Annotated in this window: 39 protein-coding genes (1 of these 39 cut by a window edge); 27 read left to right on the top strand and 12 right to left on the bottom strand. The window is 72.1% G+C overall.

Going from position 1 to position 41,702, the window contains the following annotated elements; genetic code table 11:
• Window positions 1-106: 106 nt before the first annotated feature.
• From ABD743_RS23960 to ABD743_RS23905, 12 genes are all read left to right on the top strand, one after another.
• Window positions 107-1,726 carry an ABC transporter substrate-binding protein gene (locus ABD743_RS23960; RefSeq protein ID WP_344724397.1) on the top strand — a complete coding sequence of 540 codons (1,620 nt, stop codon included), beginning with the start codon at window positions 107-109 and terminating at the stop codon, window positions 1,724-1,726.
• A gap of 96 nt (window positions 1,727-1,822) precedes the next feature.
• A complete protein-coding gene (gene fdxA / locus ABD743_RS23955; protein WP_344724396.1) occupies window positions 1,823-2,167 on the top strand; it encodes a ferredoxin in 345 nt (114 codons plus the stop codon).
• A 17-nt stretch (window positions 2,168-2,184) separates the two neighbouring features.
• On the top strand, window positions 2,185-3,228 hold the full coding sequence (locus tag ABD743_RS23950; RefSeq protein WP_241039545.1) for an ABC transporter permease: 1,044 nt from the start codon (window positions 2,185-2,187) through the stop codon (window positions 3,226-3,228).
• Window positions 3,221-4,153, top strand: a complete 933-nt coding sequence (locus ABD743_RS23945) for an ABC transporter permease (RefSeq protein ID WP_344724394.1) — start codon at window positions 3,221-3,223, stop codon at window positions 4,151-4,153. Before ABD743_RS23950 ends, ABD743_RS23945 begins: the two co-directional genes overlap by 8 nt.
• Entirely contained in the window at window positions 4,150-5,289 is a 1,140-nt protein-coding gene (locus ABD743_RS23940) for an ABC transporter ATP-binding protein (RefSeq protein WP_344724392.1), read from the top strand. Before ABD743_RS23945 ends, ABD743_RS23940 begins: the two co-directional genes overlap by 4 nt.
• A gap of 74 nt (window positions 5,290-5,363) precedes the next feature.
• Window positions 5,364-6,968, top strand: a complete 1,605-nt coding sequence (locus tag ABD743_RS23935; RefSeq protein WP_344724391.1) for an ABC transporter substrate-binding protein — start codon at window positions 5,364-5,366, stop codon at window positions 6,966-6,968.
• Window positions 6,965-8,002 (top strand): ABC transporter ATP-binding protein, encoded by a 1,038-nt coding sequence (locus ABD743_RS23930; RefSeq protein ID WP_344724390.1) that lies wholly within the window; start codon window positions 6,965-6,967, stop codon window positions 8,000-8,002. The genes ABD743_RS23935 and ABD743_RS23930 overlap by 4 nt, the downstream gene beginning before the upstream one ends.
• Entirely contained in the window at window positions 8,002-8,850 is an 849-nt protein-coding gene (locus ABD743_RS23925) for a MaoC/PaaZ C-terminal domain-containing protein (protein ID WP_344724389.1), read from the top strand. The genes ABD743_RS23930 and ABD743_RS23925 overlap by 1 nt, the downstream gene beginning before the upstream one ends.
• A gap of 101 nt (window positions 8,851-8,951) precedes the next feature.
• The gene (locus ABD743_RS23920) at window positions 8,952-9,854 is read left to right on the top strand and encodes an SDR family oxidoreductase (RefSeq protein ID WP_344724474.1); all 903 of its coding nucleotides are present in this window, start codon (window positions 8,952-8,954) and stop codon (window positions 9,852-9,854) included.
• On the top strand, window positions 9,851-10,774 hold the full coding sequence (locus tag ABD743_RS23915; protein ID WP_344724388.1) for an amidohydrolase family protein: 924 nt from the start codon (window positions 9,851-9,853) through the stop codon (window positions 10,772-10,774). Before ABD743_RS23920 ends, ABD743_RS23915 begins: the two co-directional genes overlap by 4 nt.
• Window positions 10,771-12,441: an AMP-binding protein gene (locus ABD743_RS23910; protein ID WP_344724387.1), complete on the top strand. Its 1,671-nt coding sequence runs from the start codon at window positions 10,771-10,773 to the stop codon at window positions 12,439-12,441. The genes ABD743_RS23915 and ABD743_RS23910 overlap by 4 nt, the downstream gene beginning before the upstream one ends.
• Window positions 12,442-12,458: 17 nt before the next feature.
• Window positions 12,459-13,748 carry an MFS transporter gene (locus tag ABD743_RS23905; protein WP_344724386.1) on the top strand — a complete coding sequence of 430 codons (1,290 nt, stop codon included), beginning with the start codon at window positions 12,459-12,461 and terminating at the stop codon, window positions 13,746-13,748.
• A 28-nt stretch (window positions 13,749-13,776) separates the two neighbouring features.
• Here ABD743_RS23905 and ABD743_RS23900 read toward each other — a convergent pair whose 3' ends face one another.
• The gene (locus tag ABD743_RS23900; RefSeq protein ID WP_344724385.1) at window positions 13,777-14,055 is read right to left on the bottom strand and encodes a DUF6158 family protein; all 279 of its coding nucleotides are present in this window, start codon (window positions 14,053-14,055) and stop codon (window positions 13,777-13,779) included.
• Window positions 14,056-14,192: 137 nt separating this feature from the next.
• On the opposite strand from ABD743_RS23900, the gene ABD743_RS23895 reads away from it, so the two are divergent.
• Window positions 14,193-16,043, top strand: coding sequence for a DUF6461 domain-containing protein (locus ABD743_RS23895; protein ID WP_344724384.1), 1,851 nt, complete (start codon window positions 14,193-14,195; stop codon window positions 16,041-16,043).
• A 73-nt stretch (window positions 16,044-16,116) separates the two neighbouring features.
• A complete protein-coding gene (locus ABD743_RS23890) occupies window positions 16,117-16,419 on the top strand; it encodes a hypothetical protein (RefSeq protein WP_344724383.1) in 303 nt (100 codons plus the stop codon).
• Between the two features lie 11 nt (window positions 16,420-16,430).
• Here the strand turns inward: ABD743_RS23890 and ABD743_RS23885 are convergent, their stop codons facing one another.
• The 3 genes from ABD743_RS23885 to ABD743_RS23875 form a co-directional block, all read right to left on the bottom strand.
• Window positions 16,431-17,294 carry a Rieske (2Fe-2S) protein gene (locus tag ABD743_RS23885; protein WP_344724382.1) on the bottom strand — a complete coding sequence of 288 codons (864 nt, stop codon included), beginning with the start codon at window positions 17,292-17,294 and terminating at the stop codon, window positions 16,431-16,433.
• An 80-nt stretch (window positions 17,295-17,374) separates the two neighbouring features.
• Window positions 17,375-18,079: a DUF1990 family protein gene (locus ABD743_RS23880; RefSeq protein ID WP_344724381.1), complete on the bottom strand. Its 705-nt coding sequence runs from the start codon at window positions 18,077-18,079 to the stop codon at window positions 17,375-17,377.
• A gap of 5 nt (window positions 18,080-18,084) precedes the next feature.
• The gene (locus ABD743_RS23875; RefSeq protein ID WP_344724473.1) at window positions 18,085-18,300 is read right to left on the bottom strand and encodes a hypothetical protein; all 216 of its coding nucleotides are present in this window, start codon (window positions 18,298-18,300) and stop codon (window positions 18,085-18,087) included.
• Window positions 18,301-18,326: 26 nt separating this feature from the next.
• On the opposite strand from ABD743_RS23875, the gene ABD743_RS23870 reads away from it, so the two are divergent.
• Window positions 18,327-19,058 carry a DUF1990 family protein gene (locus ABD743_RS23870; protein ID WP_344724380.1) on the top strand — a complete coding sequence of 244 codons (732 nt, stop codon included), beginning with the start codon at window positions 18,327-18,329 and terminating at the stop codon, window positions 19,056-19,058.
• A 9-nt stretch (window positions 19,059-19,067) separates the two neighbouring features.
• Here ABD743_RS23870 and ABD743_RS23865 read toward each other — a convergent pair whose 3' ends face one another.
• From ABD743_RS23865 to ABD743_RS23855, 3 genes are all read right to left on the bottom strand, one after another.
• On the bottom strand, window positions 19,068-19,979 hold the full coding sequence (locus ABD743_RS23865) for an alpha/beta fold hydrolase (protein WP_344724379.1): 912 nt from the start codon (window positions 19,977-19,979) through the stop codon (window positions 19,068-19,070).
• Between the two features lie 73 nt (window positions 19,980-20,052).
• A complete protein-coding gene (locus tag ABD743_RS23860; protein WP_344724378.1) occupies window positions 20,053-21,252 on the bottom strand; it encodes a cytochrome P450 in 1,200 nt (399 codons plus the stop codon).
• Window positions 21,253-21,307: 55 nt separating this feature from the next.
• Entirely contained in the window at window positions 21,308-21,934 is a 627-nt protein-coding gene (locus tag ABD743_RS23855; protein WP_344724377.1) for a TetR/AcrR family transcriptional regulator, read from the bottom strand.
• A gap of 97 nt (window positions 21,935-22,031) precedes the next feature.
• Here ABD743_RS23855 and ABD743_RS23850 point away from each other — a divergent pair, with 97 nt between their 5' ends.
• Window positions 22,032-22,778 carry a DUF5709 domain-containing protein gene (locus ABD743_RS23850; protein ID WP_344724376.1) on the top strand — a complete coding sequence of 249 codons (747 nt, stop codon included), beginning with the start codon at window positions 22,032-22,034 and terminating at the stop codon, window positions 22,776-22,778.
• Between the two features lie 256 nt (window positions 22,779-23,034).
• On the opposite strand, the gene ABD743_RS23845 is transcribed toward ABD743_RS23850, so the two are convergent.
• Complete coding sequence (locus tag ABD743_RS23845; RefSeq protein WP_344724375.1) at window positions 23,035-23,442, bottom strand: SsgA family sporulation/cell division regulator; 408 nt, start codon at window positions 23,440-23,442, stop codon at window positions 23,035-23,037.
• Window positions 23,443-23,667: 225 nt separating this feature from the next.
• A complete protein-coding gene (locus tag ABD743_RS23840; RefSeq protein WP_344724374.1) occupies window positions 23,668-24,141 on the bottom strand; it encodes a hypothetical protein in 474 nt (157 codons plus the stop codon).
• Between the two features lie 1,096 nt (window positions 24,142-25,237).
• Between ABD743_RS23840 and ABD743_RS23835 the strand changes: the two genes are divergently transcribed.
• From ABD743_RS23835 to ABD743_RS23825, 3 genes are all read left to right on the top strand, one after another.
• Entirely contained in the window at window positions 25,238-26,932 is a 1,695-nt protein-coding gene (locus ABD743_RS23835; protein WP_344724373.1) for an AMP-binding protein, read from the top strand.
• A gap of 217 nt (window positions 26,933-27,149) precedes the next feature.
• Window positions 27,150-27,383 (top strand): hypothetical protein, encoded by a 234-nt coding sequence (locus tag ABD743_RS23830; RefSeq protein ID WP_241039522.1) that lies wholly within the window; start codon window positions 27,150-27,152, stop codon window positions 27,381-27,383.
• Window positions 27,384-27,408: 25 nt separating this feature from the next.
• On the top strand, window positions 27,409-28,365 hold the full coding sequence (locus tag ABD743_RS23825) for a cobalamin biosynthesis protein (RefSeq protein WP_344724371.1): 957 nt from the start codon (window positions 27,409-27,411) through the stop codon (window positions 28,363-28,365).
• Window positions 28,366-28,935: 570 nt separating this feature from the next.
• On the opposite strand, the gene bla is transcribed toward ABD743_RS23825, so the two are convergent.
• A complete protein-coding gene (bla, locus tag ABD743_RS23820; protein ID WP_344724370.1) occupies window positions 28,936-29,838 on the bottom strand; it encodes a class A beta-lactamase in 903 nt (300 codons plus the stop codon).
• A 23-nt stretch (window positions 29,839-29,861) separates the two neighbouring features.
• Window positions 29,862-31,598, bottom strand: a complete 1,737-nt coding sequence (locus ABD743_RS23815) for a penicillin-binding transpeptidase domain-containing protein (protein WP_344724369.1) — start codon at window positions 31,596-31,598, stop codon at window positions 29,862-29,864.
• A gap of 154 nt (window positions 31,599-31,752) precedes the next feature.
• Between ABD743_RS23815 and ABD743_RS23810 the strand changes: the two genes are divergently transcribed.
• Window positions 31,753-32,631 carry a LysR family transcriptional regulator gene (locus ABD743_RS23810; protein WP_344724368.1) on the top strand — a complete coding sequence of 293 codons (879 nt, stop codon included), beginning with the start codon at window positions 31,753-31,755 and terminating at the stop codon, window positions 32,629-32,631.
• Window positions 32,628-33,524, top strand: coding sequence for a serine hydrolase (locus ABD743_RS23805; RefSeq protein ID WP_344724367.1), 897 nt, complete (start codon window positions 32,628-32,630; stop codon window positions 33,522-33,524). Before ABD743_RS23810 ends, ABD743_RS23805 begins: the two co-directional genes overlap by 4 nt.
• A 29-nt stretch (window positions 33,525-33,553) precedes the next feature.
• Here ABD743_RS23805 and ABD743_RS23800 read toward each other — a convergent pair whose 3' ends face one another.
• Window positions 33,554-34,414 (bottom strand): SURF1 family cytochrome oxidase biogenesis protein, encoded by an 861-nt coding sequence (locus ABD743_RS23800; RefSeq protein ID WP_465270066.1) that lies wholly within the window; start codon window positions 34,412-34,414, stop codon window positions 33,554-33,556.
• 101 nt (window positions 34,415-34,515) lie between these two features.
• On the opposite strand from ABD743_RS23800, the gene ABD743_RS23795 reads away from it, so the two are divergent.
• The 6 genes from ABD743_RS23795 to ABD743_RS23770 all read left to right on the top strand — a co-directional run.
• A complete protein-coding gene (locus ABD743_RS23795) occupies window positions 34,516-36,069 on the top strand; it encodes a cobyric acid synthase (RefSeq protein ID WP_344724365.1) in 1,554 nt (517 codons plus the stop codon).
• A complete protein-coding gene (locus tag ABD743_RS23790) occupies window positions 36,069-38,111 on the top strand; it encodes a putative cobaltochelatase (RefSeq protein ID WP_344724364.1) in 2,043 nt (680 codons plus the stop codon). Before ABD743_RS23795 ends, ABD743_RS23790 begins: the two co-directional genes overlap by 1 nt.
• 13 nt (window positions 38,112-38,124) lie before the next feature.
• The gene (gene cobO / locus ABD743_RS23785) at window positions 38,125-38,739 is read left to right on the top strand and encodes a cob(I)yrinic acid a,c-diamide adenosyltransferase (RefSeq protein WP_344724363.1); all 615 of its coding nucleotides are present in this window, start codon (window positions 38,125-38,127) and stop codon (window positions 38,737-38,739) included.
• A 33-nt stretch (window positions 38,740-38,772) separates the two neighbouring features.
• Window positions 38,773-39,750 (top strand): aldo/keto reductase, encoded by a 978-nt coding sequence (locus ABD743_RS23780; RefSeq protein WP_344724362.1) that lies wholly within the window; start codon window positions 38,773-38,775, stop codon window positions 39,748-39,750.
• Between the two features lie 90 nt (window positions 39,751-39,840).
• A complete protein-coding gene (locus tag ABD743_RS23775) occupies window positions 39,841-41,187 on the top strand; it encodes a cobyrinic acid a,c-diamide synthase CobB (protein WP_344724361.1) in 1,347 nt (448 codons plus the stop codon).
• Window positions 41,188-41,313: 126 nt separating this feature from the next.
• Window positions 41,314-41,702 carry the 5' end (the start) of a patatin-like phospholipase family protein gene (locus tag ABD743_RS23770; protein ID WP_344724360.1) on the top strand. 610 nt of this gene lie beyond the right edge of the window, so 389 of the gene's 999 nt are visible here — the first part of the coding sequence; the start codon lies at window positions 41,314-41,316; the stop codon falls past the right edge of the window.

Here is a 41,702-nt window from a genome sequence, read left to right as displayed (position 1 = left end):
ACCTGTCCCGGCCCGCTTTACCCACCCGTTGACCCGTGGCACTTCGCCATACCTGTTACAGCGCAATTCCTACAGCGCCGTTCCTGACACATTGGGGTGTTCTGAGATGCGATTGCGATGTCGCACGTCCCGCGCCGTCGCCGCGGTGGCGCTCGCGTGCTGCGCAGTGCTTCTGAGTGCGTGTGGGGCGGCCGACCGCGGTGCCGTTGCAGCCGGTGCGCTGCAGGCCCGCGATCCCTACGGCGCCGATCTGGCCACCGAGGGCACTCCCCGCACGGGCGGCACACTGAAGCTCGGCATGGACCGGGAGGTCGTCAGCTTCGACCCCACGGTGCAGAACTCGAACATGGCCGCGCTGGCCGTGTACGACTCGCTGCTCAAGGTCGACCCGCACGGCAAGGCCCAGCCCTATCTCGCGCAGTCGATGGACAGCGCCGACGGGGGAGTGACCTGGCGCCTTGGGCTGCGGCCCGACGTGAAGTTCACCGACGGCACCGCCCTCGACGCCGACGCCGTGCTGGTCAACGTGCAGCGCCACATCGACAAACTGTCCTCGCCCGCACACGCCTTCGCCGCGAACATCGCGTCGATGCGCGCGGTCGACCCACTCACCGTCGAGTTCACGCTGAAGGCCCCGCTCGGCGACTTCCCGGTGCTGTTCGCCCAGCCGATCACCTACGGCAGCCTCGGGATGATCGTCTCGCCCGCGGCGCTGCAGCAGTACGGCGACGACATCGGTCGCCACCCGGTGGGTGCCGGCCCGTTCCGGTTCGTGGAGTGGATCCCCGACTCCCGGATCACGCTCGCCAAGAACGACTCGTACTGGCAGCAGGGCATGCCCTACCTCGACGGGCTGGAGTTCCGCCCCCTGCCCGACACCGAGAGCCGCTACGCCTCGATCGAGAACGGCGACGTCGACGTCGTGTTCGGCGGGTACAACCAGGAACTCGTGCGGGCGAGCTCCAACGCCGGGCTCCGCGTGTACTACGGGCCAGGCAACGCAGGCGAGTACCTCTACTTCAACTTCAACAAGGCACCGTTCAACGACCGCAGGATGCGCGAGGCGCTGATCAGCTCGCTGGATCTCAACGCACTGGCGGCGAGCCAGTACAGCGGCCGGCTCGTGTCGTCGACCAGCCTGTTCGCCGAGGACAGCCCGTACCACACGGAGGCGGCGTCGCAGGCGTGGCCGAAGTACGACCCGGAGCGGGCCAAGCAGCTGATCGCCGAGTACAAGGCCTCCGGCGGCGATCCGACCTTCACCTTCAAGACGACCCAGGCACGGGTGCCCTTCGGGGAGTACATCCAGGCCCAGATGGCGGCCGTGGGCATCGACATCAAGGTGCAGTTCTACGACCTCGCGCAGTTCTCCTCCGCGGTGGTGCAGAGCAACGACTTCCAGCTCACCACCTGGGTCGGAGCCTTCGACGTGCCCTACCCGGGCGCGACCCGACTCCTGCACACCGGGGGCAACACCAACTACGGCGACTACTCCAACCCCCAGGTGGACGCGCTGCTCGACGAGGCAGCGCGGACGACTGACGAGGCGGTCCGGACCAACGCCTACCAGCAGGTCGAGCTGCTGGTGGGGCAGGACCTCTCGATGGCGTGGTTCAGCCGCAGTTACCTGTCCACGATCACCAAACCCGAGGTGAAGGGGATCGACCGCTACCCGTCGCGGGACATGTTCTTCGCCACCACCTGGCTCGACGGTGGTCCCGAGTAGGCCGCGCACCAGCACGACACGCACCCGATCCCACCGCACCTAGCGATCAGCACCGCGCCCCATGACAGGGCGCCCCCACGGAAGGGGACCAACGAGATGACCTACGTCATCGGCGAAGCCTGCGTCGACGTCATGGACCGCAGCTGCATCGACGTCTGCCCGGTCGACTGCATCTACACGGGCGAGCGCAAGCTCTACATCAACCCGGCGGAGTGCATCGAGTGCGGTGCCTGCGAACCGGAGTGCCCGGTGGACTCGATCGTGCTGGAGCAGCAGGCGTCCGACGCCGACGCCGGGCACATCGCGGACAACGCCTCGTTCTTCTACGACACGCTCCCCGGCCGTGACGCCCCGCTCGGTGATCCGGGCGGGGCGTCGGCGGTGGGACCGATCGGCGCGGACACCCCGCTGGTGGCCGCGCTTCCCCTCCGGACGAGCTGAGGCGCGCCGTGGCCGACATGACACTGACGTCACAGGCGGGCCCGACCGTGCCCGCCGGCGGCCCGACTCCGCCGGGGACCCCGGCCAAGCCGGCCGGAAGCCGCCGCCCCGCTCTGCGGCGCATCCGCAAGCGGATCGTGCACCTGCTGATCGTGCTGATCGCGGTGACCTTCCTGTCGTTCGTGGTGGTCGACCTGCTCCCCGGTGACGCCGCGGTCGTCGTGGCGGGTGACAACGCGACGCCCGAGCAGGTGCAGCAGGTGCGGGTGGACCTGCAGTTGGACCGGCCGCTGCTGGTGCGCTATGTCGACTGGCTCGGTGGTGTCGTCACCGGAGACCTCGGACGCTCCTTCCGCACGGGACAGCCGGTGGTGGAGGCGCTGGCCCAGCGGATACCGGTGACGTTCGAGATCACGATCGTCGCGCAGATCCTGGCGTTGCTGATCGCGATCCCGCTGGCGGTCTACTCCGCCTACCGGCCGGGCCGGCTGGTGGACAGGGCGTCGATGACGATCGGGTTCGGCGCCGCCGCGATGCCGACCTTCGTGTTCGGCATGGTGCTGATCGTGCTGTTCGCGGGTGGTGTCTCGAGCATCCTGCCGGCCACCGGCTACGTCGGGTTCTTCGAGGATCCGCTCGGCAACCTGAGATCGATCATCCTGCCGTGCCTGACGTTGATGATCGCCGAGGCGGCGGTCTACCGACAACTGCTGCGTTCCGACATGATCTCGACGCTGCAGGAGGACTTCATCCTCATGGCCCGGTCCAAGGGACTGGGACCACGCACGATCCTGATGCGCCACGCGTTGCGGCCATCGTCGTTCTCGCTGATCACACTGTCCGGTGTGAACATCGGCCGCCTCCTGGGCGGCACCGTGATCGTCGAGACGCTGTTCGCCATTCCCGGGCTCGGCCAGCTGATCGTGCAGGCCGTGTTCAACCGCGACTACATGATCCTGCAGGGTGCCCTGCTGTTCGTCGCGGTTGCCTACGTCGTGATCAACATGCTCATCGACCTCCTGTACCTGGCCCTCGACCCGCGGGTGCGTAGAGATGCCTGAGACGACGACTCCGGGAATGACCCCGGACACGACCCCCGGCGACGCCGTCGCCACCCAGGTGCCGATCGCCACTATGGCGGCCAAGGGCAAGGGCAAGCGGATCCAGCGGGCCGGTCGCGCGCCGATCGGCTGGTACATCGCATGGGCGTGGCTGGGCGCGGTGGTGCTCTCCGCCGTGTTCGCTCCGCTGCTGCCGCTGTGGGACCCGGCGGTGCCCGACTACAACAACGTGTTCGGCGGGATCACGCCCCAGCACTGGCTGGGCGGCGACACGCTGGGTCGCGACAACCTGTCCCGGATCATCTACGGGGCACGGGCATCGCTGCTCGTCGGCATCTGTGCCGTCCTGCTCGGTGCGCTGGTGGGCGGCATCCTCGGCATGATGGCCGGCTACTTCGGCGGCCGCACCGAGCGGGTGCTCGCGCTGGTCACCGACGTGGTGCTCGCGTTCCCCGGCCTGGTGTTCATCATCGCCCTGGTCGCCATCCTGGGCTCGAGCCTCACCAACCTGATCATCGGCCTGGCGATCCTGTCGGTGCCCACGTTCATCCGGCTCAGCCGGGCCGCCACCCTGACCGTGGCGCAGCGGGAGTTCGTGCAGGCCGCGCGGGCGTACGGGTGCAAGCCACTCCGGATCATCGCCCGGGAGATCGCACCCAACGTCGTGCTCCCGGTGGCTGCCTACGGCTTCATCATGATCGGCGTCTTCATCGTGGTGGAGGGCTCGTTGAGCTTCCTCGGCCTCGGCATCCCGCCGCCCACGCCGAGCTGGGGCGGGATGATCGCCGGCGGCCGCACCGAGCTGCTCAACTTCCCGCACATCTCGCTGTTCCCCGCCGCGGTCATGTTCCTGACGGTGCTCTCGATCAACTACATCGGTGAGCGCACCCGCAAGCAGTTCGAGGTCAAGGAGAGCAACCTGTGACCGGCACGCGGAGCGAGAACGGCCAGGCCGAGGACGTCCTGGATGCCGGCGCGCTGGGCGATGTCCCGGACGGGGGCGACCTGCTCACGGCCGAGGACGTCGTCGTGCGCTTCCACACCAAGAAGGGCGTGGTGCACGCCGTCGAGGGCGTGTCGCTGCGGCTGAAGGCGGGCGAGGTGCTCGCTGTGGTGGGGGAGAGCGGCTCGGGCAAGACCGTGTTCACCCGCCGTGCGATGGGCCTCATCGGCGGCGGGCGCGGCACCGAGGTGTCGGGCACCGTCACCTACGACGGCACCAAGATCAGCGAGCTGTCGGGCAAGGCGCTGTCGGCGTTCTGGGGCTCGGAGATCGCGCTGATCCTGCAGGACCCGATGACCTCGCTGAACCCCGTCAAGCGGATCGGCGCGCAGCTCACCGAGACGATCCTGCTGCACGACCGCGTCACGAAGAAGGAAGCGCTGGACCGGGCCGTCGAGCTGCTGCGTTCGGTGGGCCTCTCCGAACCCGAGCGGCGCGTGCGCCAGTACCCGCACGAGCTCTCCGGCGGGATGCGCCAGCGCGTGACGATCGCGATCGCGCTGTCCTGCAACCCGCGGCTCCTGCTCGCCGACGAGCCCACCACCGCGCTCGACGTCACCGTGCAGGCCCAGATCCTGGACCTGCTCGCCGACCTGCAGGCACGGCGGCGGATGGCGATGCTGCTGGTCACGCACGACCTGCGGGTGGTGCGCAGCCGGTCGGACCGCATCGCCGTGATGTACGCGGGTCGCATCGTCGAGACGGCGCCCACGCCGGAGCTCTTCGCCGAGCCGAAGATGCCCTACACCGAGGCACTCATGAACGCCGTGCCGCCGATCGCCGGGCCGAACCACGTCCGGCTCCAGGTGATCCCCGGCCGGCCGCCGGACCTCATCAACCCCCCCGCCGGCTGCAAGTTCAGCCCGCGCTGCCCCTACGCGCAGGACAAGTGCCTCACCGAGGAACCGCCCCTGCGCGACGCCGGCTCGCCCGACCACCAGTACCGCTGCTGGTTCCCGGTGGGCAGCCCGGCCTGGGCCGAGGCCAAGGCCCGAAACATCGAACGTGGGACGAGTGCCGCCGGCACGTCCGTGACCGAGGAGATGGTGCTGACATGAGCAAGCAACGGAGCTGCTCACCCGGCCCGCCGGGAGCGACGGGACGGGGGGTCCGCCGAAGAGGGTCGCGCGCCGTGGGCGCGCTCGCCCTGTTGCTGGGCGTGGGGCTGCTCGCCGCATGCGGGAGCAACGTCGCGCCGGCCGCGGCGCCGGGAGCCGGCGACGGGATCACGGCCACCAACCCCTTCGGGGGCGACCTCGCGTCGGAGGGCCAGCCCAAGCGCGGCGGCGTCCTGGTACTGGGCACCGACCGCGAGGCCGTCGGGTTCGACCCGACCGTGCAGAACACCAACCAGGCGGCCATCGCCGTCTACGACTCGCTGATGAAGCTCGGCACCGACGGCACCGTCGAGCCCTACATGGCGGAGTCGATGGAGAGCCCGGACCAGGGCCGCACCTGGCGGCTCGTCCTGCGCGACGGCGTCCGGTTCAGCGACGGCACGCCGCTCGACGCCAATGCCGTGATCACCAACGTGCAGCGGCACATCGACAAGGCCTCCTCGCCCGGCCACAAGTTCACCGAGCCGATCGAGTCGATGCGGGCAGTGGACGCGAAGACCGTCGAGTTCTCGCTCAACGGGCCGTTCGGGCAGTTCCCGGTGACCTTCGCGGGCAGCTTCACCGGCGGCAGCCTCGGCACGATCGTCTCGCCGGCCGCGCTCGCCCAGTACGGCGACCAGATCGCGGCCAACCCGGTGGGTGCGGGCCCGTTCAAGATGGTGAGCTGGACGCGCGACTCGCGGATGGTGCTCGAGCGCAACGCGGACTATTGGCAGAAGGACAAGGGCCTGCCCTATCTCGACGGGCTGGAGTTCCGTCCGCTGCCCGACACCGAGTCGCGCTACGCGTCGATCGAGAACGGCGACGTCGACGAGATCTTCGGCGGTTACCACACCGAGCTGATCCGCGCGCTCGACAACCCGAACCTGCGCGTCTACTACGGGCCGGGCAACGGGGCCGAGTACATCTACTTCAACGTCGAGAAGGCTCCGTTCGACGACCTCAAGATGCGCGAGGCCCTGATCCGCGGCATCGACCTCAACGCCCTCGCCGCCACGCAGTTCCGGTCGCGGATGACCAGGGCGGACGGCTACTTCGGCTCGGACAGCGCGTACCAGACGCCCGAGGCCGCGGCGGCGTGGCCGACGTACGACCCGGAGAAGGCCAAGCAGCTCGTCCAGGAGTACGTGGCCGGCGGCGGTAGCGCCACCGTCCAGTACAAGACGACGAACGCACCGAACCGGGTGGCGTTCGCGGAGTTCCTGCAGGCCCAGATGGCGGCGATCGGCATCACGCTGCAGCCGCAGTTCTTCGACCTCGCGCAGTACTCCTCGAGCGTCGTGCAGAGCCAGGACTTCCAGATCGCCGGCTGGGTGGGTGGCCCGGTCGACGCGGCGTACCCGGCCGCGACGAACCTCTTCCACACCGGCGGCAACGCCAACTACGGCGGCTATTCCAACCCGCAGATGGACACGCTGCTCGACCAGGCCACCGCCTCGTCGGACGCTGCCGAGCGCACGCGCCTGTACCAGCAGGTCCAGCTGCTCGCCAATCAGGACCTGCCCGTGGCGTTCTACAGCCGCGGCTACCTGTCCACGATCACGAAGCCGGAGGTCAAGGGCGTGGTGCGCTACCTGACTCGGGACCAGTTCTTCGCGACCACCTGGCTCGACCGGTGACCGCGCCGCAGGTGGAGGCGACCGCTTCGGCGGCGCATGAGGCGGACGATGCCGACGTCGTGCTCCGGCTCGACGACCTCGTCGTGGAGTTCCCCGCCGGCGGCGGCCGCACGGTGCACGCGGTCTCCGGGATCAGCCTCGACGTCCACCGGGGCGAGACCCTCGGCCTGGTGGGCGAGTCGGGCTGCGGCAAGTCGACCACCGGCCGGGCGATCATGCAGCTGCCCCGGCCCACGGGTGGATCGGTGTTCTTCGAGGGCCGCGACCTCTCCACGCTGTCTGCGGAGGAGCTGCGCCAGCTGCGTCCGAAGCTGCAGATGATCTTCCAGGACCCCATCTCGTCGCTGAACCCGCGCCGGCGCATCCCCGACATCGTCGGTGACCCGCTGGTGGTGTGGGGCCGTGGCAGCGAGCGGGCCAAGGTCGTGCCCGAGGTGCTCGAGGCCGTCGGGCTCGACCCGGCGCAGGTGGCCGACCGCAGGCCGCACCAGTTCTCCGGCGGCCAGTGCCAGCGCGTCTCGATCGCGCGGGCGCTCGTGCTCGAGCCCGAGGTGCTCATCTGCGACGAGCCCGTGTCGGCGCTCGACGTGTCCGTGCAGGCGCAGATCCTCAACCTGCTGGAGGACATGAAGCGCCGCTACGGGCTGACGCTGGTGTTCATCGCCCACGACCTGGGCGTGGTGCGCAACATCAGCGACCGGGTCGCGGTGATGTACCTGGGCAAGATCTGCGAGGTGGGCGAGACCGAGGCCCTCTTCGACAACCCGGTGCACCCCTACACGCGGCTGCTGGTCTCCTCGATCCCGTCGATGGAGACCGCCGGTGCGCCCGCCGAGGTGGGCACCGGCGAGATGCCCTCGCCGGTCAACCCGCCGAGCGGCTGCCGGTTCCGCACGCGGTGCCCGCTCGCCACGGACCGGTGCGCGGCCGAGGAGCCGAAGATGCGGGAGGTGGCGCCGCGGCGCTTCACCGCGTGCCACTACCCGATCCTCGACGGGCTGGTGGCGGACGACGCGGTGCCGGAGGCCGGCTGATGGCAATCGACCCGACGGCCGTCGGGCGCACGGGGGAGCCACGCACCCGCTCCTGGACCTCGACCGACGCCCTGCTCTACGCCGTGGGCGTCGGGGCGGGGCTCGGAGAGCCGACGAGCGAACTCGCGTTCACCACGGAGAACTCCGACGGGGTCGGGCAGCAGGTGCTCCCGACGTTCGCGGTGCTCCTGTCGCAGGCCCCGCCGCCGTCGTTCGGCACGTTCGACCCGGCCCTGCTGGTGCACGCCGAACAGGCCGTCACCCTCCACCGGCCCGTGCCGGTGGAGGGCACGGTCACGGCCACGGCGCGGGTGGCCGGCGTGTACGACAAGGGCTCGGGCGCGCTCGTCGTCACCGAGTCCGAAGCCGTGCTGGCCGACGGCTCGCTGCTCGCCACCAACCGCAGCGCGGTGTTCATCCGCGGCGAGGGCGGCTTCGGCGGCGACCGCGGGCCACGCGACGACTGGGCGGCGCCCGACCGCGCCCCGGACCGCAGCGTGCGGTACGAGACGCGACCGGAGCAGGCGCTGCTCTACCGGCTCTCCGGCGACCGCAACCCGCTGCACTCCGACCCGACGTTCGCGGCCAGGGCGGGTTTCGGGAAGCCGATCCTGCACGGGCTGTGCACCTACGGCGTCACCGGCCGTGCGCTGCTGCAGGAGGCCGCAGGCGGCGACCCCGCGCGGCTCACCGGGATGTACGGGCGGTTCAGCGCCACGGTCGTGCCTGGTCAGGCGCTCACCGTCGAGATCTGGCACGGCGCGGGAGGCGAGGCTCTCTACCGCACCCGCACCGACGACGGCACTGTGGTGATCGACCGTGGGAGGGCCACCATCGGCTCCGCGTGACCGGGGCGCATCTCACCCCCGGTCACGCGGTACGCACGTCTCGTGCGTGATCGGCGACTGAAGGAGGAAGGTTCGTGACGGGAGATCCGGCAGGGGATCCGGTGCTGGCGGGACGGGTCGTGGTGGTGACCGGCTCCGGCCGCGGTCTCGGCCGGGCCTACGCACGAGCGGTCGCGGCCGCCGGCGCCGCGGTGGTCGTGAACGACGTGGACGCCGACGCCGCCGCCGTTGTGGTCGCGGAGATCGCCGCGGCGGGCGGCCGGGCCGTCCCGGTCGTCGCGCCGGTCGGTCCGACGGCCACGGCCGATGCGCTCGTCGCCGCTGCCGTGGAGCACTTCGGACGGCTGGACGCGATGGTCACCAACGCCGGCCTGCTACGCGACCGGACGGTCGGCAAGATGTCCGATGAGGACTTCGACCTCGTGCTCGAGACCCACCTGCGCGGCACCTTCACCTGCGCACGGGCTGCGCTGGCCCGGTTCCGCGAGCAGGGCGGGGGCGGCAGGCTGGTCCTCATCGGCTCACCCGCGGGCCAGCGGGCGAGCTTCGGGCAGACCAACTACTCAGCCGCCAAGGCCGGCATCGTCGGGATGGCGAGAACGCTCGCAGCCGAGGCCGCCCGCCACGACGTCACCGTGAACGCGCTGGTCCCGGTGGCGCTCACGCGGATGGTCGCCACCATTCCCGCGTTCGCCGAGGCCGTGGCGGCCGTGGAGGCGGGCGACCCCGTGCCGTCCCGGCTCCGCGAGGCCGGCGTGGGCACGGCGGAGGACGTGGCCCCGCTGCTCGTCTACCTGCTGTCGGACGCCGCCGCGGGCGTCACCGGACAGGCGCTGGGAATCGGCGGCGACCGGATCACCGTGTGGACGCACCCCACCGTCGCGGCCCAGGTCTCGCGCGAGGGCGGATGGACGGCCGAGTCGATCGCCGAGGTCTTCCCGGAGCAGCTTGCGCCCCACCTGCAGCCCTACACCCCCGACGTGCCAGCGGAGGCCACCCGATGAACGAGCAGCAGCGGCTCGAGCCGACCGATCTCGTCGCCATCGACATGCACACCCACGTGCACTTCTCCACCCGCGCCGCGCAGTCGGAGGAGGGCAGCGCGCGCATGGCGGAGATGAAGAGCCACTTCAAGTCCGACGTGCTCGGCATGGACCTAAACGGGCTCGCGGCGTTCTACCGCGAGCGCCGGATGGCCGCGGTGACGTTCACGATCGACTCGCTCGGCGAGGTCGCCGAGCACGCCCCGACCAACGAGGAGATCGGCGAACTCGCGGCCGAGCACTCCGACGTGATCATCCCGTTCGCGAGCGTGCACCCGCTGCGCGGGAAGGGAGGGGCCAAGATCGCCCGGCGGCTGATCGAGCAGTACGGGTTCCGCGGCTTCAAGTTCCACCCGAGCGTCCAGGAGTTCTACCCGAACGACCCGGTGGCCTTCCCGATCTACGAGGTGCTGGCCGAGCACGGGCTTCCGGCGCTGTTCCACACCGGGCAGAACGGCGTGGGGTCGGGCACCCGCGGGGGTGGGGGCGTCCGCCTGAAGTACTCGAACCCGATGTTCCTCGACGACGTGGCCGTCGACTTCCCGGACATGCCGATCGTGATGGCCCACCCCTCGTTCCCGTGGCAGGACGAGGCGCTGGCCATCGCCGTGCACAAGGCGCAGGTGTACATCGACCTCTCCGGCTGGTCGCCGAAGTACTTCCCGCCCCAGCTCGTGCAGTACGCCAACACACTGCTGCGCAAGAAGATGCTCTTCGGCACCGACTTCCCGCTCTTCACCCCGGAGCGGTGGATCGCCGACCTCGAGAAGACCGAGATCCGCGACACCGTGAAACCGGGCATCATGCTGCACAACGCGGCCCGGCTGTTCGGGCTGGAGGTCGCGGCCGAGCAGCACGAGCCGGCCACGGAACCGCGATGACCGCGGCCGGTCGCTTCGTGAGCTCGACAGCACTCGCCGACAACATCGCCTCGCACTTCGAGCACATCGCCGACCTCGTGCCCGGCCGTGTGGCGGTGGCCGCAGGAGAGCGGCAGCTCACCTGGGGGCAGGTCGACGAGCTCGCCGACCGACTGGCTGGGCACCTGTATGCCCGGGGCATCCGGGCAGGCGACCGGTTCGGCATCAACGCCCGCAACTCGCCCGAGTACCTGGTGGCACTGCACGCGCTGCTGAAGCTGATGGCCGTGCCGATCAACATCAACTACCGCTACCGCGCCGAGGAGGTCCGCCACCTGCTGGCGAGCTCCGGCGCCCGTGGCGCGGTCTCCGACGCCGACCTTGCCGGGGTCGTCGCCGAGGCGGCGGAGCCCGTGGCGGGCTGCGACGTGCTCGTGGAGATCGCGGCGGACGGCATCGGCTTCGGAGCCGATGTCGCCGCCGCCCCGCGGCACCCGCGGCGCCCGCGGGGCGACACCGAGTGGCTGCTGTTCACCGGGGGCACCACCGGATACCCGAAGGCCGTGGTGGGCAGCCAGGCCGAGCGGCTGCGGTCCGTGCGCTCGGGCGGGTTCTCCGCACTCGGCCTCAACCCCGCAGACGGAGTCGAGGCGCTGCACCAGGCGCTCGACATCGAGCCGTTCGGAAAGGGCGGCACGGTGGCCCTGATCGCCCCGCCGCTGATGCACGGCACCGGCCTGTACGGCGCGCTGGGTGCGCTGGCCGTCGGGGCACCGGTCGTGCTGTTGCCCGGCCGCAGCGTCACAGGGGAGGACATCGTGGCCGCGATCGCGCGGCACCGCGTCACCGAGCTGCACATCGTCGGCGACGCGTTCGCGCTGCGGCTGCTCGACGCGCTCGACGCGGCGCGCGACGCCGGCCGCCCGGCCGACATCTCCTCCCTCCGCAAGATGCGCAGTGTCGGGGCGGTGTGGAGCCCCGGGGTGAAGCGCAGACTGCTCGCCTACGCCGACATGACCCTGCTCGACACCATCGCGGCGTCCGAGGGCGGGGTGTACGCACACTCCTCGGTCACCCGGAAGAACGTCGACGAGCAGGACGCGAGCTTCGTGCTCGCCGCCGGCGCGCGCCTGCTCGACGAGGACGACAACGACGTGCAGCCGGGCTCCGGCCAGGTGGGCATGCTCGCCGCCCCGGTCGTGCCCGAGGCGGGCTATGCCGGCGCACCGGAGCAGACCGCTGCCGCCTTCCGCGACCTCGACGGCGTCCGCTACTCGATCCCGGGGGACATGGCCGTGCTCGAGGCGGACGGGCGGCTGCGGCTGCTCGGGCGCGGCAGCTCCGTGATCAACACGGGCGGGGAGAAGGTGTACGCCGACGAGGTGGAGCTCGTGCTGCACGCCCACCCCGCCGTGCGCGACGTCGTGGTGCTCGGCGTTCCCGACCCCCGCTGGGGGAGCGCCGTGGCCGCGGTGGTCTCCCTGGAGCGCGGCACGCACGCGGACGCCGACGAGCTCGCGGCGTTCGTCGCCGAGCGCCTGGCCTCCTACAAGAAGCCGCGCCAGGTCGCCGTCGTGCCCGAGGTCCAGCGGCTCAACACCGGCAAGGCCGATCTGGGCTGGGCCCGCGCGCAGTTCGACCGGCAGCAGAGCGGGGAGCGGGACGCCACGGCGCCGACCGCCCGATGACCCCGCCGTCGACGCGGGTGCGGACGAGGAGCGGCTGGTGGGTGGTGGCGGGCGGCTCGGTGCTGCTCACGCTGCAGAACGGCCTGATCATGAGCGCCTTCGGCGCCTATCTGGTGGCCATCACCGCGGAGACGGGCTGGTCGGCAGGCGTCATCGCGCTGGGCTACGCGATCGTTCAGCTGGGCAACGGGTTCATCTCGCCGATCACCGGGTGGTGCTGCGACCGCTTCGGCACCAGGGCCGTGTCGCGGATCGGCACGATCACCACAGCGGTCGGGTTCGCACTGGCCAGCGTCGTCGGTGAGGCGACCCATTTCGTCGGGGCGGTCGTCGTGATCGCGCTGGGTTGCTCCGCCGCCGGAATGATGCCGCTGACCGTCGCGGTGGTGCAGTCGGTGACCGAGCGGCGCACTCTCGCGCTGGGGCTGTTGCCGACCGGGGTGGCGCTCGGCGGTCTGGCGGTCCCGCTCGTGACCTGGGCACTCGACAGCTTCGGCTGGCGCGCCACGTTCATGGGCGTGGCCGTGGTGATCTTCGTGGTCGGCCTGGCGGCCGGTGTCGTCCTGCCCACCGACAGGGCTCCGCGACCGGTCGTGGGCGCCGCGACGGCCTCCGAACCGGCGGTGGTCGACGGCCCGACGGCCGTGGCCGCGTCCGAGGACCGGGCCGCGAGCGGCGACCACGACCTGCGCAGCGCGCTGCACACCGGCGCGTTCTGGCTGCTCATCGTGGGGCACGGATCCGCACTCGTGGCGGTCAGCGCGGTGAACCTGCACCTCGTGCCGCTGATGACCCATCACCACGGGATACCGCTCGCGATCGCGGGCCTCACCGTCGCGGTGATGTCGGTGGCGCAACTGCTCGGCCAGATCGTCACCGGGTTCATCGGCGACCGGGTCGACAAACGCTGGTACGCGGCGATCTGCATGATGGTGCAGACCGGCGTGCTGATCGCACTCGCCATGGTGTCCGGCATCGGGCTCGTCGTGGCCGCGGCGATCGTCCACGGGGTCGCGTGGGGGTTGCGCGGGCCGACGATGACGGCCCTTCGCACCGACTACTTCGGGATCGGTTCGTTCGGCACGATCATGGGCTGGTCGATGGGCTTCGTCTCGCTCGGGTTGGTGGTGGGACCGCTGCTCGTCACCGCGCTCGCCGACGGGCCTGCCGGCTACCCGGGGGCGTTCGTCGCGCTCGCGGTGGTGACGGGCCTCGGGTCGATCGCGTTCCTCGTGCTGCGCAAGCCCCGCCCGCCCGTCCGTGTGGTGCAGCAGGCGGTCGGGTGCGGGCGGCCCGAGGCGGCCTGAGCGGATTCCGGGTGTTTTCCTGGGGCGCTCAGCCCGGCGATCCGGTGATGTCGCGCCCGGGCACCGGCTGCCCTGCGTGCTCGCGGCTGCCGGCCCGGGTGCGCTGCGGGTCGGGGGCGCTCTCCTCGGGGAAGCGGCGCAGGAACTCCCGCTCGAGGGCGAACATCCGCTGGGTGTGAGCCTCGAGTGCCGACTCGCTGCCGCGGAGCAGCGTCTCGTGCCGGGTCTCGTGTATGTGGGCCAACTCGCGGCGGAGGTCGTCGTCGGCGAGCTCCTGGGGATCGATTCCGTGCGGACGGTCCGTCATACCGCAGGAGTGCCCGCCGAGCGCGCCGACCATTCACCGGACCGGGTGATCGGCGATGCGCGTGATCGTTGAGAATGGCGGCTCCACGACCAAGGGGCGGGTCTGCTGTGGATCGACCGGAACCATCACGACTACCGGTGGCTCGGGCCGCCGAGCCGATGCGCGCGCCGGTGGCGGCCGCGTGGCCTGTCGGTGCGCCGGGCGCGGAGGCCACCGTGCCCGAGCCACCCGACGGCGTCGCCGACGCGCTGGTGGAGATCGTGCTCAGCGCACTGCCCATGGTGGCAGGCCGCATCCCGGCCACGCCCGTGGCGCTCCTCGGCAGGCTGGCGGCGCCCGCCGCCCCGGCCGACCCGCTCCGCCCTGCTCAGGCACGCCGGTCCGGGGTGGACCATCTGCTCGCGGAGCGGCTTCTCGGGGCGCTGGAGCTCACCGTCCCCGACGTGGCGCTCGACATTCCCGACGCGCTGCGCGGCCCCGCGCGTGCCCGGGTGTCGCAGGGCAGGGGTGCCGTCGCCGGCATGTCGGCGAGTGGTGACAGCGAGGCCTACTCGGCCGTCACGCTCCTCGACCAGATCGCACCCGGACTGCGCGAGCTCGTCGCCGGTCTCGTGGGCGCGCTCGCGGAGCACGAGCGCATCGCCCCGCTGTTGGAGGTCCCTCCTGGCGCCGAGCAGGACGTGGCCGCCGCCCACGGCGGTATTCATCTCGCGCTCGCCGTCGTCACGGCGCTGGCGGTGCTCCGGGCGGCTGCGCCCCCGATCCTCGGGGCGGAGCCACCTGTGGTGGTCGGGGTGGCACTGGACGCGGCAACGCGGGTGCTGCTTTCGCGTCCGATGCCCGTCGCGTACGCGGCGGCGCTGCGCGAGCGGCTGCGGGCCGAGTACGTCATCCCGCGGTTCTCGGCGGGCGACGTTCCCGTGCTCGAGCACCGGTTCGCCATGGTCGAGGGCGCCTTCCCAGCCGCTGCAGGGGAGCCGGCGAACGGGCTGGTCCAGGCGGTTCCCGGTGGGATCGTGCTGCGTACGGGCGTGAGCAGCGCCGCGGTGCCGGTGTGGCTGCGGGTGCTGTCGGAGGAACCCACGGTGGTGGACCTGGCCTCGTGGCAGGAGGTCGTCGACATCAGCTACACGGCGGAGGAGGGGGCCGCCTCGCTGCTGGGCCCGGCCGCCCCGGCGCCGTCACACCTGCTGGGGCAGACCCCGCCGTGGCCCGGACCCGTGCGGGCCCGCGTCTCGGCCCGTGGCCGCGACGAGCACGGCGACGGCGGCGAGCGCTACGAGATCGTCGTCTGGCCCGCGCCGCTCGCCGGGGAGGTGGTGCACAAGGCCACCGACCGGCTCGGCCACCGGCTGCGGGGCGAGCCGGAGCCGCCGGTCGTCGCCCGGCCCGAGGTCGCCTACCGCTGGGTGCGCGGCACCGGTCTCGGCCCGGCGGGCACGGTAATGGTCGTCACCGGGGCACAACAGGAGCAGGTACTGGCCGCGTTCGGCGCCGATCCGGCGCAGCCGGTGCCGCTGGCCGAGCTGTTCGGGCAAGCCGGCATCGACCCCTGGGTCGCCGTACTGCCGATCGACGGCGCGGTTCTCGCGCTGGAGTACAACGGCTGGCAGGGGGCGCAGGGGCCGGTGCTCCGGCGGGCATCGGCGCACGGCTCCGCGGCGAGCATGTACTGGAACGTCAACGCGCTCACGAGCCTGTCCTTCGCCCGCGACGGCGAGTTGCTGGCCTCGTTCGAGCCACCCCCGCCCGCGCCTCCCGGCGATCCCGCCGTTCTCGCGGCGCTGGCCGGGCTCGAGCTCGAGGACTACCACGACCGGGTGGAGAAGGGTCTCGTCGCGGTCGAGCGGTTCACCGGTCGCGGGGTGCGCGCCGAGGACGTGGCGCTCGTCGAGGCGGCGGGAATCGCCTACCGCATCCACGGGGTGTCCGGTTCGGACTCGGCCGGCTTCCTCTTCCGGGCGCCGGACCGCTCCGCCGGGAGTTGACCGTCGGCGCTCTCGCGACCGAGACGTTCGGCCCGGGTTGGCCGTTGCCGCGCCCACCAGGCAGGATGGCGGAGTGATCGTCCGACTGGCGGCCGAAGGCGCCGTCGTGCAGGACGCCGACGACCTCGGCCGCCTGCACCTGCAGACCGACCTCGACGCCGACGGTCTCCGGGCCGCGCTGACGACCACGGGCGTCGGCGAGCTGATCGACGCCGACAACGCCTGGCTGGATCTCGCCGTGCTGCGCTCCACGGCGCAGCTGGTTGCGACCGCTCCCGACTGGGCGGACCAGTGGGCGGGCATGACGGCCTATGCGGAGAAGAAGGGCTGGCTGTCGCCGGACGGGCGGTCGGTGCAGGTCCACATCGAGCGCTGACGCCGCGACGGTCAGCCCGTCGGGGCGATCCGGGCCTCCAGCGTCCCGCTCACCACCCGCGCCTCGAAGCGGGGCACGGGTGCGGTAGCCGGGCCGTGCACGACATGGCCGTCGTCGAGCCGGAACTCGCTCCCGTGCCACGGGCACACCACGCGGGTGTCGCCGTCCGTACCCACCACCTCGCCGCCCGAGAGCGGGCCCGCCAGGTGGGGGCAGCGATCGGCCAGCACACTCACCTGCTCGCCGCGTCGCAACACGAAGACCGGCACTTCCCCCGCCGTTCGCCGCACCGGCGTGCCCTCGGGCACCTCGGCCAGCGCACCCAGCGGTTGCCAGCCCTGCGGCGCCAGGTCACTCACGCGGTCGGCGTGGTTGGCCCCGAGGGCGAGGTGGTAGGAGAGGTGGCCGCCGAGGGCGGCGCCCACACTGCTGACGGCGGCTCCGGCCAGCGACAGCAGCCGTCCTCCGCGGCGCCCCCGGGCCCGCTTCCACAGCGCCGCGGCGTAGCAGCTCACCGCCAGCGCGTTCGTCGAGGCGTGTACGAGCCCGACGCGCTGCTGGTCGGGGTGGGCCGCTGACCAGTCGGCCCATCCCGCGGCGGCGGTGGGCGGCGTCAGGAGCAGGCCGGTGGCGATGAGACCGGTGGAGTAGCGGCGGTTCCCGCCGACCAGGTCGATCAACGACGCGGACAACAACGACCCGAGCGTGAGATGCACCAATGCCGGGTGCAGGGGGTGGCCCAGCCAGACGCCGTGCAGCGCGTCCTTCACCCGCCGATCGCGCAGCAGCCGCTGCACCACAGGCCGGACCGCCGCGGCCGGCCGGTCCAGCGCCTCGGCGCGTTCGAGACGGTCGATCTGGTCGAAAGGCTGCACAACCGGCGGATGACCCGTGTCGGCTCCCGGCAAACCCGCTGGTCAGGGGTTCGCCCATGTGGTTGACCCCGCATGCCGGGTCAGCGGCCCGGGTGCGCGAACGGCAGCGTCCACTTCTCGAAGCGGCCCGCCCCTACCCCGCTCGGTGCACGGACGATCCCGTCCGGGCCGGGCGCAGGCGGGCAGGGTGGCGCCTGCATCAGCCGGTGCAGCCGGACCAGCGCGTGCTGGTAGAAGCGCAGCTGCGTGTGCCGCCCGAAGAGCCGGAACCCCGTTCTGACCACCGGGTTCGGGATGGGCGCCTGCCGGGAGTAGGCGATGATCCGGAACTCTACGGTGCCCGTGGCCAGATTCTTCGCCACCTCGTAGGTCAGCCGGCCCTGTTCCAGATGGCCATGCAGGGTCTGGTAGGACCAGCCGATCACCCGCTCGGGCCCGTCGGCGCCCTCGCGCACCTCGTCGTGCGCCGCGGTGATGCGCACCCCGATCACGAAGCGCAGCAGGAGGAACCGGGCCTCCAGCAGCATGTCGCGGCCGACGAGGTCACCTGGCCAACGGAACGCCGCCCGCAGGATGTCGGGGTCGCTGAACTCGTAGGCGTCGACGAGGGCTCCGGCCTGCTCGACCACTCCGCCCGGTTCCGGCTCGCCGGGTGCCTCCCGGCCGAGCACCACCACCCGCCGGTCCTGGTGCCAGCCGTCGACGACGAACGGGGGAGCCTGTTGCTCGTCATAGTTGACCGGACGCCCGCGTAGCTCGCCCACCGTGGCCGCGAGGTCCTGCACGGTGGTCAGCGCCGGTGGCCTGCGCGGTGCACGGCGTCGCCGATCAGCCAGAACATCGGAGGCCACAGCCCGACGAACAGCGCACGCCGCTCCGCGTTGCCCCGCTCGTCCTGGTCCACGGTCTTGGCGCGCAGCCACAGCCCGATGCACAACCCGATCGAGCCGAACGACGCGCCGTACAGCGACAGGGCGGCACGGCGGAGCGCAGGACCAGTGGGGATCACGGGAATCGGGTACCCGAGGTGTCGTGCTCCTACTCCGCCGCTCGCGCCCTGCACCCGGCAGCCTCGCCCACCGGACCGCGATCGTGCTCCGCTGGCCGATCGGGTTGGCGTTGGTGGCCTGGCAATACATGTGGCGCACCACCCCGATCCACCGCTCCGACAGCGAGGGTGACGACCACGACCGTCCCCCGTCGGTGCCGCCCGAGTTGGTCGACGACGACCTGCAACCCGTCGAGGACGGTGTCGGTCCGATGTTCCACCGGCGCTACTCGGTCCGCGTCGAGGGGGCGCTGCAGCACCCCGCGGAGGTGATCGCCGCGCTCGCAGGCGACCCGAACAGTGCCGCTCCCCGCGAGGTGGCGGTGTTCGTGAAGACGCGGGGAGAGCCAGGCACCATGAGCATCGGCGACGAGTTCCTGATCCGGATGCCGGGGCCATGGGACGGGCCGGTACGGGTGGTCGACCGGACGGACACCTCGTTCCGGCTGGCCACCCTGCGCGGGCACCTGGAGGCAGGTCAGATCGAGTTCCGATGCCGTCCGAAGAAAGACACGCTGGTCATCGCGATCGAGGCATGGGCGCGATCGGGCGACCGGCTCTCGCATCTGCTCTACAGCAGGCTGAGGCTGGCCAAGGAGATCCAGCTGAACCTGTGGGTCGAGACCTGCCTGCGCCTGGCGGCCGGCACCGGCGGCCGGGCCCGCGGGGGTGTGCAGGTGCGTACGCGACGGTTGCCCGTCCCCGCCGATGGGTGACGGGCGGCGTCAGCCCCGTGCGGTCGACGACGGGATCGCCGTCCTCTCCAGCCAACCGGCGATCGAGAGGGCGATCTCGCGGCTGTTGTCCTCGAGCATCAGCATGTGGCCGTTACCGATGATCCCGTCGTCGGCGAGGAAGCGGTACTCGACGTCCGCGCCCAGCCCGGCGAGCCACCTGGCAGTGGTGCCGTCCTCGTCCCGCGGGTGCTCCAGGTCGGCGCTCCCGGTGACGACCAGTATCGGCAGCCCCGCGAAGTTGTCCGCTCGCTCCACACGAAGCTGCCCGCCCCGGAGGTTCTGCCGTTGCAGCATGAGCGGAGCCGGAAGCGGGAGCAGCCCGGCCCGGAAGACGTCCACGGCGTGGCGGGGAAACCGCGTGGACTCCCGCCCGATCAGCTTCTCCTGGACGAACTGCTCGGTGGCGATGTAGCTGCCGCTCTTAGGGAACCGCCGGCGGGCGAGCGGCCCGGCGAGCTCGATCTCCGAGTCCGTCTCGGCCACCACGACGGGTTCCGGCTGGATGTTGCCCGGTGGCCCCGGCGCGACCGCCACCAGCGCCTCGATGAAGTTCCCGTGGGTCTCCACGAGCCGGTAGCCGAAGGGACCGGCCATCGAGTGGACGAGCAGGACGACCGGACGCCCCACCTGTTCCAGGAGAGCGCCCAGCGCCGCGCAGACCAGATCGCCGGACAGCGCGTGCCCGGAGACGCTCCCGCTCCTGCCGATCCCTGGCCAGTCGGGGACCACGACGTCGTAGCCCTGGCCGGCGAAGTCGTCAGCCCAGCCCGGACGCCCGTCCGGCGTGCCCAGATAACACGCGCCGCTCAGACAGCCGCCGTGGACCAGCACCATGACGGGGCGGTCGCCGTCGCCGGTCGGGGCGAACCGCTCGTAGTAGAGCGGAGCAGGTGAGGTCACGTACCCCACGCGAAAGCTTCTGGACACCCATGAATCGTGGTGGCGTGCGCACACCGGCGCAGCGTGAAGGCTGCTACTCCGCGTTGCCCCAGGCCAGCGGCAGCGTGTGCGGGCCGCGGACGAACGCGCCCTTGCGCCACTGCACGTCCTCGGGTGCCACGGCGAGGCGCAGGTCCGGGAACTCGCGCAGCAGGCTCCCGAGCGCCTCCTGCAGTTCCATGCGGGCCAACTGCGCACCGAGACAGTGGTGGGCGCCGTAGCCGAAACCGATGTGGCGGTTCGGTGCCCGGCCCAGCACCAGCGCCTCGGCGTCGTCGAACATCTCGGGGTCGCGGTTGGCGGCGTGGATCGACACCACCACGGCCTCACCCGCGCGCACTGTCACACCCGAGAGCTCGACGTCCTCTTTCGCGATCCGCGGGAACCCTGCGGACGCCCCGAGCGGTGTGTACCGCAGCAGCTCCTCCACGGCCGTCACGATCGCCTCGTGGTCGCCCCGCAGCGCAGCGCCCCTGTCGGGGCGGGTGAGCAGCGTGTAGGTCATGTTGCCGATCTGGTTCATCGTGGTCTCGTGACCGGCGATGAGGATGCCGATGCCGAGGCCGATCAGCTCGCCCTCGGTCAGCCGGTCGCCCTCGTCCCGTGCGGTGACGAGTGCGCCGAGCAGGTCGTCGGTCGGGGTGGCGCGGCGCTGCGCCACCAGCCCCGCCATGTACGCGGCGAGCTTCTCGGTGGCCGCGACCCGCTCCTGCGGCGTCATCCCGGACGTCGACAGGGCGGCGTCGGAGGCGGTGCGGAAGATGGGCCGGTCCTCGACGGGAACGCCCAGCAGTTCGCAGATGATCGTGACCGGCAGCGGCACGGACACGTGCTCGACGAGGTCGGCTCCGGGGCCGGCAGCGCGCATTCCCGCGAGCAGCTCCGTGGTGAGCTCGGCCGCGCGGGGCCGCAGCGCTTCCACCCGACGCGTGGTGAACGCCCTGGCCACGAGCTTGCGCAGGCGCGTGTGGTCGGGAGGGTCCATGTTGAGGATCGAGTTGACCTGGTGGTCGATCTCCGGCCGCACGCGCGGGACGTCCTGTCCGACGACGGCGGCGCGGCTGAAGCGGGGGTCGCCCAGCACGGTGCGGACGTCGGCGTGCCGGACGGCGAGCCAGGCCTCCCCGCCGTAGGGCAACGCCACCCGGGAGACCGGCTCGTCGCGAAGCAGGTCCTGGTAGATGGGGTCGAGTTCGAGCCGGTCGGGCTCGCTGAAGGGATATGTCCGAACCATGGAATTCTCCGATGCAAGCGTCCGCTTACCCCGACGCTAGCAAGGAAGGGCCGGCTCAGGGTGTTCGGCGCGGACCGAGCAGGGTGGTGGCGGCCCGCATCACGTGATCCCTGACCACCTGCGGGTCGTGGAGTGGACCCGCGCGCAGCACGGACCGGTTGAGGGCGATCCCGAGCAGCCACGCCAGCAGCAGGTCGGCACGCACCTCGGCGTCGGCCGGGTCGTCGGTGTCGACCAGCGACGCGAACGCCGTGGAGTAGGCCGCGCACAGCCGGATCCGGATGTCCTCGGCCACCCGGGAGCTCCCCGCGGCCCGCAGCACCGCCATCAGCGTCTCGGCATTGCGACCGCCGTGCTCGTCGTCCAGCACCGCCGCCAGCGTGCGTTCCAGCAGGGCGTCCCGCGGGACCTCGGCGAGCAGCTCCGTCGCCTTGTCCAGGACGGCGGCGGAGAACAGCCCCTCCTTGCTGCCGAAGTAGCGGAACAGCAGCGACTGGTTCACCCCGGCACGGTCGGCGATCGCGCGGACCGTCGTGGCGTCGTAGCCGACCGTGGCGAAGAGGGCGCGCCCCGCGTCGGCCAGGGCTTTCCGCGTGGCGGCCGAGTCGCGCGAGCGGCCGGTCGCCGGCGCAGGCCGGGCCGCGCTGCTCACTCCGGCGCCCCCTGCTGGATACGGCGTCATGGGTCCTCCTCCTGCACGTGCAGCTGATGAGAACACATCGGGCGCGACGGGAGTGAACATCCGGTGTGGGGTCCAGGGCACCCGGGTAACCGGGGCAATGGCTCAGCGAGACTACGAGGAGCAGCCCGAGGCCCCGGATCTAGGCGCATCCGTGCAGTTGGAGAACGATGAGTACCTCGGGGGACCTCCCGGCGACCGCGACGCGCTCGACGCGGGCTATGTGCCGCCGGACCGGCCGTACGCGCTCGACGAGGACGGCGTGACCGCCCGCGAGATGCGGGAGGGCGAGACGCTCGACGAGCGGCTCCGCCGCGAGCGGGGCGACGAGGAGATCGACCCCGACCGTGCCGGCAGGCTGGTGATGGAGGGGGAGGGCGCCGCACTCGAGACGTCCGACGCCCTGGACGCTGTGGACGTCGGGATCGACGGCGGCGCCGCTTCCGCCGAGGAGGCCGCGGTGCACGAGACCGACGCCCCGGATGCCCCGCTCGACAACGAGCCGTCGCTCGCGATGTCGCCTGCACTGGACGACCCGGAGCTCGACGCGGCTCTCGGCGACGACCCGCTCGCCGGGCAAGCGCGGGTGGAGGCCGCACGGGACGTCAGCGCGGCGGGCGAGATCTTCGACCCCGGCGCGATACCGGTGGCCGAAGGGGCCGAGCCCCTGCGCGGAGGCGCCGGAGCCGGAGGCGATCTGTTCGGATGGGGAGCGGATCCCGCACTGCCTCGCGACGCAGCCGACCGGGATCCGGCGGCCGGGCTCGACGCCGACCGGGAAACCGGCGGTGCGGCCGCGCCCGCCTCGGGACGCGAGGATGCCGGGCCGGTTACGGGTCTGCCGTGAGTTCGAATGCGCGGACCGGCGTTCGCGATGGGGAACGGAACGACCTCGGTCTTCTGCGCTTTCTCTGATCTGCGATGGGCGGCGCGCTGCCGCCGAGCACCGGGGAGCGGGTGCTGCGCGATCTGAGGGTGGCACCTGGTGCCGCCCGCTCAGATCCTCCCGGTGGTGGTGTTCATCGTGCTGTTCCTGCCCGCGGGGCGACGGGTCGGACTGATCCACGCGGTGGCGTGTCTTGGGCCGAGCGGACCGCGCCTACTCAGCGCAGCTGCGTGATCTTCGCGATCTCCTCGTCGAGGTCCATTCGGTTGATCTCGTCACCAAGCGCCACGATGTCGATCGTCGACTCGATGAAGTGGCGCAGCAGGTCGCGGTCGACCTCCAGCACGGCGCGACCCTCGGCGGAGCGGATCTCGATCTCCACGATGTCGTAGCCCTGCACCTCGTGCGGCGACATCCGGATGTCGCCCTCACCGACCGGACCGGTGATCGAGTCGATCACGAGATCGCGGGCCACCAGCCACTCGATCCATCGATCGTTCCTGGTCGCGACGGCGAGAGAGATCGCGAACGGGTCGGACGCGGTGTAGGTCCATCGCGTCACGACCGGAGCTGGTTGCCCGTGCAGCACTGTGAACATGTCCTGCTGGACCGAGTCGGTGGTCATGCTGGTCGCCCCCTGGCGATCGGGGCCGTCGCTCATGCGGCGGCGTCTGTTGAGGAGATCGACGGTCAGGCCCGTAACGCTGCACGTGCGGCAGCTCTTCACCCGAACAAGTGAGTCAAGGGCGTCCGGGTGTACGGGTTGTGACTGATAGTCACGACCGTTGTGGTGGTTTTCCGGCGTGTTGCCTGCGCCGTTCGGCGCCCGCGTTCCCCGCGGGCTATGTGGTCACCTGTCGTGCTCTGTTGTGACCACCCAGATCCCGCTTTTGCCGGTCCGGCCGGGTTGCGCCACCGTGAGGGCGAGGCGCTGCCCGCCCGGTCTGCGCACTTCGACGATGCCGTCCGGTCCAGGTTGAGCCTCGGCGTCGGTCCAGCCGTACGCCGCTGAGGCGTAGGACACCGCCACCTCCGCCGGATCGAGCAACCAGGGCTGGGAACCGTTGTCGACCGCCGCCTGGAGCGCGGCGGCCTCAGCGGCACCAGCCGCGGGCCAGGGGAGCTCTGCTGCTGATCCGGCCGGTGCCGGCGTGGTCGTCTCCTCCTGCGCCGTCTGCGGCGCCGTTTGCGGGGCCGGCGGCTGCACGGGCGGCGCGGTGGGTCCCGCGCCGGTCGGCAGACCACCGCCACCGCAGCCTGCGAGCAGCAGGGCGGCGAGAAAAGCGACCGCGACTGCGCGGCCACTCCGCGGGAGATCGAACACGTCGTAAACGGTATTCCGTCCGACACGCTGTGGGGGCCCGATCAGATCGGCACGTCCGGGGGATCGGACGATCTCACCTCACCGGGGTGCCGAAATGGATCTCCGTGGGGCCCGACGATCACCCGAACCGCCGGGCGTGGAGGGGCGACTCGCGGGTCGAGTGGGCTGCCGGGTCGTGGTCGGCGGTTCGGGACGACCAGCCGGACCACCGACGGCGGTGGGTTCCCGGCCGCTGATCACCGCTGGCGGCTGGTCGGGTCGACGTCGTCTGTCGGGTTGTGGTCGGCGGTTCGGGACGAGCAACTCGGCCGCGGACGGCTACCGGTGATCACGGCCGGGGGCCGGCCGGGCCGATCTTGGCCGTCGGGCCGTGATCGGCGGTTCGGGACGAATAACCGCACTACAGGCGGCTGCGCGGCCCAAACCGGTGATCATGGCCGGAGCTGGTCGAGGCGACCTTGGTTGCCGGGTGGTGATCGGCGGTTCGGGACCAGCAGCCGGGCCACATGCGGCGGCGTGCCCCCGCTCGGTGATCGTGAGCGCGGCGGCTGAGCCGGCCAGGACGCCCTGGGCGGTAGGCCTGTGCCGCCGGCTCTTGATCACGTGGCCTGCGGCCGGTTCCACCCGCGGCTGCGCCTTCCCGATCGGCGACCGCCGGCGGCGTGGCCGGGCCGGCAAGTCGTGATCAGCAGTCAGGACCGATGGCCGCGTCGCACGCGGCTCTGGGCCTTCGTCGGATGATCACCGCCCGACCAATGGTGGGGGCGGGCTGGCTGCCGTTTCCTGATCGGCATTTGGGGACCGGCTGCTGCGTGACACGCGCCTGCGCGTCCCCAATCGGTGATCATGGACGGGCCTGGCTGGTCGAGGAAGGTCTTGATCAGCGGTTGGGGCCCGGTAACCGTGTCATGGGATGCTCCGAGTCCCCGTTCGGTGATCATGGCCATCGGGCACGGCGGGCTGCCCGTGGTCACGCCGGGGACGACTCGCGGCAGCGGGCGGGCGGCTCGCGGAGCGGGGGTGTGCCGACCCGTGCCGCCGGGCCTGTGCCCTCACTAGGGTGCGATCAGCAGAGCGACAAACCCGAGGTGAGGTCATGAATCGGTCGGCAGAAGCTTTCTACGCGGCGCGCGAGTTCCTCGTAGCCCATCGCGAGGACTACGACACGGCCTACCGTGACTTCCGCTGGCCCGAGATCGACGAGTTCAACTGGGCGCTCGACCACTTCGACGCCGTCGGGGCCGACCCCGAGCAGGGCGCCGCCCGCGCGCTGTGGATCGTCGAGCAGGACGGGAGCGAGGCGCACTGGACGTTTGCGGAGCTCTCCGCCAGGTCCAACCAGGTGGCCAACTGGCTCCGTGAGCACGGTGTCGCGCGCGGCGATCGGATCATCCTCATGCTCGGCAACCAGGTCGAGCTGTGGGAGACACTGCTCGCCGCGATGAAGCTCGGCGCGGTGGTCATCCCCGCCACGACGCTGCTCACCGCGTCCGACCTGCGCGACCGGCTCGACCGCGGCGGTGCCAGGCACGTGGTGGTCGGCGGGGCCGACGCCGGGAAGTTCGAGGGCGTCGCGGGCGACTACACCCGCATCGCCGTGCGGGGAGCGCCCGAGGGCTGGCTGGACTACGCCGACACGGACGCCGCTTCCACAGCCTTCGTCCCTGACGGCGTCACCCGCGGCTCGGACACACTCCTGCTCTACTTCACCTCCGGCACCACCGCCAAGCCGAAGCTCGTGGAGCACACCCACGCCTCCTACCCGGTGGGGCACCTGTCGACCATGTACTGGATCGGCCTGCAGCCGGGCGACGTCCACCTCAACATCTCCTCGCCGGGCTGGGCCAAGCACGCGTGGAGCAATGTCTTCGCGCCCTGGATCGCCGAGTCCTGCGTGCTCGTCATGAACTACGCCCGCTTCGACGCCTCCTCGGTGCTCGGGGTGCTCGACCGCTGCGGCGTCACCAGCTTCTGCGCCCCGCCCACGGTGTGGCGCATGCTCATCCAGGCCGACCTCTCCGGGCTCGCGAACCCACCGGCGAAGGTCGTCGGTGCGGGGGAGCCGCTCAACCCCGAGGTGATCGAGCAGGTCGACAAGGCCTGGGGAGTGCAGATCCGCGACGGCTTCGGACAGACCGAGAGCTCGGTGCAGATCGGCAACCCGCCGGGGCAGCGGGTCAAGCCCGGATCGATGGGCCGACCCATCCCTGGCTTCCCGATCGTGCTGGTCGACCCGGCCACCGGGGAGCCCGCCGAGGAGGGGGAGATCTGCATCGATCTCTCGCAGCGCCCGCTCGGGCTGATGGTCGGCTACGCGGGAGATCCCGAGCGCAACGCCGAGGCGATGGCGGGCGGGTACTACCACACCGGCGACGTCGGCTCCCGCGACGCCGACGGCTACATCACCTACGTCGGCCGCTCGGACGACGTGTTCAAGGCGTCGGACTACCGCATCAGTCCGTTCGAGCTGGAGAGCGTGCTCATCGAGCACCCGGCGGTCGCCGAGGCCGCCGTCGTGCCGTCGCCGGACGCGCTGCGCCTCGCCGTCCCGAAGGCGTACGTGGTGCTCGCCGCGGGGCACGAGCCGACGGAGGAGACGGCGCGTTCGATCCTGGAGTTCGCGCGCGCCAACCTCGCTCCGTACAAGTGGGTTCGGCGACTGGAGTTCGCCCCGCTGCCCAAGACCATCTCGGGCAAGATCCGGCGGGTCGAGCTGCGCGGGCGGGAGACCGAGCTGCACAACTCGGAGCGCGAGACCGACGGGCCGCCGAGCGGCGAGTTCGTTCTCTGAGGCTGCTCCGGATGGTGACGGGACGACGCCGTACCCACTCTTTCGGCCCTGTACTCGTGCATCCGGTCTCCTGCGGTGAACGGTGAATGGTGACCGTCGGTCGTCGGGTCGTGACGTCCTGCTCCGGAGGGGTGGCGCTGACCGCAACTCATCCGCCGCTCGCCGACGTCCTTTCAAAATCGAAACGTCCTTTCCGATCGGGCATGTTGGACCGGTCGTGACGCAACCACGCACGCCGGAGAGCGGGTCATTGGCGGAGGTGATGGCCGGCATGCCCGAGGTGTGGCGACGGCTGCTGGCCGCACACGTCGCCGACCGTATGGGCCGGTGCGCCGCCTGCCGCACATCCAGTGGGTCGGGCTCGCGCTGGCCGTGCACCCTGCACCGGATCGCCACCGAGGCCGAGCGGCTGTACGGCCTGCGCCTCGGTCAGGCGGTCGGCGGCGGGTAAGACGCGCCGCCGTACCGTCCCCGGTGTGAGGGCGAACGGGTGGGCGCGGCCGGCCGGGCTGCTTCTGGGCACGGCGGCCGACGCTCTATTCGGCGACCCTCGGCGCGGACATCCGGTGGCCGGCTTCGGGGCGCTCGCCCTCGCGCTCGAACGGCGTTGTTACGCCGACAGCAGGGGGGCCGGTACCGGGTACGTGGTCGTCCTCGTGGGGGCGGCCGCCGGTGTGGGAATGATCGCCCGGCGTGCGGTGGCCGGCCGTCCGCTCGCCGAGGTGGCGCTCACCGCCGCAGCCACCTGGGCCGTGCTCGGTGGCGCGTCACTCGCCCGCCACGGCACGGCACTCGCCGTTGAGCTCACCGACGGCGACCTCGAAGCCGCGCGCTCCCGGCTCCCGTCCCTCTGCGGACGCGACCCCGCGGCACTCGACGCCTGGGGAATGGCCAGGGCCGGCACCGAGTCGATGGCCGAGAACACCTCCGACGCGGTGGTGGCCCCACTGCTGTGGGGCGCGGTGGCCGGCCTGCCCGGCCTCCTCGGCTACCGCGCCGTGAACACCCTCGACGCGATGGTCGGCTACCGATCGGCCCGCTACCTCCGGTTCGGCTGGGCATCCGCCCGGCTCGACGACCTGGTCAACCTCCTGCCCGCCCGAGTGGCGGCACTGCTGTTCGCGGCGCTCGCCCCTGCAGTCGGCGGCTCACCCCGGCAGGCGCTGGCGGCATGGCGCCGGGACGCCGGCGCCCACCCCAGCCCGAACGCGGGCCCCGTCGAGGCGGCTGCGGCCGGAGCGCTCGGCGTCGGGCTCGGGGGGCGCACCGTCTACCGGCACGGGGTGGAGGAACGCCCCCGCCTGGGCTCCGGCCACCCACCCGCACCTGCGGACCTGCGCCGCGCCGCACGCCTGTCCCGGCTGGTCGGGTGGGCGTCCGCCGGGTTCGCAGCCGTACTGGCCGCCGGCGTGGCGGCGGCACGGACGCGCTGACCGGCCGCCGATCGTTGGCACCGTCGATCACCACTGACGGCCGGCCGGGCTGAACCTGTCTGCCACACCATGATCAGCGGTTGGGGACGGACAACCGCGCCACAGACGGCTGCGCGTCCCTAATCGGTGATCATGGGCGGGCCGGCCGTGTCGTCGCCCTGGCCGGCAGGTCTTGATCGGCATTTCGGGACGGCCAACCGCGTCACAGGCGGATGAGTGTCCCCAATCGGTGATCACCAACTGGGCGGCCGGGTCGGCCTCGGCGGCTGCCAGGCTTTGATCAGCCTCCTGCCGATGATCACCGTTGACGGCTTGCGGGTGACTTTCTGCCAGGTTCGTGATCGCCAGTTGGGGACCGGCGACCGCGCGATAGGCGGCTGCGCGTCCCCAATTGGTGATCATGAGTTGGTTCGCCGGGGGCCGCCCCGGCCAGGCGGGTAGGCCGCGGTCGGGTTGTGATCGGTACTTGGGGCCTGGCGATCGCACGACAGGCGGCTGCCCGTCCCCAACCTATGGTCATGGATGCGCATCCCCAACCGGCATTGATGGCCGGGGGGCCGGTGCGAGGTGTCAGCGGAGTTCGGCTGCCGTGATGGCCGCGGCCTGGGCGATCAGGGCGTTGTCGGCCTGTTCCTCGCGGCCGTCCCGGGTGGACAGGACCGCGAGGACGATCGGGGCGCCCCCAGGAGGCCAGGCGACGGCGATGTCGTTGGCGGTTCCGTAGCTGCCGGAGCCGGTCTTGTCGGCCACCCGCCAGTCGGGCGGCAGGCCGGCGCGGATGCGGGCGCCGCCGGTGGTGTTGCGGACGAGCCAGTCGGTCAGGAGGGCGCGGTCGGCGGGGTCGAGCCGATCGCCGAGGACGAGGTCGCGCAGGTTGCCTGCGATGGCGCGGGGGCTGGTGGTGTCCCGGTCGTCCCCGGGGATCGCGCTGTTGAGCTCCGTCTCGCGGCGGTCCAGGCGGGTCACGCCGTCGCCGAGGAGGCGTGCGTAGTCGGTGACAGCGCCGGGCCCGCCGATGTCGTCGAGCAGCAGGTTGCCTGCCGTGTTGTCGCTGTAGCGGATCGCGGCGTCGCAGAGTTCGGCGACGGTGAGTCCGTCGGCGACGTGGCCCTCGGTGACCGGGGAGTTCTCCACGACCTCGCTCGCGCCGTAGCGGATCCGGGTCTGCAGGTGCTCGGGCGGGGTCTTGGCGAGCATCGCGGCGACGGCGAGCACCTTGAACGTCGAGCAGAGGGGGAACCGCTCGTCGGCGCGGTGGGCGAGCTCTCGACCGGTGCCGGTGTGCACGGCGTAGAGCCCGAGCCGCGCGTCGAAGCGGGTCTCGAGTTCGGCGAGCCGGTCGGATGCCGCCGGTCCGGGCGCAGGCGCCGGGGGTGACGCGGCCGGTGGGCTGGGTGCTCGGCCGCAGGCCATCAGCGGCAGCAGCAGTGCGGCTCCCAGGACCGCGCGCCTGCCTAGCGTGGAGTTGTGCATGGTCGTACTCCTATGTGCTCCGACTAGGGGTTGGGCGTGGCCTCGAGGAAGCGCCCTGCGGCGTCGACGGCCGGCCGCGAGGTCTCGCCGCCCACAACGAGCACGGCGAAGGCCAGGTCGCCCCGGGTGCCGATGAACCAGCCGTGCGAACGGGTTCCGTCGCCGAACTGGGCGGTGCCGGTCTTGCCGGTCACGTCGGGCAGGTCGGCGAGTTGCGAGGCCGAGCCGTCGGTGACGACCTCCCGCATCATCGTGGAGAGCTCGGTCCGCAGCTGGTCGGGCAGCGGCGCCTGCTCGCCGCCGTCGCCGGTGAGGGTCCCGGGCCGGCCCTGGATCAGCGTCGGGGTCGGAGTGCGACCGTGTGCCACGGTGGCGGCGACCATGGCCATCCCGAACGGGCTGGCGACGACGCGGCCCTGGCCGATGGAGTTCTCGACCTGCTCCGCGGGCGTCGTTGCGTCCGGGACGGTGCCGGTGACGGTGGTGATCCCGGGGATGTCCCAGTCCGTTCCGAGGCCGAGACGCGCCGCGGTCCGGCGCAGCGCGGTGGGGTCGAGGCCGACGCCGATGCGGGCGAAGGTGGTGTTGCAGGAGTGCGCGAACGCCGTGTGCAGCGGCACCGAGCCGAGGTCGAACCCGTCGTCGTTGGGGATCTGGCGGCCCTGGATGTTCTCCGTGCCGGGGCAGGCGAGCACGGTGTCGGGGGTGACGGCGCCCGCATCCAGTGCGGCCGTCGCGGTCACGACCTTGAACGTCGACCCGGGCGGGAAGACGCCGGTGAGGGCGATCGGGCCCTGCGCGTCGGCGGCCGAGTTCTGCGCGACGGCGAGGATCTCCCCGGTGGACGGGCGTAGCGCGACGAGCGCGGCCGGCTCGTCGAGCCTGCGGAGCGCGTCCTGCGCGGCGGTCTGGGCGTGGAGGTCGAGGGTGAGCGTCACGTCCTTGGGCGGTGCGGGGTCCTGTCCGGCGAGGCGGGTGCGGACGGTGCCCTCGGTGTCGACCACGACGACCTGCCAGCCCGCCCCGGCTGTGTCCTGGTCCTTCGCCAGTTCGGTCAGGGCCGGTGAGGACACTCCGCGTTCGGTGAGGCGGCGCTGTTGCTCGGAGAGCGTGACCCCGGGAACGTCACGCAATGCCGGTTCGACGCGGGCGGCGTCGTCTTCGCGCAGGGTGATCAGCGTGACCGGGCCGGTGGCGCCTTCCGTGGCGCTGCGCAGCGATGCCCGCGTCACGCTCGGATCGATCCGGGCGAGGACGGGCGCGACGGCGCTGAGGGTGCGGTCCAGATCAGTGGTGCGGGTGGGGTCCACTCGCACCAGCGTCACCGTCCCGGGCTGGATGAGTGGGGCCCCGCCTCGGTCGAGGTCGCGCCCGGGCGTGGCGGGCAAGGTCTGGAGTTCCAGCCCGTCACCGGGCTGCAGCGCGTCGTGCAGGACAGACGGCGCCCAGTGGACCTTCCAGCCGTCGTCTGCTTGCCGGAGGGTGCCGTGCGCGAGGTAGGACCAGACGTGCCCGTTGCCGAAGTCCCAGGTGGCGCGGTAGGAGAACTTCTCGTCGTTCACCTCTTCCAAGCCGGTGATCAGCCGCGGATGCTCCAGTCCGTCGAACACTGCGTTGACCAGCGTGGTGGCGGCCGGTGGGTCGTCGGTGGTGGCGGCGGCCGCCGCTGTATCGCCCCGGGCGAGCGCACTGATGAAGTTCTCGGCTGCCGTGCGGGGACCGGAGGTCCCCAGCAGCGAACACGACGCGACCGTCACCATCAGCGCTAGCGTTATCGCCGCTACGGCAAGGCTCCGCCGACGGCTCCTGTCTCTGGTCACCTGCTCAGACAATCCGGGCGCGGCCGATAGCGCAAATAGCAATCAACAGCCTTCCCGATATGAGTCTGATATCGATGCTGTTAGTGTCCGGCCCGTGGATCTCCTCCGGCACCTGGAGTTCTTCGTCACGATCGCGGAAGAGGAACACTTCGGACGTGCGGCAGGCCGGCTGGGTATGGCCCAGCCCCCGATCTCGCAAGGCCTGCAACGGCTCGAGCGCAGCCTCGGTGTGGTGTTGCTGGAGCGCAGCTCCCGTGGGGTCAGACTCAACGCCGCTGGGCGCGACCTGCTGCCGCGCGCCCGCGCTCTCCTGCAGGGCGCGGAGGATCTGCGACGGGTGGCCGGCACGTACGGAGCCGCTGCCACGTCGCTGCGCGTCGGCACGGTGCCGCAGCTCAGCCCGCGGGTCATGGCCGCCGTGGCCACCGCGTGCCAGGAGCGCGCCGGTGGCCCCGTGGAGATGACCACCGCCTCGACGAGCGAATTGGTCGACGCTGTCACGGCGGGCCAGCTCGATCTCGCCGTCGTCGTCCACCCGGCGTTGCTGGGTGCGTTGCGTAGCGGGCCGGTGGTCCGTCTCGACACCGCGCTGCTGATTCCCGCCGATCATCCCGCGGCACGCACCGGGGAGCCGGTGGTGCTCCGGTCGTTGCGCGGCCTGGGCGTGGCCGCGCCACCACGACCCCACGGGACCGCGGCGCACGATCTGTTCCTCGACACGCTCGAGCAACGTGGGCTCGCGGCCCCGGCGATTCCTGCCGCGGACGACCGGGCCGCGCTGGTCCTCGTCGCCATGGGCCGGGCGTTCGCCGTCACGGCCGATCCCGACCTCGCCGCCCCGGGCGTCGTGCGCAGGCCGGTTGCCGGTGATCCGTTGCCGCTGCGCCTGCGCGTCGTGTGGCGAGGCGCCGACACCGCCCCGGCCACACACGACGCCGTGCTCGCTGCGCTCGGGGGAGGAGTCGCGGGGTGAACGAGCGCGACCACGAGATCCGGCGGATCTTCGCCGACGCCGGCGTGCGCGGCTGGCTGCACGCGGTCGCGCTCGGCGGTTCGGTGGGTCGCGAGGTCGGACTCGGACCGGACGAACCGGTGGTGATGGCGTCGGTCTACAAGCTCCCGCTGCTCATCGCCTTCTGCCGGGAGGTCGACGCGGGCACGATCGACCCGCGCGAGAGGGTCACGATCGTCCCGACGGAACGCACGGTGGGCCCGACCGGACTGTCGATCCTGCGCGACGACGTGACCATGTCCTGGCGTGACGTGGCGTTGTCGATGGTCGCTGTGTCGGACAACGCCGCCGCCGACGTTCTGCTGGAACGCGTCGGGCTCGATCAGCTGCACCGGGCGATGGCCGACCTCGGACTCACCCGCACCCGCGTGCGCAGCGGCACCGCGGAGGTACACCGCACGCTGGTGGCCGACACGGCGTCCGCCGACACCGCAGCCGCGTTCGAGGCCCTGGCCAGCCACGACGTCGCACCCGAGGTGAGGGCCTACGACCCCGTGTACGGCAGCGCCACCACGGCGCGCGAGATGACCACGCTGCTGGATGCGATCTGGTCCGGCCGCGCTGCCTCGGAGGAGCAGTGCCGCTTCGCCCGCGAGGTGCTCGGCGCGCAGATCTGGCCGCATCGGCTGCGCTCGGGGTTCCCTTACGCGGGGGTTCGGGTGGCGGGGAAGACCGGCACCCTCGGCGCCATCCGCAACGAGGTCGGCGTGGTGCAGTTCGACGGGGAACGTCCCGTCGCGGTGGCCGTGTTCACCCACGCCGCGCGTGCCGACGCGATGCTCCCGCGCGCCGACGCCGCGATCGGGCTGGCCGCGAGGGTCGCGGTCACCGACCTCCGATCCGGACGGCTCTGACGCGATCAGCCCGGCACAGGTGCTCTGACCTATTGGCGGCCGGAGCGGTCGGCGAGCGGGGTCTCGTCCGGCGCGGGCCGGTCGTGGGGGTCGGACTCGTCGTCGTCACCGGCGAGGGCCTGGCGCAGGGCGGTGCGCTCGGCCCGGCGGTCCTTGCCCCGGCGCTGCAGCAGCTCCAGTCGCACGAAGTATGCCATCGCGAAGATGGCGATCGCGCCGAACGTGAGCCACTGCAGGGCGTAGGAGAAGTTCGTGAAGGGGGCCCCGCTTGCGCTGACCGTGATGGGCAGCGGGCCGAGCACTCCGGGTTGGTCAGCCGAGAGCTGCAGGTAGCCGGGCTCCAGGTTCAGGTTCGTCGCGGCGGCGAGTGCGCGGGAGTCGGCGGCGTAGAGCTGGCGGTGCCCGTCGAGGACGGACACGGGCCGGTTCTGAGGGTCGCTCTCGTTCACGCGGAGCCGGCCGGTGAGCGTGACGGGCCCGGACGGGGCGGCGGCGAAGCCCGGCACCTGCGAACCGCTGGGCGTGGAGACGTACCCCCGGTCCACGGTGATGAGCCGCCCGTCGTCGGTGCGGAACGGGGTGAGTACCTCGAACGCGGGCTTGCCGTCCACCACACGCAGCCGCACGAGCGCCTCGGCGTCGGGGACGTAGGTGCCCGACACCGTGGCCTGCCGCCACTCCAGTGCGGGAGTGACGCCCGCGCCTGCGGACGTGAGCTGGGCGAGCGGGACGGGCGGCGTGTGGTAAGAGGCGTCGATGGCCTGCTGCTCGGCGTCGCGCTGGGCCTCGCGGCCGAATTGCCATGGGGCCAGCAGCGTGTAGCAGGCGACCGCGAACCCGATGACCACCAGAACGAAGGCCATCCACCCAGGCCGCAGAAGGAACCGCACAGGACCACCGTAGTCGGGTGGCAGCAGTGGGGCTCCGAAGTGCCGATTCAGGTGTCTCCGGGGGAGCAGTAGGGCTCCGAGCTGCGACGTAGGGTGGCGGGATGCGGGGGGCGGTTCTTGTGGCTGGCACTACCTCTGACGCTGGTAAGAGTGCTCTCGTTGCCGGTGTCTGTCGGTGGCTTCGCCGCCGTGGTGTCGCCGTCGCCCCGTTCAAGGCGCAGAACATGTCCAACAACTCGGTGGTCACCGCTGACGGGGGCGAGATCGGCCGCGCCCAGGCGATGCAGGCCCGCGCTTGCGGGCTGGAACCGAGCGTCGCGTTCAACCCGGTGCTGCTCAAGCCGGGAAGCGACCGCAGCTCCCAGGTCGTGGTGCGCGGCCGGGTGGACGGCACGGTCAGCGCACGCTCCTACTACGCCCGCAAAGCCGCGCTGCTCGACGTCGTCTCCGCGGAGCTCGCCGGGTTGCGTGAGCGCTTCGACGTGGTCGTCTGTGAGGGCGCGGGGTCGCCCGCGGAGATCAACCTCCGGGGGAGCGACATCGCGAACATGGGGCTCGCGCAGGCCGCCGACCTGCCCGTGGTGGTGGTCGGCGACATCGACCGCGGCGGCGTGCTCGCGCACCTGTTCGGCACCCTCGCCGTGCTGGACGCGGCCGACCAGGCTCGCATCGCCGGGTTCGTGATCAACAAGTTCCGGGGCGACCCAGCCCTGCTCGCCCCCGGTCTCGACCAGCTCACCGCGCTCACGGGACGTCCGACCCTGGGCGTCGTCCCGTGGGCCGAGGACCTGTGGATCGACGCCGAGGACTCGCTGTCCGCCGTGGCCCACAGCGTCCTCGGCCGCCCGGCGCCGCCGTTCGGGTCGCAATGGCTGCGCGTGGCCGTAGTCCGCTTCCCGCGGATCTCCAACGCCACTGACGCGGAGGCGTTGGCCTGCGAGCCGGGCGTCGCCGTCCGGTACGTCACGGAGCCTGCGCGGCTGCTCGACGCCGACCTGGTGGTGCTGCCCGGCTCGAAGGCGACCGTGGCCGACCTGGAGTGGCTGCGCCGCACCGGACTCGCCGACGCGGTGGCGGCCCACGCCCGCGCCGGCCGCCCGGTGCTCGGGATCTGCGGGGGCTACCAGATGCTCGGCCGCCGGATCGCCGATCCGCACGCCGTCGAGAGCAGCCCCGAGAGCAGCGCCGCCGGTGGTGTCGTCGCCGGGCTGGGGCTGCTCGATCTCGAGGTCGTCTTCGATGCCGAGAAGCACCTCGGCAACCCGGCGGGCACGGCGTGGGGCGAGCCGGTGCGTGGTTACGAGATCCACCACGGGCGCGTGGTCCACTCCGGCGATCCGCCGCTGCTGGAGGCCGAGGGGGCCGGCCAGGAGGGGTCCGACGCGGGGGCCGTGATCGGCACCCACTGGCACGGCCTGCTGGAGAACGACGGCTTCCGACGGTCGCTGCTGGCACGGGTGGCGCAGCAGGCGGGCCGCGCCGGCTTCGTTCCCGCACCGGCCACCAGCTTCGCCGCGCAGCGCGACGCCCAGCTCGACCTGCTCGGCGATCTCGTCGAGAAACACATCGACATCCGCGCACTTGAACATGTGATCAGTCACGGTGTGCCCGCTGGGCTCCCGGTGGTGACGTCCGTTCTGGCAGGCTCGCCCTGATGAGCACGTTCCCCTTCTCCGCCGTGGTCGGCCACGACGACCTGCGACTCGCGCTGCTGCTCAACGCCGTGCACCCGGGTATCGGTGGGGTGCTCGTGCGTGGGGAGAAGGGCACCGCGAAGTCGACGGCCGTCCGCGCACTGGCGGCGCTGCTGCCGCGCCTGGCCGTCGTCTCCGGCTGCCGCTTCAGCTGCGACCCAACTGCCACCGCACCCGACCCGGACTGCCCCGACGGGCCGCACGAGCGCGGGTCCGGAGCGAGCGAGACCCGCGCCGCGCGCCTCGTCGAACTGCCCGTCGGTGCCACGGAGGATCGGCTGGTCGGATCGCTCGATCTGGAGCGCGCCCTGCGCGAGGGTGTGCGCGCCTACCAGCCGGGGCTTCTCGCCGACGCCCACCGCGGCGTGCTCTACGTCGACGAGGTCAATCTCCTGCACGACCACCTCGTCGACCTGCTGCTCGACGCCGCCGCGATGGGACGCGCCCACGTGGAGCGGGACGGGGTGTCGGTTTCGCACGCGGCCCGGTTCCTGCTGGTGGGCACGATGAACCCGGAGGAGGGGGAGCTGCGTCCGCAGCTGCTCGACCGGTTCGGGCTTGCCGTGGAGGTGCGCGCGGCGCGGGACGTGGCCACGCGCGTCGAGGTGGTCCGCCGCCGTATGGGGTTCGAGGCCGACCCCGCGGGGTTCGTCGCCGCGTGGCAGGAGTCCGAGTCCGAGACCGCGGCCCGGATCGCCGCCGCCCAGGCCAGGGTCGGTTCCGTCGCGTTGCCGGACGCCGAGCTGCGCCGCATCGCGGCCGTGTGCGCGGCGTTCGACGTCGACGGGATGCGTGCCGACCTCGTGATCGCCCGCGCCGCCGTGGCGCACGCCGCATGGCGGGGCACGGACGAGGTGGCCGAGGAGGACGTGCGCGTGGCCGCGCGGCTCGCGCTGCCCCACCGCCGCCGCCGCGACCCGTTCGACGAGCCGGGCATCGACGACGACGCTCTCGACGACGCGCTGCGCGAGGCGGCACAGCAGGAGGAGCCCCCGGACGACGGCGGACCCGACGACGGTGGACCCGACGATGGGCCGGACGATCCCGGACCGGGCGACGGCGGCCCGTCCGGAGGGAGTGGTGCCCCGCAGTCGGAGAACGGGGCGTCCGCACCCGACGCGGACCACCGGCCCAGCGGCTCCACCCCGGCCGGTGATGGTCGCAGCGCCGGCGCCCCACCCGCGTCCACCCCGTTCCGGGCCCGGCTTCTGCAGGTGCCGGGAGTGGGGGAGGGCGCCCCCGGCCGCCGCTCCCGGGCGCGCACCGACGCCGGACGGACGGTGCGCGCGTCCGGCGAGACCCCGCGCCGTGCCGCTGACCTGCACCTGCCTGCCACGATCGCCGCCGCCGCGCCGCATCAGCTGGCCCGCGGCCGCGCCGGTGCCGGCCTGTTGCTGCGCACCGGCGACCTGCGCCGGGCCGAGCGCGAGGGCCGCGAGGGCAACCTCGTGCTGTTCGCCGTGGACGCCTCGGGCTCGATGGCCGCGCGGGCGCGGATGTCCGCCGTCAGCGGCGCGGTCCTCTCGTTGCTGCGCGACGCCTACCAGCGCCGCGACAAGGTCGGACTCGTCACGTTCCGGGGCACGGCGGCCGAGCTCATCCTGCCTCCCACGTCCAGCGTCCCGGCGGCGCAGGTCCGGCTCGCGGCGATGCGTACGGGCGGGCGCACCCCGCTTGCCGACGGGCTGCTCAGGGCGCGGGCGGTGCTGCGCGTCGAGCGGTTGCGTGACCCGCGCCGGCGGCCGCTGCTCGTGCTGCTCACCGACGGCCGCGCCACCGTCGCCGCGCGCAAGGGAGGCGACGCCGTCCACGACGCGTGCCGGGCCGCGGCTCTGCTCGCGGCCGATGGCGTCGCGACGGTCGTGGTGGACTGCGAGAGCGGTCCGGTGCGACTCGGCCTTGCTGCCCGGGTGGCCGCCGCGGCGGGTGGCCCGGCGCTCGGGCTCGCCGAGCTTTCTGCCGACCAGGTGGCCGGCGTGGTCCGCGCCGCCCGGGCTGCGTGAGAGGGGAACACACATGCCGCAGGGACAGGTCACGACCGTGCCGGACGACGGGCTCACCACGCGCCAACGTCGTAACCGCTCGCTCGTCGTCGTGCACACGGGGGAGATGAAGGGCAAGTCGACCGCGGCGTTCGGGCTCGCGCTGCGCGGCTGGAGCCAGGGCTGGTCGATCGGGGTGTTCCAGTTCGTCAAGTCGGCGAAGTGGAAGGTGGGCGAGGAGGCGGCGTTCCGCGCGCTCGGCCGCGTGCACGCCGAGACCGGCGAGGGCGGCCCCGTCGAGTGGCACAAGATGGGCGAGGGCTGGTCCTGGACCCGCAAGAAGGGCAGCGAGGACGACCACGCCGCTGCCGCCGCCGAGGGCTGGGCGGAGATCCGCCGCCGCATCGAGGCGCAGGTGCACAACGTCTATGTGCTCGACGAGTTCACGTACCCGATCAAGTGGGGCTGGGTGGACGTCGCCGAGGTGGTGGAGGTGCTGCGGGCCCGGCAGGGGCGTCAGCATGTGATCATCACGGGTCGGGACGCGGTGCCCGATCTGGTCGAGGCCGCAGATCTCGTCATGCAGACGACGAAGATCAAGCACCCGATGGATGCCGGGCAGAAGGGTCAGCGCGGAATCGAGTGGTAGTTCGTAGATCGCGGCAGGATTAGTGTGCCCGGAGTGGAGTACACACGACTGGGCTCAACCGGACTGCAGGTCTCGAGAGTGTGTCTGGGGATGATGAGCTACGGCTCGTCGTCCTGGCGGGATTGGGTGCTCGACATCGACGCCGCACGGCCGCAGGTGCGCGTCGCCGTCGAGGGCGGCATCACCTTCTACGACACCGCTGACGTCTACTCGCTCGGCGTCAGCGAGGAGGTGACCGGCACGCTGCTCACGGAGTTCTTCCCCCGCCGCGAGGACTACGTGCTCGCCACCAAGGTCAGGTCGCCCATGAGCGACCGTCCCAACGACGCGGGCCTGTCCCGCAAGCACATCATGGCGAGCATCGACGCCTCGCTGCGCCGCCTCGGCACCGACTACGTCGACCTCTACCAGATCCACCGCTGGGATCCGGAGACGCCGATCGAGGAGACGATGGAGGCGCTGCACGACGTCGTGAAGGCGGGCAAGGCCCGCTACATCGGCGCGTCCAGCATGTACGCGTGGCAGTTCGCGAAGGCGCAGTTCACCGCCGACCTGGGCGGCTGGACGCGGTTCGTCGCGATGCAGGACCACTACAACCTGATCTACCGCGAGGAGGAGCGGGAGATGCACCCGCAGTGCCTCGACCAGGGCGTGGGGGTCATCCCGTGGAGCCCGCTGGCCCGCGGGCGCCTCGCCCGCGTGCCGGACCAGCACGGCACCACCACCCGCTCGTCCGGTGGCGACCCGATCGCCGACCGCATGTACAACGAGTCCGACGAGGCTGTCGTGCACGCCGTCGCCGACGTGGCGAAGGCCCGCGACCTGCCGCTCGCGCAGGTGGCCTTGGCCTGGATGCTGCACAAGGAGGCGATCACCGCACCGATCGTCGGGGCCACCAAGCCCGGACACATCGAGGACGCGGTGGCCGCGGTCGACATCGAGCTGTCCGACGAGGAGATCGCGGCGCTCGAGGCCCCGTACGTCCCGCACCCCGTCCTCGGCCACCAGTAACCGCCGGGACCGACGCCACATGGACACATCACGCTGTTCGGCCGCCGGCCTGAACCGCGACACGTGTCCATGTGGCGGACGGAGCCGTCGGTGACGGCGCGAGCGCTCGTCGTCGCGGCCCCGTCGTCCGGCAGTGGGAAGACCACCGTCGCCACGGGGCTCATGGCCGCTCTGCGCGGGCGGGGCACCGCCGTGGCGCCGTTCAAGGTGGGGCCGGACTACATCGATCCCGGCTACCACACGCTCGCCGCCGGCCGGGTGGGCCGCAACCTCGACCCGGTGCTCGTCGGCACCGAACGGATCGCGCCACTCGCCCGCCATGGCTCCGCCGGAGCCGAGGTCGCCGTCGTCGAAGGGGTGATGGGCCTCTTCGACGGTCGGCTCGCCGACGGTCACGGCTCGACGGCGCAGGTGGCGGGCCTGCTCGGGGCGCCGGTCGTGCTGGTCGTCGACTGCCGTGGGCAGTCGCGCAGCCTGGCGGCGCTCCTGCACGGGTTCCGGTCGTTCGATCCCGAGGTGCGGCTCGCGGGTGTCGTCCTGAACCAGGTGGGCAGCGAGCGGCACGAGACCGTGCTGCGCGCTGCCGCCGAGGAGGCCGGACTCCCGGTGCTCGGGGCGTTGCCGCGCCGCGACGCACTCGCCGTCCCGTCACGGCACCTCGGGCTCGTCACCGCGGCCGAGCACGGGGCGGCGGCGGTGTCGGCCGTTGCCGCGATGGCCGAGCTCGTGGCCGCCCACGTCGACCTCGACGCCGTGGTGCGGCTCGCCGAACCCCTGCCGCAGGGGCCGGCCTGGTCGGCCGCCGACGCAGTTCACGCGGTGGCCCGGGCGCCGGAGCGTCCGGCTCTCCGCACGGCCGTGTTCGGCGGGCCTGCGTTCACGTTCGGCTACGCGGAGCACGTGGAGCTGCTGACGGCAGCGGGCGCGGAGGTCGTGGTGGTCGACCCGCTGCGGGACGAGACCCTGCCCGACGGCACCGCGGCGCTCCTGCTGCCCGGCGGGTTCCCGGAGGAGCATGTCGCCGCGCTGGGAGCGAACGAGGGGCTGCGGGCCGCGGTCGCGGCGCTCGCCGCGTCCGGAGCGCCGGTACACGCCGAGTGCGGCGGGCTGCTCTACCTCTGCGAGTCGCTCGACGACGCGCCGATGTGCGGGGTGCTGCCGGCGCGCGCCGCGATGACCGGGCGGCTCACGCTCGGGTACCGCGACGCCGTCGCGCTCACCGGATCGCCGCTCTTCCCTGCAGGCGCCCGGGTGGCCGGTCACGAGTTCCACCACTGCGCGGTGACACCCGCGGCGGGGTCGGCGCCGGCCTGGGGCTGGCGTGGCGCCGCGCCGGAGGGATGGGTGCTCGGCGGGGTGCATGCGTCCTTCCTGCACACCCATCCCGCGGGAGATCCGGATGCTGTTGCCCGTTTCGTCGGTGCCGCAGCCCTGTAAGACGTGATTCGCCGGTGCTCCCTTTTCGCCGTCCTCGTTGCTACCGTGCAGTAACGGGTCCTCGGCGAGGAGGTCACCATGCCGGACCGCCTTCGTGCAACGAACGCTTCACGACGAGCTCCGACGGTGGGTCTGGTGCTCGGCGCCGGCGGCATCCTCGGATCGGCCTGGATGGTCGGAGCGCTCTCCGCAGTGGCGGCGGCCCTGGATCGCCCCCTCGGCGACGTCGATCTCGTTCTCGGCACGAGCGCGGGCAGCGTGCTTGCGGCCGCCCTGCGGTCCGGCATCGACGTGCCGGAGCTACTGGCGCACCAGCGGGGCATCGACCCGATCGGCGTCGCGGACCGGCGGCCCGAGGAACTGCCGGAGATGCAGGCGATCGACCGCGAGTCCGGCGACGGGCTCCCGCCGTTGCCGCTGCCCCTCCTCGGTTCCCCCCGGCTGCTTCTCGCCGCCGCGATGCCGCCGTGGCGGATCGACCCGGTGATCGCGGCGTCGGGCCTGCTGCCGCGTGG

The organism is Pseudonocardia yunnanensis (assembly GCF_039534065.1).
In the GTDB taxonomy this organism is placed as follows: Bacteria; Actinomycetota; Actinomycetes; order Mycobacteriales; family Pseudonocardiaceae; genus Pseudonocardia; species Pseudonocardia yunnanensis.
Note: the sequence above shows the minus strand (reverse complement) of the source record. Positions and strands in the feature narration are given on the sequence as shown.

Coding starts and splice junctions, on each gene's coding strand:
- ABD743_RS23960 (WP_344724397.1), top strand. CDS start 107: ATGCGATTGCGATGTCGCACGTCCCGCGCCGTCGCCGCGGTGGCGCTC.
- fdxA (WP_344724396.1), top strand. CDS start 1,823: ATGACCTACGTCATCGGCGAAGCCTGCGTCGACGTCATGGACCGCAGC.
- ABD743_RS23950 (WP_241039545.1), top strand. CDS start 2,185: ATGACACTGACGTCACAGGCGGGCCCGACCGTGCCCGCCGGCGGCCCG.
- ABD743_RS23945 (WP_344724394.1), top strand. CDS start 3,221: ATGCCTGAGACGACGACTCCGGGAATGACCCCGGACACGACCCCCGGC.
- ABD743_RS23925 (WP_344724389.1), top strand. CDS start 8,002: ATGGCAATCGACCCGACGGCCGTCGGGCGCACGGGGGAGCCACGCACC.
- ABD743_RS23915 (WP_344724388.1), top strand. CDS start 9,851: ATGAACGAGCAGCAGCGGCTCGAGCCGACCGATCTCGTCGCCATCGAC.
- ABD743_RS23910 (WP_344724387.1), top strand. CDS start 10,771: ATGACCGCGGCCGGTCGCTTCGTGAGCTCGACAGCACTCGCCGACAAC.
- ABD743_RS23900 (WP_344724385.1), bottom strand. CDS start 14,055: ATGACGGACCGTCCGCACGGAATCGATCCCCAGGAGCTCGCCGACGAC.
- ABD743_RS23860 (WP_344724378.1), bottom strand. CDS start 21,252: ATGGTTCGGACATATCCCTTCAGCGAGCCCGACCGGCTCGAACTCGAC.
- ABD743_RS23855 (WP_344724377.1), bottom strand. CDS start 21,934: ATGACGCCGTATCCAGCAGGGGGCGCCGGAGTGAGCAGCGCGGCCCGG.
- ABD743_RS23850 (WP_344724376.1), top strand. CDS start 22,032: ATGGCTCAGCGAGACTACGAGGAGCAGCCCGAGGCCCCGGATCTAGGC.
- ABD743_RS23845 (WP_344724375.1), bottom strand. CDS start 23,442: ATGACCACCGACTCGGTCCAGCAGGACATGTTCACAGTGCTGCACGGG.
- ABD743_RS23835 (WP_344724373.1), top strand. CDS start 25,238: ATGAATCGGTCGGCAGAAGCTTTCTACGCGGCGCGCGAGTTCCTCGTA.
- bla (WP_344724370.1), bottom strand. CDS start 29,838: ATGCACAACTCCACGCTAGGCAGGCGCGCGGTCCTGGGAGCCGCACTG.
- ABD743_RS23815 (WP_344724369.1), bottom strand. CDS start 31,598: ATGGTGACGGTCGCGTCGTGTTCGCTGCTGGGGACCTCCGGTCCCCGC.
- ABD743_RS23795 (WP_344724365.1), top strand. CDS start 34,516: ATGCGGGGGGCGGTTCTTGTGGCTGGCACTACCTCTGACGCTGGTAAG.
- ABD743_RS23790 (WP_344724364.1), top strand. CDS start 36,069: ATGAGCACGTTCCCCTTCTCCGCCGTGGTCGGCCACGACGACCTGCGA.
- cobO (WP_344724363.1), top strand. CDS start 38,125: ATGCCGCAGGGACAGGTCACGACCGTGCCGGACGACGGGCTCACCACG.